Annotated in this window: 55 protein-coding genes and 2 pseudogenes (1 of these 57 running past the window's edge); 9 read left to right on the top strand and 48 right to left on the bottom strand. The window is 35.8% G+C overall.

Features of this window, described 5'->3' with window-relative positions:
• From ACQKM9_RS14505 to ACQKM9_RS14440, 14 genes are all read right to left on the bottom strand, one after another.
• Positions 1–224: the start of an asparaginase gene (locus tag ACQKM9_RS14505; RefSeq protein WP_427735047.1), read on the bottom strand. The gene continues 793 nt to the left of window position 1, outside the view; the window shows 224 of its 1,017 coding nt (coding positions 1–224); it begins with the start codon at positions 222–224; its stop codon lies beyond the left edge, outside the window.
• A gap of 35 nt (positions 225–259) precedes the next feature.
• Positions 260–1,411 carry an ROK family protein gene (locus tag ACQKM9_RS14500; RefSeq protein WP_427735046.1) on the bottom strand — a complete coding sequence of 384 codons (1,152 nt, stop codon included), beginning with the start codon at positions 1,409–1,411 and terminating at the stop codon, positions 260–262.
• Positions 1,412–1,495: 84 nt separating this feature from the next.
• Positions 1,496–2,389, bottom strand: a complete 894-nt coding sequence (locus tag ACQKM9_RS14495) for a sugar phosphate isomerase/epimerase family protein (RefSeq protein ID WP_427735045.1) — start codon at positions 2,387–2,389, stop codon at positions 1,496–1,498.
• A gap of 1 nt (position 2,390) precedes the next feature.
• A complete protein-coding gene (locus ACQKM9_RS14490; RefSeq protein ID WP_427735044.1) occupies positions 2,391–3,449 on the bottom strand; it encodes a Gfo/Idh/MocA family protein in 1,059 nt (352 codons plus the stop codon).
• A 31-nt stretch (positions 3,450–3,480) separates the two neighbouring features.
• Positions 3,481–4,359: a sugar phosphate isomerase/epimerase family protein gene (locus tag ACQKM9_RS14485; protein WP_427735043.1), complete on the bottom strand. Its 879-nt coding sequence runs from the start codon at positions 4,357–4,359 to the stop codon at positions 3,481–3,483.
• Between the two features lie 18 nt (positions 4,360–4,377).
• A complete protein-coding gene (locus tag ACQKM9_RS14480) occupies positions 4,378–5,349 on the bottom strand; it encodes an ABC transporter ATP-binding protein (protein WP_427735042.1) in 972 nt (323 codons plus the stop codon).
• A 5-nt stretch (positions 5,350–5,354) separates the two neighbouring features.
• Positions 5,355–6,335 carry an ABC transporter ATP-binding protein gene (locus tag ACQKM9_RS14475; protein ID WP_427735041.1) on the bottom strand — a complete coding sequence of 327 codons (981 nt, stop codon included), beginning with the start codon at positions 6,333–6,335 and terminating at the stop codon, positions 5,355–5,357.
• 13 nt (positions 6,336–6,348) lie between these two features.
• Positions 6,349–7,203, bottom strand: a complete 855-nt coding sequence (locus ACQKM9_RS14470; RefSeq protein ID WP_427735073.1) for an ABC transporter permease — start codon at positions 7,201–7,203, stop codon at positions 6,349–6,351.
• 54 nt (positions 7,204–7,257) lie between these two features.
• Complete coding sequence (nikB, locus tag ACQKM9_RS14465; protein ID WP_427735040.1) at positions 7,258–8,181, bottom strand: nickel ABC transporter permease; 924 nt, start codon at positions 8,179–8,181, stop codon at positions 7,258–7,260.
• Positions 8,182–8,301: 120 nt separating this feature from the next.
• Positions 8,302–9,888: a glutathione ABC transporter substrate-binding protein gene (locus tag ACQKM9_RS14460; protein ID WP_427735039.1), complete on the bottom strand. Its 1,587-nt coding sequence runs from the start codon at positions 9,886–9,888 to the stop codon at positions 8,302–8,304.
• Between the two features lie 645 nt (positions 9,889–10,533).
• Positions 10,534–10,716, bottom strand: coding sequence for a hypothetical protein (locus ACQKM9_RS14455; protein ID WP_427735038.1), 183 nt, complete (start codon positions 10,714–10,716; stop codon positions 10,534–10,536).
• 239 nt (positions 10,717–10,955) lie between these two features.
• Positions 10,956–12,728, bottom strand: a complete 1,773-nt coding sequence (gene recQ / locus ACQKM9_RS14450) for a DNA helicase RecQ (RefSeq protein ID WP_427735037.1) — start codon at positions 12,726–12,728, stop codon at positions 10,956–10,958.
• A gap of 257 nt (positions 12,729–12,985) precedes the next feature.
• Complete coding sequence (locus tag ACQKM9_RS14445) at positions 12,986–13,567, bottom strand: DUF3841 domain-containing protein (protein ID WP_427735036.1); 582 nt, start codon at positions 13,565–13,567, stop codon at positions 12,986–12,988.
• 98 nt (positions 13,568–13,665) lie between these two features.
• The gene (locus ACQKM9_RS14440) at positions 13,666–14,100 is read right to left on the bottom strand and encodes a hypothetical protein (protein ID WP_427735035.1); all 435 of its coding nucleotides are present in this window, start codon (positions 14,098–14,100) and stop codon (positions 13,666–13,668) included.
• 515 nt (positions 14,101–14,615) lie between these two features.
• Here ACQKM9_RS14440 and ACQKM9_RS14435 point away from each other — a divergent pair.
• The 3 genes from ACQKM9_RS14435 (at position 14,616) to ACQKM9_RS14425 (ending at position 17,564) form a co-directional block, all read left to right on the top strand.
• The gene (locus ACQKM9_RS14435) at positions 14,616–15,131 is read left to right on the top strand and encodes a nucleoside 2-deoxyribosyltransferase (RefSeq protein WP_427735034.1); all 516 of its coding nucleotides are present in this window, start codon (positions 14,616–14,618) and stop codon (positions 15,129–15,131) included.
• Positions 15,132–15,225: 94 nt separating this feature from the next.
• Positions 15,226–15,681 (top strand): DinB family protein, encoded by a 456-nt coding sequence (locus ACQKM9_RS14430; RefSeq protein WP_427735033.1) that lies wholly within the window; start codon positions 15,226–15,228, stop codon positions 15,679–15,681.
• Positions 15,682–16,235: 554 nt separating this feature from the next.
• Complete coding sequence (locus ACQKM9_RS14425) at positions 16,236–17,564, top strand: DUF2252 domain-containing protein (protein ID WP_427735032.1); 1,329 nt, start codon at positions 16,236–16,238, stop codon at positions 17,562–17,564.
• 547 nt (positions 17,565–18,111) lie between these two features.
• On the opposite strand, the gene ACQKM9_RS14420 is transcribed toward ACQKM9_RS14425, so the two are convergent.
• From ACQKM9_RS14420 to ACQKM9_RS14395, 6 genes are all read right to left on the bottom strand, one after another.
• Positions 18,112–18,795 (bottom strand): ABC transporter ATP-binding protein, encoded by a 684-nt coding sequence (locus tag ACQKM9_RS14420; RefSeq protein ID WP_427735031.1) that lies wholly within the window; start codon positions 18,793–18,795, stop codon positions 18,112–18,114.
• Positions 18,792–19,607, bottom strand: a complete 816-nt coding sequence (locus tag ACQKM9_RS14415; RefSeq protein ID WP_427735030.1) for an ABC transporter permease — start codon at positions 19,605–19,607, stop codon at positions 18,792–18,794. Before ACQKM9_RS14415 ends, ACQKM9_RS14420 begins: the two co-directional genes overlap by 4 nt.
• Positions 19,604–20,059 carry a nitrous oxide reductase accessory protein NosL gene (locus ACQKM9_RS14410; protein ID WP_427735029.1) on the bottom strand — a complete coding sequence of 152 codons (456 nt, stop codon included), beginning with the start codon at positions 20,057–20,059 and terminating at the stop codon, positions 19,604–19,606. The genes ACQKM9_RS14415 and ACQKM9_RS14410 overlap by 4 nt, the downstream gene beginning before the upstream one ends.
• Positions 20,056–21,345 carry a right-handed parallel beta-helix repeat-containing protein gene (locus ACQKM9_RS14405; RefSeq protein WP_427735028.1) on the bottom strand — a complete coding sequence of 430 codons (1,290 nt, stop codon included), beginning with the start codon at positions 21,343–21,345 and terminating at the stop codon, positions 20,056–20,058. The genes ACQKM9_RS14410 and ACQKM9_RS14405 overlap by 4 nt, the downstream gene beginning before the upstream one ends.
• 55 nt (positions 21,346–21,400) lie before the next feature.
• A complete protein-coding gene (locus ACQKM9_RS14400) occupies positions 21,401–22,012 on the bottom strand; it encodes a nitrous oxide reductase accessory protein NosL (RefSeq protein WP_427735027.1) in 612 nt (203 codons plus the stop codon).
• Between the two features lie 632 nt (positions 22,013–22,644).
• On the bottom strand, positions 22,645–22,827 hold the full coding sequence (locus ACQKM9_RS14395) for a recombinase family protein (RefSeq protein ID WP_427735026.1): 183 nt from the start codon (positions 22,825–22,827) through the stop codon (positions 22,645–22,647).
• Between the two features lie 474 nt (positions 22,828–23,301).
• Between ACQKM9_RS14395 and ACQKM9_RS14390 the strand changes: the two genes are divergently transcribed.
• Positions 23,302–24,024, top strand: a complete 723-nt coding sequence (locus ACQKM9_RS14390; protein ID WP_427735025.1) for a hypothetical protein — start codon at positions 23,302–23,304, stop codon at positions 24,022–24,024.
• A gap of 54 nt (positions 24,025–24,078) precedes the next feature.
• On the opposite strand, the gene ACQKM9_RS14385 is transcribed toward ACQKM9_RS14390, so the two are convergent.
• Both ACQKM9_RS14385 and ACQKM9_RS14380 read right to left on the bottom strand, forming a co-directional pair.
• Positions 24,079–24,312 (bottom strand): hypothetical protein, encoded by a 234-nt coding sequence (locus ACQKM9_RS14385; protein ID WP_427735024.1) that lies wholly within the window; start codon positions 24,310–24,312, stop codon positions 24,079–24,081.
• Positions 24,313–24,495: 183 nt separating this feature from the next.
• Positions 24,496–24,654, bottom strand: a complete 159-nt coding sequence (locus ACQKM9_RS14380) for a hypothetical protein (RefSeq protein WP_427735022.1) — start codon at positions 24,652–24,654, stop codon at positions 24,496–24,498.
• 265 nt (positions 24,655–24,919) lie between these two features.
• Here ACQKM9_RS14380 and ACQKM9_RS14375 point away from each other — a divergent pair, with 265 nt between their 5' ends.
• Positions 24,920–25,690: a hypothetical protein gene (locus ACQKM9_RS14375; protein ID WP_427735021.1), complete on the top strand. Its 771-nt coding sequence runs from the start codon at positions 24,920–24,922 to the stop codon at positions 25,688–25,690.
• 510 nt (positions 25,691–26,200) lie between these two features.
• On the opposite strand, the gene ACQKM9_RS14370 is transcribed toward ACQKM9_RS14375, so the two are convergent.
• Together ACQKM9_RS14370 and ACQKM9_RS14365 are read right to left on the bottom strand one after the other, a co-directional pair.
• The gene (locus ACQKM9_RS14370; protein ID WP_427735020.1) at positions 26,201–26,659 is read right to left on the bottom strand and encodes a hypothetical protein; all 459 of its coding nucleotides are present in this window, start codon (positions 26,657–26,659) and stop codon (positions 26,201–26,203) included.
• 604 nt (positions 26,660–27,263) lie between these two features.
• Positions 27,264–28,790, bottom strand: coding sequence for an MDR family MFS transporter (locus ACQKM9_RS14365; protein WP_427735019.1), 1,527 nt, complete (start codon positions 28,788–28,790; stop codon positions 27,264–27,266).
• A gap of 190 nt (positions 28,791–28,980) precedes the next feature.
• Between ACQKM9_RS14365 and ACQKM9_RS14360 the strand changes: the two are divergent.
• Positions 28,981–29,396 (top strand): annotated as a pseudogene (locus ACQKM9_RS14360) (MarR family winged helix-turn-helix transcriptional regulator).
• A 186-nt stretch (positions 29,397–29,582) separates the two neighbouring features.
• Here the strand turns inward: ACQKM9_RS14360 and ACQKM9_RS14355 are convergent.
• Positions 29,583–29,915 (bottom strand): hypothetical protein, encoded by a 333-nt coding sequence (locus tag ACQKM9_RS14355; protein WP_427735018.1) that lies wholly within the window; start codon positions 29,913–29,915, stop codon positions 29,583–29,585.
• A gap of 210 nt (positions 29,916–30,125) precedes the next feature.
• Here ACQKM9_RS14355 and ACQKM9_RS14350 point away from each other — a divergent pair, with 210 nt between their 5' ends.
• Positions 30,126–31,031 (top strand): EamA family transporter, encoded by a 906-nt coding sequence (locus ACQKM9_RS14350; RefSeq protein ID WP_427735017.1) that lies wholly within the window; start codon positions 30,126–30,128, stop codon positions 31,029–31,031.
• A gap of 169 nt (positions 31,032–31,200) precedes the next feature.
• Here the strand turns inward: ACQKM9_RS14350 and ACQKM9_RS14345 are convergent, their stop codons facing one another.
• From ACQKM9_RS14345 to ACQKM9_RS14330, 4 genes are all read right to left on the bottom strand, one after another.
• The gene (locus tag ACQKM9_RS14345) at positions 31,201–31,641 is read right to left on the bottom strand and encodes a hypothetical protein (RefSeq protein WP_427735015.1); all 441 of its coding nucleotides are present in this window, start codon (positions 31,639–31,641) and stop codon (positions 31,201–31,203) included.
• 160 nt (positions 31,642–31,801) lie between these two features.
• Positions 31,802–32,257, bottom strand: a complete 456-nt coding sequence (locus tag ACQKM9_RS14340; protein WP_427735014.1) for a hypothetical protein — start codon at positions 32,255–32,257, stop codon at positions 31,802–31,804.
• Positions 32,258–32,401: 144 nt separating this feature from the next.
• On the bottom strand, positions 32,402–33,760 hold the full coding sequence (locus tag ACQKM9_RS14335; RefSeq protein ID WP_427735013.1) for an aspartate aminotransferase family protein: 1,359 nt from the start codon (positions 33,758–33,760) through the stop codon (positions 32,402–32,404).
• Positions 33,761–33,780: 20 nt separating this feature from the next.
• Positions 33,781–35,247: a CoA-acylating methylmalonate-semialdehyde dehydrogenase gene (locus ACQKM9_RS14330; protein WP_427735012.1), complete on the bottom strand. Its 1,467-nt coding sequence runs from the start codon at positions 35,245–35,247 to the stop codon at positions 33,781–33,783.
• Positions 35,248–35,394: 147 nt separating this feature from the next.
• Here ACQKM9_RS14330 and ACQKM9_RS14325 point away from each other — a divergent pair, with 147 nt between their 5' ends.
• Complete coding sequence (locus ACQKM9_RS14325; protein WP_427735011.1) at positions 35,395–37,050, top strand: PucR family transcriptional regulator ligand-binding domain-containing protein; 1,656 nt, start codon at positions 35,395–35,397, stop codon at positions 37,048–37,050.
• A gap of 29 nt (positions 37,051–37,079) precedes the next feature.
• On the opposite strand, the gene ACQKM9_RS14320 is transcribed toward ACQKM9_RS14325, so the two are convergent.
• The 11 genes from ACQKM9_RS14320 to ACQKM9_RS14270 all read right to left on the bottom strand — a co-directional run bounded on the left by ACQKM9_RS14320 (position 37,080) and on the right by ACQKM9_RS14270 (position 49,047).
• The gene (locus ACQKM9_RS14320) at positions 37,080–37,904 is read right to left on the bottom strand and encodes an ABC transporter permease (RefSeq protein ID WP_340707253.1); all 825 of its coding nucleotides are present in this window, start codon (positions 37,902–37,904) and stop codon (positions 37,080–37,082) included.
• 10 nt (positions 37,905–37,914) lie between these two features.
• On the bottom strand, positions 37,915–38,856 hold the full coding sequence (locus ACQKM9_RS14315; RefSeq protein ID WP_427735010.1) for an ABC transporter permease: 942 nt from the start codon (positions 38,854–38,856) through the stop codon (positions 37,915–37,917).
• A gap of 15 nt (positions 38,857–38,871) precedes the next feature.
• Entirely contained in the window at positions 38,872–40,410 is a 1,539-nt protein-coding gene (locus ACQKM9_RS14310; RefSeq protein ID WP_427735009.1) for an ABC transporter substrate-binding protein, read from the bottom strand.
• A 33-nt stretch (positions 40,411–40,443) separates the two neighbouring features.
• Positions 40,444–41,433 carry a P1 family peptidase gene (locus ACQKM9_RS14305; protein WP_427735008.1) on the bottom strand — a complete coding sequence of 330 codons (990 nt, stop codon included), beginning with the start codon at positions 41,431–41,433 and terminating at the stop codon, positions 40,444–40,446.
• A 36-nt stretch (positions 41,434–41,469) separates the two neighbouring features.
• Positions 41,470–42,507: an ABC transporter ATP-binding protein gene (locus tag ACQKM9_RS14300; protein WP_427735007.1), complete on the bottom strand. Its 1,038-nt coding sequence runs from the start codon at positions 42,505–42,507 to the stop codon at positions 41,470–41,472.
• Positions 42,504–43,535, bottom strand: coding sequence for an ABC transporter ATP-binding protein (locus tag ACQKM9_RS14295; RefSeq protein ID WP_427735006.1), 1,032 nt, complete (start codon positions 43,533–43,535; stop codon positions 42,504–42,506). The genes ACQKM9_RS14300 and ACQKM9_RS14295 overlap by 4 nt, the downstream gene beginning before the upstream one ends.
• A 21-nt stretch (positions 43,536–43,556) precedes the next feature.
• The gene (locus ACQKM9_RS14290) at positions 43,557–45,002 is read right to left on the bottom strand and encodes an aldehyde dehydrogenase family protein (RefSeq protein ID WP_427735005.1); all 1,446 of its coding nucleotides are present in this window, start codon (positions 45,000–45,002) and stop codon (positions 43,557–43,559) included.
• Between the two features lie 21 nt (positions 45,003–45,023).
• A complete protein-coding gene (locus tag ACQKM9_RS14285; RefSeq protein WP_427735004.1) occupies positions 45,024–45,770 on the bottom strand; it encodes an SDR family NAD(P)-dependent oxidoreductase in 747 nt (248 codons plus the stop codon).
• Positions 45,761–46,867 (bottom strand): tartrate dehydrogenase, encoded by a 1,107-nt coding sequence (locus tag ACQKM9_RS14280; protein ID WP_427735003.1) that lies wholly within the window; start codon positions 46,865–46,867, stop codon positions 45,761–45,763. The genes ACQKM9_RS14285 and ACQKM9_RS14280 overlap by 10 nt, the downstream gene beginning before the upstream one ends.
• Complete coding sequence (locus ACQKM9_RS14275; protein WP_427735002.1) at positions 46,860–48,095, bottom strand: M20 family metallopeptidase; 1,236 nt, start codon at positions 48,093–48,095, stop codon at positions 46,860–46,862. Before ACQKM9_RS14275 ends, ACQKM9_RS14280 begins: the two co-directional genes overlap by 8 nt.
• 301 nt (positions 48,096–48,396) lie before the next feature.
• Positions 48,397–49,047, bottom strand: a complete 651-nt coding sequence (locus ACQKM9_RS14270) for a TetR/AcrR family transcriptional regulator (protein WP_427735001.1) — start codon at positions 49,045–49,047, stop codon at positions 48,397–48,399.
• 211 nt (positions 49,048–49,258) lie between these two features.
• Here ACQKM9_RS14270 and ACQKM9_RS14265 point away from each other — a divergent pair, with 211 nt between their 5' ends.
• Positions 49,259–50,494: a YhgE/Pip domain-containing protein gene (locus tag ACQKM9_RS14265; RefSeq protein WP_427735000.1), complete on the top strand. Its 1,236-nt coding sequence runs from the start codon at positions 49,259–49,261 to the stop codon at positions 50,492–50,494.
• A 196-nt stretch (positions 50,495–50,690) separates the two neighbouring features.
• Here ACQKM9_RS14265 and ACQKM9_RS14260 read toward each other — a convergent pair whose 3' ends face one another.
• The 8 genes and pseudogenes from ACQKM9_RS14260 to ACQKM9_RS14225 all read right to left on the bottom strand — a co-directional run bounded on the left by ACQKM9_RS14260 (position 50,691) and on the right by ACQKM9_RS14225 (position 57,639).
• Positions 50,691–51,524: a CPBP family intramembrane glutamic endopeptidase gene (locus ACQKM9_RS14260; protein WP_427734999.1), complete on the bottom strand. Its 834-nt coding sequence runs from the start codon at positions 51,522–51,524 to the stop codon at positions 50,691–50,693.
• Positions 51,525–51,632: 108 nt separating this feature from the next.
• Positions 51,633–52,427, bottom strand: a pseudogene (locus tag ACQKM9_RS14255) (MerR family transcriptional regulator).
• Between the two features lie 297 nt (positions 52,428–52,724).
• Entirely contained in the window at positions 52,725–54,428 is a 1,704-nt protein-coding gene (locus ACQKM9_RS14250) for a methyl-accepting chemotaxis protein (RefSeq protein WP_427734998.1), read from the bottom strand.
• 743 nt (positions 54,429–55,171) lie between these two features.
• Positions 55,172–56,128 carry an acetyl-CoA carboxylase carboxyltransferase subunit alpha gene (locus tag ACQKM9_RS14245; RefSeq protein ID WP_427734997.1) on the bottom strand — a complete coding sequence of 319 codons (957 nt, stop codon included), beginning with the start codon at positions 56,126–56,128 and terminating at the stop codon, positions 55,172–55,174.
• Positions 56,121–56,969 (bottom strand): acetyl-CoA carboxylase, carboxyltransferase subunit beta, encoded by an 849-nt coding sequence (gene accD / locus ACQKM9_RS14240; RefSeq protein ID WP_427734996.1) that lies wholly within the window; start codon positions 56,967–56,969, stop codon positions 56,121–56,123. The genes ACQKM9_RS14245 and accD overlap by 8 nt, the downstream gene beginning before the upstream one ends.
• Positions 56,970–56,981: 12 nt before the next feature.
• The gene (locus ACQKM9_RS14235; protein WP_427734995.1) at positions 56,982–57,293 is read right to left on the bottom strand and encodes a hypothetical protein; all 312 of its coding nucleotides are present in this window, start codon (positions 57,291–57,293) and stop codon (positions 56,982–56,984) included.
• A gap of 140 nt (positions 57,294–57,433) precedes the next feature.
• A complete protein-coding gene (locus tag ACQKM9_RS14230; RefSeq protein WP_409351173.1) occupies positions 57,434–57,514 on the bottom strand; it encodes a hypothetical protein in 81 nt (26 codons plus the stop codon).
• Complete coding sequence (locus tag ACQKM9_RS14225) at positions 57,490–57,639, bottom strand: hypothetical protein (protein ID WP_245639454.1); 150 nt, start codon at positions 57,637–57,639, stop codon at positions 57,490–57,492. Before ACQKM9_RS14225 ends, ACQKM9_RS14230 begins: the two co-directional genes overlap by 25 nt.
• Positions 57,640–57,671 lie beyond the last annotated feature (32 nt).

Here is a 57,671-nt window from a genome sequence, read left to right as displayed (position 1 = left end):
AAAGCACTTTCTTGTTCAGTCAATTGATTCTTTTCGATAATATTCGTCATAAATACAGGAATTGCTTGTATCGGTTTAGCTGCCGAACGTAAGAAAACATATTGCTCTGTATCACCGATATGAAACTCAGTTTGTTGCTGGTCATTTACGCCGCAAATTATACCTGTATGAGTATTTTCAAGCATATTTGCTCGATATTCTTTTATCAAAATATCATAAGTCATTAGCAATCATCCACCTTACAAAGATATTCTTAAACTTATAAATCGAGTAAGACCTTTTGAGCTTGTATAGCAGCTCCCCTTACAACTCCTTCACTACCAAGCTTTGAGTATACAATTTTAAGATTTTGACGAATGGACTGCCATATATAACGGTCACATTTTTCTTCTATAAATTTGCCTATCCCCGGTAGCTCATCAATCAAATGCCCACTTAAAATGATATACTCTGGTTCATACAAACAAGCCATATTACTAACAGCAAGCGCTATATACGTAGTTACCCGGTCCATTATATTACATGCCCATGTCTCCTTTGAACGATAGGCATCATACACTTCTTCTATAGAATTGATTGGTTTTACTTTATTGGCATCAGCAATAATGGCACTTTCAGAAATATACGTTGATAAGCAACCTACTTTTCCACAATGGCATATTACGCCATTAGGATCGATCACTGTATGACCAATTTCTCCAGCATTATTAGAAGTGCCACGGTGTACTTCACCATGAAGTAATATGGCTGCACCTATGCCTGATCCAATGCCTAGTAAAATACAATTATCAGAGTCTATTGATTGCCCTATTGTATTTTCAGCTATTATTTTCATCTTAAGCTCGTTATCAATGATGATATTATGATTCGTTAACTCCTTTAAATCTTCTGCCAGTGGGATATTTTCCCACTGCAGTTGCTCAGAAATTTTAACGATGCCTTTTTCATAATCAATAGAACCTGGTAATCCTACCCCTAAACCGATCACTTTTTTCATCTCTATTTGGTTTTCATTAATGATTTGTAAAGTTTTTTCATGGATATTATTTAATGTCTCTCTATAACTCTCTTGTGATTTTCTCTGGAAAACTTTAAAGTCCACAAACTCTCCTAGAAAATCGACTAAGCCCACTCTAACTATTCGACGATCTAGTTCCACACCTACTGTATATAAGACATCTGGACATAATTCTAACAATGTTGGCTTTCTTCCGATGCTTGTAGATTCAATAAGAGATTCCCGAACAAAACCTTCTTCTTGTAGCTCTTGAACAATTCGCGTGATTGAAGTTGGACTCATTTTCGTTACTTTGGAAAGTTGTATGCGAGAAATTGGTGACATCGCTCTTAATAATTCTAAAACTAATAATCTATTTTGTTTTTTCATCAATAATTGGTCTTGCTTTTCCATAAGACACACTTCCCTGTTCTTAAGTAAAATTCGTGAGAAACATTCCTTATGTTCATAGTAATGGAAATTACTAGAAAAATCACTTTATTGCTTATATTTGCGGATAAATTCTACAGCTTGAGAGATATCTACTTCAGGGACATTCTTAACCTCTCTTTCAATAGTTAAATACCCTGTATAGTTAATCGCTTGTAATGCTTTAAAATAGCTGTCAAAATTAACATTTCCTTGGCCTAAAGGAAGCTCCCTAAAATATTCTCCAGCAGCTACCATTTCAGCAATTTTACGATGATCAACCCCTTCACCGTACCCTACAAAGCCATAGACATCTCTTGGGTCAGTCTTTTTCAACTGCACGCCATCCTTCACATGGGTATGAACAATATAGTCTTGTAGAATTTTCACCCCTGCAACTGGATTATCTCCTGTTACCATAACCATATTGGCTGGATCAAAATTTACTGATACACCATTGGTACTTAGACTATCTAAAAACTGCTTTAAAGTAACAGCTTTCTCAGGTCCAGTTTCAATAGCAAAGTAAGCATCTAGACTTTTCGCGTATTGTCCTAGCTCCTCACATGCTTGCTGTAATGCGTAGTAAATTTCACTATTAGAATCCTCTGGAATGATACCAATATGTGTTGTGACAATATTAGTACCAAGTTCAACTGCCATATCTAGTATTCTTTTTGATTGTTCGACTTTGAGCGCATTGTCTTGTTTGTTTTGAAAACCGTGCCCCCCTAAATCACCGCATAAAGCGGATATCTCTAAATCTATTGATGTTAAATAATTTCTTAATTCTGTTCGAGCTGATGTAGACATATTCTCTGGTGCCATTTCACCCGAAACTGCATAGATTTGAACACCGTCCGCTCCAATTTCTTTCGCTTTTTTTAAACCTTCATAAAGAGGTAATCCAAAGCTATCCACTATAACACCAATTTTATTGGATAGTTGTAATGTTGATGTCATATTAGTAGCGCACCTCACTTTTTGTTTCTGCCGCTTTATAAATGCCTTCTAGAATTTTCATAATTTCAACTCCATCTTCAACAGGTGCTTGTGAAACTACGCCTGTTACACAGCTTTCGATAAATGAATTAATTTCATTTTGAAAAGCATTTTGAAAATCAAAAGTTAAGTGATCAATTTGAGGTTGCATATTCAAAATTGTATCGTTTTCTTCGCTGATAATAACTAGTTCTGGTTCTAATTCTGCCCCGCCTTTTGTGCCAAATAGTTTTACGCCTAATTCATCCTCTTTGGCATGTAATGTATACGACACATCAATTAATAAAGAGGCACCATTTTCAAATGTAATCAATGCATTTGCTAAATCTTCCACAGTATTTTCTGTTTGATCATAATCCGCTGTTTTATAAAAACTTAGATTCTTTATGTTTTTTCGATTCCCTAATTGGTTATACGTATTGCCTGAGATTGATTTTACTTTTGGTCTGCCCATCAAATACCAGCAAATATCGATGATGTGCACCCCGATATCAATTAAAGGGCCGCCACCAGACTTATTGACATCTACAAACCAACCTCCTGGGTTTCCTAGGCGTCTCGTATAAGTCGCCTTTGCATAATAGATATCCCCAAGCTTTCCAGCATCAATAAAGGACTTTAATACTTTTGTATTCGTACCAAATCTTCTCACAAATCCTACCTGAAATACCTTGTTATGCTTATCGGCTTCTTCTTGAATCGCATAAGCTTCTTCTACTGTCATACATAAAGGCTTCTCAACTAAGATGTGTAAATCATGTTTTAATGCTTCTATTGCAATTTCAGCATGGGTTTTGTTCCAAGTACAGATGCTGACCGCGTCAACATTCGTGTCTGAAAATAACTCTTCTAAACTTTTAAATACCTTTTTCGCACCATATTGTTCAGCTTTTTTCTGCGCTCTTTCATACACATAATCATATACACCATATATCGTGACATCTGGATTATTAGCATACGCTTTAAAATGATGGTCAGAAATTGTACCTGTTCCTATTACACAAACATTTATTTTCGACATAATTCCAGCTCCTTTTGATGAGGTTTATCTTTTAGCAATTTGCCTCATGCCATAATCGTTTAACATTATCCATCCCAATTTTCGAGCCAACTTCGCAATCTTCCATGCCTTCAAATTCAATGGTAAGATAACCATCATATCCTGAAGACTTAACAATGTTCATGATTTCACGAATATTAATGTCGCCGTGTCCTACAATTGCACCACGAATGTAATTATCATTTACTGTTCTAAACCATTCGCCTGCTCCTGGATTTTCAAAATAAGGTCTAGTATAAAAATCTTTAAAATGCACTGTAGCAGCGTACGGGATATTTTTCTTTACACCTACTAAAGGTTCTTCATCTATACATAGGAAATTCCCTACATCTAAGGTTGTTTTAAAATTCGGTCTATTTACAGCGTGAATAACTTGTTGTACGCGATCACTCGTTTGAACATTAAAACCATGATTTTCAATCGTTGTTGTGATACCAAACTGTGCTGCATAATCTGCAAGGAGTTGGCTTCCTTTTACAAGTTTATCGAAGTGTTCATTAAAATAATGGATTGTCATATCCTCTTTTGGTAACGTAAAGGCTGTAACATCATGTCGCATGATTTTAATGCCCATTCGATTCACAATATCAACATGTTGCTTTAACCGTTCTACCTCTGCATAAAATGCCTCATCCGTCTCTTGAACAAAATTTGCAGGTAAGGAATACGCTGATAATTCAAGTCCTAGTTGTTGCGCCTTCTCTTTAATTTGATCAGCTAGTTCCGGATTATCTACAACTGTAAATTCATAAGGAACCAGTTCGACGTGCTCTCCACCATTATCTGCAACCCATTGAATAACATCTAATACATCCATGTTTCCTGCTCGCATTTTCTTTACTAAGCTATAAGTACTTAATCCAACTTTCATACCCATCACCTCTTCGATTTATTGGTCTAACAAATGGCAAGCTGCAAAATGATTTTCTTCTTGAAGCTGTTGTCTTTTTGGCTTCTCTTTCTTACAAACATCCTTAGCAAAAGGACATCTTGTATGGAATGTACACCCTGATGGAGGGTTTTTCGGACTTGGTATATCCCCTTTTAGAATGATTTTCTCTTTTCTTAATCTAGGGTTTGCAACTGGTACAGAAGATAATAATGCTTTCGTGTACGGGTGTTGCGGATTTGCAAAAACGATGTCTTTAGGCCCTGATTCTACGATAGCACCTAAATACATGACACCTATATTGTCACTTATATGTTCAACAACACTTAAATCATGTGAGATAAATAAATAAGAAATGGCATACTCCCTTTGTAAATCTTTTAATAGATTTAATATTTGAGATTGGATAGATACGTCCAGGGCAGAAACAGGTTCGTCAGCAATAATGAGCTGTGGCTTCATAATTAAAGCACGTGCAATACCAATTCTTTGTCTTTGTCCACCACTAAACTCATGAGCATATCTTTCAGCGTGATACTCACTTAACCCTACAACTTCTAGGATTTCTAACACCTTTTTCTGACGCTCACTAGTCGATAGATTAGTATGAATAGTCAGCGGTTCAGCTATAATTTCTTTCACTTTCATGCGTGGATTCAATGATCCATACGGGTCTTGGAAAATCATTTGAACCGATTGCCTCATCTGCTTTAATTGCGATTCTTTTTTATTTGAAACTTCCATTCCATTAATCCAAATAGATCCTTCAGTAGGTTCTAATAATCTAGAGATGAGACGACCAGTTGTCGATTTGCCACAACCACTTTCACCAACAAGACTAAATGTCTCGCCTTTTTGGATTTCAAATGACACATCGCTTACTGCTTGAATTGTTTTTTTCTTCTCAAAAAAGCCATTTGACAACTCGAAAGATTTTTTTAGTTTCTCCACTTTTAATATTGTATTTGACATTCGCCTCACCTCGTTTCTAGTTCATATAGCCAACAACTGCATAACCTATCATTCTCTATTGCTAGACAAGCAGGTTCTTGCTCATGGCAAATTGGCATTGCCATATTGCATCTAGGCGCAAATTTACAACCTTTTGGCATATTAGATGGGTTGGGTACGTTTCCTTTTATGGAATCTAATTTATCTTTTTTCTCGCCTAATTTTGGGACAGATGCGATTAACCCCTTACTGTATGGATGCTTAGGATTTTCGAATAAATCATAAACAGATGCCTCTTCAACAACTTTACCTGCATACATGACAACTACTCTGTCACACATCTCCGCTACTACACCTAAATCATGTGTGATTAAAAGGATTGACATTTTTTCATCTTTTTGAAGCTTTTTCATAAGTTCCAATATTTGTGCTTGAATTGTTACATCGAGAGCAGTCGTAGGCTCGTCTGCAATAAGTAGATTGGGATTACATGACATCGCCATAGCAATCATCACACGTTGTCTCATTCCTCCAGAAAGTTGATGAGGATATTCATCTACAATTTCATCTGGCCTTGCAATCCCTACTTTAGTGAGCATTGCAATCGCATGTTCTCTAGCATCACTTTTATTTAACTTTAAGTGCACGCGAATTGGTTCCGTGAGCTGCTTTCCTATTTTCATTACTGGATTTAATGAAGTCATCGGATCTTGGAAAATCATCGCCATTTGCTTGCCGCGCAATTTACGCATTTCATAGTCTGATAGATTGACTAAATTCGAGTCATTGAAATAAATACTTCCATTAGTGATTTCACCTGTAGTCCCTTGAAACAAACGCATGATGGATAATGATGTTAAACTTTTTCCACAGCCAGATTCACCAACAAGACCTAACACTTCACCTTCATTGATATGAAAGTTAACTCCATGCAATATTCTCGTCTTCTGCTTATCCCTCGTAAATTCAGTTTGTAATTCTTCAACCTGAAGTAGTTTTTTAGTCATATCCTGATTCCCCTTAATCGTTCTTCGTTTTCGGATCTAATACATCTCGTAATCCATCACCTATTAAATTAAAAGCAAGAACAGTTAAAAAGATGGCAATCCCAGGTACAATTACTACATGTGAAGCTGTGCCTAAATAATCTCTTCCTGTACTTAACATTACTCCCCACTCCGGTGTTTCAGGACTAGCACCTAAGCCTAAAAAACTTAAACTTGAAGCTGCTAAAATCGCTGTCCCTATTCGCATTGTCACGAAAATGATAAGGCTACTTACAGTTTCCGGGAAAATATGTTTATACATAATACGACGATGTGGCGCCCCCATTGATTTTGCCGCTTCCACATAGGTGTTTTCTTTGGCCTCTAAAGTGGCCCCACGGACAAGTCTAGCAAATGAAGGTATACCAAAAACCGTTACTGCGATAACCACATTATTTAAACCTGGGCCCAGTATTGCCACAATAGCAATTGCTAAAAGCAAGTCTGGAAAAGAAAACAAGACATCACTTGAACGCATTATTATGCGATCCAACCAACCACCAAAATAACCACTCATTAAGCCTAAAATGGTTCCTAGGATCATTCCTAAAAAAACTGAAGCGAAGCTAACGCTCAATGAAATTCTCGTCCCCATGATTAGTCGACTTAATATATCACGGCCATATTCATCAGTTCCTGCTAAATGTGATTTACTAGGAGGTTCTAACAAAGCATCATAATTTGGTTTATATGGATCGAATGGTACGATATAAGGTGCTAAGATAGCTACTAAGATTAGTAATAAAACAAACACACTAGCGATGAATGCTACTTTTTGCTTTCTAAAGTTTTTCCAAAGTTCTTTGACTGGAGAGTATTTTGGTTGCATGATCACTGTTTTTCCATTTTTGTCTATTGGAACACTATTCATAAATACCCTCCTTTAGGACTGAACTTGAATTTTTGGATTTAGAACGCTGTATAATATATCTACTACTAAATTGACAATAATGAATTCAATCGCAAACAGGAGAAGTGCTGACTGAATCACTGGATAATCTCGAAATGCAATTGAATCGATGAGTAAACGACCCATTCCAGGAAAACTAAAGACGGTCTCAACAACAACTGATCCACCTAAAAGGAATCCAAATTGTAAGCCTGCAATCGTTACAACAGGTATTAAAGAATTTCTCAATGCATGTTGTATAATGACAACTGATTCCTTCAATCCTTTCGCACGGCCCGTTCGTATATAGTCTGTCTGCAATGTTTCTAACAAAGATGACCTTGTAAATCTTGCAATCATTGACATAATACCTGCTCCTAACGTCAATGAAGGCAAAATATAACTTTTGAAGCCTTCCGATCCACCAGTTGGAAGAATACCTAGTTGTACAGAAAACAATTGAATCAACAGTAATCCTAGCCAAAACCCCGGTAATGAAATACCAGATACTGCTGTTACCATTCCTAAATAATCTGGCCATTTGTTTTTAAATACAGCTGATAACGCTCCTATCAATAAACCAATAATAGTCGCCCAAATCATCGCAAAAAATGTTAAATAGATAGATGGCATGAAGCGCGATGTAAACATATCGGAGACTGGTAAACCCGTCTTTAATGATGTACCCAAATTTCCTTGTAACAAATTCCCCATATAAGAAATGTATTGTTTCCATATAGGATCATTTAAACCTAACTCTTCTCTAACATTTTGGACATCTTCTAATGTAGCATCCTTACCTGCAACTAACCGCGCAGGATCTCCAGGAATAAAGTGAATAAACAAGAATGACAGTATTGATACTACAATAATTATTGGCAATATTTCTAACACTCGTTTTATGATATATCGAAGCATTTGTTCTCCCTCCATTTAAAAGGTGAATGCCGAAAAAATTCTATAAGTTATTAATCTAGCCATTTTTATAAAGTAAGAAGCTGAAATTTGTTTCAGCCTCTTACCGACTGTCGACATTAATTATTTAAAATTCGCATCTTTTACATTTAATCCTCCAGGTGGATCTACAACAACACCCTCTACATCAGATCGAACACCATACACAATTTCATCGACTCCTAAGAAGATCCACGGTGCATCTTTATAAACGGTTTCTTGCACTTTGCCGTATAATTCTTCTTGTTTTACCTTATCTGAAATAGAGTTGGCTTCATCCATCCATTTATCCACTTCTTTATTGTTATAATAAGCTGTATTTGCACCATTCGGTGGGAAAGATGAGCTATGGAATAATGGTTTTGTCGCATTTGTTATATCTGAGGCATATGAAGCCCAACTCACATACCACATTTGTAATTTTGAATCGTCAGGCGTTTGTGCCCCATAGATTTCATCTGAAAGAGTTCCTTCTTCCATTGACTTAATTTCTACTTTTACGCCAATTTGTTTTAACTGTTGTTGGATGAATTGCATACCCTTCATCGTGTCAGAGTTTGTGTTACCCCAAATCTCGGCTTCAAAGCCATCAGCATAGCCAGCTTCTTTTAATAGTTCTTTTGCTTTTTCAATATTTTGTTTATATGCTTCCTGTTGTTTATAGTAGATGGTTTTAGATGGAATAATTGAATCTAACGGAAGACCTAATCCAAAATTCACGACTTTTATAAATGCATCTTTATCCACTGCATAGTTAAATGCTTGTCGTACTCTTACATCATTAAAAGGCTTTTTATAAGTATTTATTGATACATATCGTGCGATTGTTGAAGGAATTTTGTTTACTTGGATGTCTTTATTCCCTTCAACTTCTTTAATATTTTGAGATGGTACAGGATAAATAACTCCCGCCTCTCCCGTTTTTAACATCGCTACACGTGATCCATTTTCAGGTACTGGTTTAAAGGTAATTTTCTTAACTCGTTCACCTTTCCCCCAATAATCATCAAATCTTTCTATTGATAAATGATCACCTTGAACCCATTCAACAAATTTATAAGCGCCCGTACCTACAGGTTTTTTTGGAATATCTGCTGGATTTTCCTTCACTAATTTAGGGCTAATAATTTTAGCTACCCCGAAACGAGTGAGCATTGGGCTATAGGTTTCCTTTAAAGTAATTATTATTTCGTATTCACTAGGTGTTTCTATTTTTTTAATTAAGCTAAAACCACGTGAATTTAATCGTAAGCTCTTGTCTTTCATAATTCGTGCAAAATTCACTTTAACTGCTTCAGCATTAAAGTCTTCTCCATCATGAAATTTAATACCTTGATGTAATTTAAAAGTATAAACAAGTGCGTCTTCACTTACTGAATAGTCTTCAGCTAGAACATTTATGATTTGACCTTCATCATCAAAACCTAGCAAGCCTTCTAACATAGCCGATTGCACTGAGTTAGAATTCGTATCTCCTGTATTGTGAGGATCCATTGAAATGAAGTTCTCATTTACTGCGACAACCAGTTCTTCTTTCTTTTCAGTAGTCGGCTCTTTCTCCCCTTTGCCTTCACTACTATTTGTTTCTTTCTTGTCATCAGAACATGCAACCATAAAAATGGCGCAAAAAACGACTAACAACAGAGCTTTCCAACCTTTGCTTTGCAGCATTAACCCATCCCCCTTGTTCTCACTAATTCAAAGACTATATCTATTTATAAAGATGTACGATGTCAAAATGAATAGTCATGAATATGTGAGAAATTTTATAAAATAATTTCATAACAGAGCTTATGCTGAGAAAAATGATTTTAACACCATGAAAATAATTATTATATAATTCGGTTATTTCCAAGCGTATTTATATAGATTTTTATATTAATTACTCCATTGGTGAAAAAAACCAAAAAAGCGGGCTCTCCTTTTGAAAGAATAGCCCGCTTCAATGATTAAATGAATGAATCTGCGATTGTATTACGCATAATTATAGAGATAACAGTATTGATAACTACTAAAGAAATGTTTGCAAAAATTGTAATTCCTATTATAGTAACCCTCCTCTTTTTCTGCTAAAGACAAGGGTTTATCCATAAAATTCCCTCTATTATTATAGAAAATATCTATCTATTTATTAAAAAAATATTCTTATATTACTTAATCAACATGTTCTCCTATGTTATATTACCCAAATCCGCACTAATTTAGCTGTATTCTGTTTCTTATTGATTGATTACCAATACAACAAAAAAACAGATTCTTCCATTCTAGAAGAATCTGTTTTAATCTATATAAAACGCCTTTGAAATAGGCATTATTTTAACCAATTAAAGCATGTTTTACTACTTCATAAGCTTGGCAAATTGCATTTTTGTTTTCTGCAGATTCACTTTCTAGCATTCCACATGCAATATCGTATAAATTTGAATCTGCTCCAGAAGCAACAGCATACATTACTTCTTCTTGAAGTTTTTCAACGTAAAATATGATTTTCTGATCCAACATAAAAAACTCCTTTTATTATATTAAATGCACCACCCAAGCCAAAAATGTGTATGGGCTATTGATGTATTATCTTTTTTTATTTTACAACGTCAGACATCTTACTTCTACTATGTTAATTCAATTTTAACATATACTATATCAATTAGTAGACAGCAAATTATTCCTTTATAAATGGAGAGCTTGCATTAAAAACATAAAAAAGAAGTGTCCTTTTTGAGGACACTTCTTTTTCTAAATCATTTTACATTTACTTCAAAATTGATAATAACATCCATAAAAGCAGCACCATATTTCTCTAGCTTGTTTGCTCCTACACCGTTAACTTCTAAAAACTCGTTTGCTGTCTTTGGTCGTTTTGCACACATATCTTGTAATGATTTATCAGAGAAGATAACAAATGGAGGTACATTCGCTTCATCTGCCAATTGTTTTCGAATTATACGTAGTTCTTCAAATAACGGATCATTTTCAGCAATTTGTCTAGTGACAACAACTCCTTTACGTTGCACCTTCACTTTACCGAGGAGTACATCTTTCCCTTTTTCGGAAACAAAAATAGTTGGCATGTTCCCCTGCTTCACAGATAATAAATCATCAGCAATCATGAACTCTATGAAATTGGATACTTCTTTGACCGTCATATTTTTCATAATGCCATATGTGGAAAGCCTATTTAAGCCAAAGCTGATGACTTTTTGGTTTTGAGAGCCAATTAACACTTGAGCAATCATTGTTTTACCGAATTTCTGTCCCATACGGATCACACAACTAAGTACCTTTTGTACATCTTCAGTAACATCAAAAATTTCTCGATCGTCCTTGCAATTTGCACACTTTCCACAAACTTCCGCATTTTCTTCACCAAAATACTTCACAATATATTGCTGAAGGCATTGTTCGGTATGGCAATAATCTGCCATTCCTTGCAATTTAGCGAGTTCTCCAGGAATACGTTCACGGTCTTGTGATTGGTCAATTAAAAAGCGTTGTGTTTGCACATCTTGAGAGGCATACAAAACAACACATTCACTTGGCAATCCATCACGACCTGCCCTCCCTGCTTCCTGATAATAACTTTCCATATTCTTTGGCAATTGATAATGAATGACGTATCTGACGTTGGATTTATCGATACCCATTCCAAAGGCATTTGTTGCAACCATTACTTGTGCTTCATCTTTTAGGAAACGTGTTTGCTCCTGTTGACGGAAAGCCTCTGGTAAACCTGCATGATATTTTGCGACGGAAATACCAGCTTTCATCAACACATCATATACATGATCCACTGCTTTTCTTGTTGCCGCGTATATAATACCGACTTCATTAATATTTTGTTTTACAAAATCTTTAATGTAACGGTCTTTGTCTTGCCCTAAAACAACTGAAAAAGAAAGATTACTACGAGCAAATCCAGTAATAACAGTATTTGCATCCGTTATTTGTAAGATGCGGCAAATATCTTCCCTTACTTCTGGTGTAGCAGTCGCTGTTAGTGCTAAGACAACTGGCTTCTCTTCGAAAACAGTCATCAATCGATTAATAGCGCGATAACTCGGACGGAAATCATGCCCCCATTGTGAAATACAATGCGCTTCGTCTACGGCTATCAATGGTACTCGAATATTCTTTAGCTCAGACAAAAATTGAGGCGATTCTAGTCGTTCAGGAGCGATATATAAAAGCTGATATCTTCCTTCATGTAAGTTTTCCATTGTTTCACGTAATTCACTTGCAGACAATGTACTATTAATAAATGCCGCCGAAATACCGACTTCAAGTAGCGTATCCACTTGGTCTTGCATTAAGGAAATAAGGGGTGAAACAACAATAGTTGTACCCTCTAGTAACAGAGCAGGAATTTGATAACAAATTGACTTACCTCCACCTGTTGGCATTACACACAAGCTCGATTTCTGCTCTAAAACATTCGAAACTATTTGTGCTTGTCCCTCTCGAAAATCGTCATAACCAAAATATTTTCCTAGCAGATGTTGTGCTTCTTCAAACATTCACCTACCCCCTTCAATACGTATATATGTCCTTTCATTGTATCATTTAATAGATTGAAAGGCTTTTAATTAGTCGAAGATACGTAAGGAAGAAAAAACTTTTGATTTCATTTTACTAAAATACACTTATCTCATGAGATTACTATGCGAGAAAAAAAGATCGAGGATTAAAAGTAATAAAATATGATAGAACATTATTAGACTTGTATCTGTATATCTTCAATAAAGCCCGCATCCGTTTTATTTTTCAACTTGCGCTATTTCTTTTTCTTAGGTGGACCGTAAGTATTTCTCTTTGGCCCTTTCGCAACAAAGCGAGTAACTTTTTTCACTTGATCCATGGTAATGCGCGGTGTTACACCTTGTATCCATTCCGGATCAAATGTACCGTTCCATCTCGGGTCTAGATTAGAAAGCTTGTCAAAATCAAAGATCATTTCCCATGATTTTTCAACCCTCTCAGTAGACCATTCATTTTGAAGATGATCTTCCCATTCCTTTTCACTAGTTGTATATGGACCTTCGTTTAATACAAGGTGCCAACTTTCAAAATCAGACCAAAGAATATCTTCATCTGGAATTTCTAATTTAAGAATAACTCCACGGGTTCCTCTAGGTAAAAGAGCCGATTCATTTCTACCAGGACGACGCTTCCATACCCAAACAGGATATTCATCTCCTTCATAGTGAGACAATCGTTTCTTCATCTGTGCAACCATCCAGTCATATTGTCTCTCGAATGAATTTTTGAAATTAAAATTAGCCCTAGATCCCTCATAATACCCTTGCTCTCGCATCATCTTGTATATTGATTCTGGATGTACAGTATAAACTATCATGATTTATTTCCCTTTCTTAATTCGCGTTGTTTATATAAAGGTGATTCAAGTTCAATATTTATTAGCTCCAGAAATATACTAGCTATTAAAAGATTTCATCAAATAAATTGATTCCGTATGACAACGACCATGGTAATAGCAATGATACAAAAAATAATAACACCCACCGTCATAATCGTACCCATAGATGCACCGTACAATTTAAACGGTTCTGGAGGCGCCTCATTTGACGGATCACTCGCTAAAAAATTCGCCACTTCCATCATATGTAAAAAGCGTTCTTGCGAAAAATTATTATGTAATTCAATTTGCTGTTCTGCTAAATAGCTTTGGTTCCATTTTGTTTCCTCTTGTACTAGTATTTTGCCATCATGAGCCTTCCAAATATCTAACTGTTGTTCGTTAATCTTTGTAATGACGTTTGCTAACTCACCGTCACTATCTAGTGGATGATTCATTAGATAAATTCGTAATTGAAGTTGAATCTCGGCTATATCATTACTTGTAAGAATTATTTCGAGTTGAGTAGGCATTTTTGTGTCTCCCTTTTCAAATACTAAGCGCTTACACAATTGTAGTACAGATAGCTCATTTTCGTAATAGGGTTCACTGAATAGCCTTATATATACTTTTTGATGTTATCCTAATCTACTCACAATATACCAATTTGATATACCTTTTTAAACAAATCCCACAACTTGATTCAATTAGTTAATGACTGTCTTAGATGTTATAACAATACGGAAGAATACATCAGCTATAAATAAGATATCGACACATAAAGGCAGCTAAAAGAGAATTATAAAAAAAAAAGTGTTATAAACCACCCTCTTTTAACCACTAAAAATATATATTCAATTGTTATCCGAAAATCTCCTTACAGCTCTCCTGCTATCATAGATTTGAAGGCCCTCCATTTTTGATAGAATTACTTACAACTTAACAATATAAAACTAATTGCAGTACGTATATTCATATAAACAATATGTATCTCTCCTTCAAATGGTTATACTATATAAGAATGAAATGATTTACGGGAGGAATTACTTTGACTACAAAAGGTTATTTAGCAAATGGATTATTTGGATTAGGCGACCGCTTAGTAAATGATATGGTCGCAAAAGCAGTACGTGAGGCAGTGCCAGGTGTGGATTTATATGTACCTCAAGAAAATATGGCGATCAATGACAAGTCATCTTATGCCAATAGTTTAGCAATTGCAGGTGCTGATATTGAGGCTCTAAAAGCAAGTGATTTCTTAATCGCTATCATTGATGGTGTTGAAATTGACTCAGGTGTTGCTGCTGAAATTGGTGCATTTTCGATGCTAGACCGCCCTATTTTCGCACTATACTCTGATACACGCCAACAAGGGAGAGATAATACAAAGAAAATCGATGCTTTAATCGCAGATGGAACTGAAAACCAGTTCGCCTACCGTAACCTGTTTGTCATTGGTTTAATCAAACAAAACGGCATGATTTCTTCTTCAATTGAAGATTTGATCGAAGGAATGCGAGAAAGAAACATAGCAATGAAAGAAGCTCAATTAGTTAACAAGTAGTTGGTATGAATCCTGTCACAAGAATAAAAAATTAATCTTTTGCTGGAATATCCATCATTCTATTGAATATACATAGAAAGATTCATTACGGAGGATGATAGAGGTGAAAAATGTGATAGATGGTATCAATTATTGGATTTATTACGTTCCTAAAGAAATCAAACGTATGTCTGAAATAGATGTGTCTAAAAGATCCTCGCCAACTAAATGGTCAAAAAAAGAAATATTAGGACACCTTTGTGATTCTGCTATTATGAACATTGAACGATTCATTAAAATTCAATACGAAAAGCAGCCCTATGTACTTCCCACATACAATCAAGATGAATGGGTAGCTAAGCAAAATTATCAAGATACTCCTATCGAGGAGATTTTGACTTTATTTTACGTTTTAAATAAACAAATCATCGCCATTATCAATAATATTCCTGATGAAAAACGCTCTTACTTATGTGACATTGGAAATAAGGAACTTAAAACATTAGATTGGCTTATTCAAGATTATTACGATCATATGGAACATCATCTTAAGAAACAAATTTTTAAATAATACGAATACACATTAAAAAGGTGCTTCAAAAGCCAAATCTCTGGCTCTTGAAGCACCTTTTATGTTAAAAGATAGCTCGTGCTTTTCTATTTACAATCCTTGAATCAAAAATCGTTTCAAAACTTCCCTGTCAAGGACGTTTTAGTCATTTATTTACGCTATCAAGTGTTAATACAATGCATACTGTTTATCATCTCGTACAACTCTTCTTCACCAATAATCATTATATTTAGACTTTCCGCTTTAGCTAGTTTGCTCCCAGCTGCTTCTCCAACTACCAAGTAATTTGTGTTTTAAGAAATAGCTTTAGCTACACTTGAAAAACCCTAGCAAATAAAAGAGCACGCTCTTACTACTATCTATGTCTCATTTTATTAGGAAATCTGTTGAATTAATGATTGGTCATTGTTTCTTATCGGATTGACAGCGGTTGATACTGCAATAGCTTCTATATAATAAACCATAACTACTCAATGGATAGATTAATAGCATGGAAGTTATAAATAAAGTAAACTATTAATAAAGTAAAATTTAGACAATTAGGGAGAGAGAAAATGATGGTGAACCTTGGAGAACGTGTCGAGCAAACGAAACGTGATTTACGAATGGAGACTCTAAAGAAAATATTAGTAGAATTTGATCAAAAAATTATGGGGCATACAGAAGAAAATCGCCAGTCAAAGTACGAGAAAATGGAACAAAGTCCGTTTATTTTTTTCCGTGGTAGTGCTTATTTATTTTATTATGATGTAACAAATCATTGGTTTCCATATCATACGTTAGAGAGCAGGCCTACATGGATTCAAGGGGATTTGCATTTTGAGAATTTTGGTGCATTTCACAATGAAGAAGGGAAGCTAGTATTTGATATTAATGATTTTGATGAAGGTTACTTAGGTTCTTATTTATATGATTTATTGCGTATGTCTGTAAGTGTCGTGCTTGTTTGTCGTCAATTAGGTTATGAAGTAAACAAGCAGATTGACGTGGTAGAAGCATACCTGCAAACGTATCATAAACAAATGTCGCGATTTCAGGCTCGCAAAGATTTACCAAATGCTTTTTTTGTGACAAAGAAGAAAGCCAACGGAGCAATTCACAAGTTATTGAAAAAGCTAGAAAAAAGAAATGAGTCACATTTATTAGGTAAGGTTACTTCCAATTTGCAATCAGAGCGACAGTTTGTGGAATCAGATGAGATTCAACGATTAAGCGCTGAGGAGAGAGCAGAGATTGAAAAAGTTTGGCCTCAGTATCTAGAAACCGTTGAAAAGATGAATGATGAAACGAAGTACCGTATTAAAGATATTGCGATTAAGCATGGATCAGGAACAGCCTCCATCGGATTAGATCGTTTTTATATTTTAATAGAAGGTGGACAACAACAAGAGGATTTAGATGATGTAATCTTAGAGATGAAAGAGGTTAGGGTACCAATTCCTGCTTATTTTATGCCGTATAATAAAGAGTTTTGGGGAACTTTTCCACACCAAGGGCAACGCGTGATTATGACACAACGAGCAATGCATCATCAAGCAGATCCTCATTTAGGAAATTTGACGATGGATAACCGTGACTTTTACGTACGCGAACGTTCGCCGTACAAAAAGAAATTAAAACTAGAAATGTTGAAAAGTCATAAGGACATGATAGAAACGGTTGAACAAATGGGAAGAATAACAGCAAAAGTCCACGCTCGGGCAGATGCGGATATTAATGAAGGTATCCTACCTTATCATAGTGAAGACGAGATATTAAAAGCGATTGGTGATGATGTTGACGGATTTGTACATTACCTTTCAAACTGGGCCATTTCATACGCGAACCAAGTGGAGCAGGATTATAAATTCTTTATGGAGTATAAGAAAGAGTTGAAGAAATAATTGGGTTAATCACCAAAAGTAGTGGTGACAAAATTAACAAGCTAATGGTTAAATAATACCATAACAATTAAAGATTTAATGTCCTCTTCAACTACCCTGCCCCTTTAGTTGAAGAAGTTAAATTTAAATACTGTTTTCCGCTTTTTTAGTAAAAGGCTTCGTTAAAAAATTTTGTTGATTTTACTTCTAATTTATAAACGTATCCGAAAAAATGAACTGCTCCCTGTCAGGTAGACAGTGGAAATAAAAAAAATCGTTAAACGGCTTGATTCCTGAATTCTAAAGGACTTAAGCCGTTTAAACGTTTTTGATATCAATTGTTATTATAGAAATAGATATTCTCATTAATTGCTTGTTGTAACTCTTCTAATGTCTCTTTGAGTGAATTTTTTAAAATAAAGGATTCTCATTAACCTATAATCAAAAATGCTTGAAATTTCAACTTCTATACCACTTTCTTTTAATGTTATTGAAAACATTCTTCTTGTTTTGACCAAATATTGATGGTCTTCCACTCTGTAGTGGGTTTAGATTCTGTTGTTTTATGTTATTTGGCAAGCCCAATTCGCTGCATAAATAGCTCCTCTAAATGTTCACAAGATGTTTCTGACAGAACATCTTGAATAGCTCCATTCATAAGCACTCTTCCATTATGTAAGAGAAGTATATCATCAGCTAGCTCCTCTGCGAATGACAATAAATGCGTTGAAAAGAGGACTGTTTTGCCTTGTTCTTTTTGTTCTTGTAAAATTTGTTTTAGCTCAGCAATCCACAGTATATCCAAACCATTTGTCGGTTCATCCATAATAAGTAACTGTTCTTTACCTAACAAGCATTGTGCCAAATTCAAACGCTGGCGCATCCCTTTTGAAAATTGACTCACTCTTTGCTTACGAAAATCCCACAGTCCTACTCGTTTCAACACTTTTTCACGCTCTTTTGCTGGCTCCTTTTTCAAACTGCCGAGTAATTGTAAAATTTCCTCTGCTGTGAGTGCTGGAGGAAAATTCACATCATCTGGCATATAACGAATAGAAGGCATACTGGCCCAATTAAGTTCTCCACCATTTGGCTGTTCTTCACCAATGAGTAATCGGATTATCGTACTTTTTCCTGCACCATTTCCACCAGCTAACGCAATAATACGTCCTTCATTTAAGGTAAAAGAAGCATCAAACAAGCCTTGATGCTCGGAATATTTTTTCACTAAAAACTTACCTTCTACAATCATACTTGGTCCCCCTTTTTACGCAATAAAAACCCAGCAAATAATAAAGGCAATACAATCCAACCAATCGTTACGAGGATATATACAACAAGGCCTGCTAGCGAGCTATAAAATTCAGTGAATTCATAAAAAGAAGGACCAAGAACTGAGTGTTGTCCAGAAAAGATGAAATAGCCAAAACGAACCCATTCGGCTGGATTTAAATGAATCATGACAATTGTTAACTTTTGCAAAGTATGGCCAGCTACTAATGTACCCACTGCCATTAACGCATAAGACAACAGGAGCAATGCAAATGCCCAAGCTAGAAGTGACAACGCTAACGCATGAAGACGACTTTTGGCCACCACCCCGCAAACAATCGCTAACGCTGAAAAAATTAGGATTGTTACGCTGGATAAGCCAACGAAAACAAGTGACAAATGAACTTGACCTGCTAAACTACTCATGACTAGTACAATACTAAAAGCCAATAGTAAAATAAGCATGAAGGATAAGAGTAGTGCCACATACTTCCCAAGAATATAATTCTTTATTGTCATAGGATATGTTTTTAATAATGAGAACCAGCCTGATTCCAAATCATTCGCTATCCCCATACTTCCGATTGTTAAGATGAAAAGAGGCAATAGGAATAGGAGTAAATTTAAGAAGCTAGCTGTTTGTCTGTTGAAACCATTTATCTCAGGTAAAGCAATTTGCTGTATTATCGATATCGCTGCGAAGACAAACACAAATAATACAGCCACTAGTTGCATCCAGCGACTTCGGAGCATTTGCTTCCATTCAAGTCGTATGAAAAGTCCGTTAATCAATGATGGACACCCCATTTAAATGCATCTAAATCAGAGTAGCTCATCAATTGCCCTGTGCCTTCTTTATCGATATATTGTTGTGCTGAATCTTTAGATTCAAAGGCAATGACGCCATATGACATCGGTGTCCAAATATCTTTGTCATACACGTATGAAGCTGTTTTAACATCGACCCAATTCTTTTCGCCCTCATCTTTAATAAAGGCTTTACCAATATCGCCTTTGTTCAGATTCTTCATATATTCAATTAAACAACCTAGATCATCAAACATTTCATAGTCCCCATTCGATAAGGCAATTTGTCCAGCATATTCTTCATGCACAATACTCATATTGCACACCTTACAGACATCCGTTTCACTGACGATTCCACGCGGTTTATAGTCTTTATTACTACAAGCTTGTAATAATAAGACTGCAGCGAATAAGACAACTAACCATCTTTTCTTCATACACTTGCTTCCTTTCTCCATAACCATAATCCGAGCACTAGTCCTGCAAGACCGGTAACTACTTGCCACAGTTGTATATTCCCTGCAGTTGTCGCTTTTTGAGCACTATGCATCATCGGTTCTTTATCTACTAAAAGCTCAGTTTCTATTGCATTCGTTTGGCGATCCATTTTATTTAATAGCACTACACTTGGTGATTCGATGAAATATTGATAACTGGGCTTGCGCACCATCCATTGCCCAAAGCTTTGCAATGCCACATAAGGACTATCACCAATACCATTGTCATCAATATCTATGCCATCATAATCATCGTAGTAATTATGAGAAATGCTACTACTGGTTCCATCGGATCGCAAATTAACAATATTACCCACAAAGTCATTTGCATATACGGTGTTCTCCTTGTTAGAACGAAGGAGTTCAATTGCGGTTTGATTCATCTGGAATGTATTATACTCCACCGTTGAAGTCGTTAGTTTTTGTGTAGAGAGGGCTGTTCTATTATTCTGGAAATGGTTAGAAAGAACGTCGATATTTTTTGCTTCAAACAGCACCATTCCAGAACCATTCAAGCCATTTTGCTCTGTCACATGATTGTTTTGTAACTGCGTATCTTCCGTCATCATGAGCATAATACCCGTCACATTTTGATTGAAATCGTTCTGTTCGGCAATTGCATCTTCAGTATACATAAAGTGGATGCCATAACGACTATTTTTAATAGCGTTATCGGTTAGTTTGATTGCCTGAGCCTTTTCAATATAAAAACCATCCTGTACGTCTTGCACTTTGTTATTTGAAATAGTTAAATCGTTACTGTTAAACACATCCAGACCATTTCCTTTTTTTGAATAATGCCCATTAATTCCTTTAATTTTTAAATTATTTACTACCACATGTTTAGAATTATAAATTTGAACACCGCTCCAAACATTTCGAAGCTGTACATTGTTTAAATTTACTTGCGAAGTATTTTTCACGACAATGCCTACATGGGCATCGGTAATATGAATATTTTCTAACGTTACATTTTGCACATTTTCAATCTTCAATAACGGTTCTTTTCCACTACCTTCTAGCATGGTATGTTTGGAACCCCTTAATGTAATTGGTTTTGTAATAGTAATCTGTCCTGTATAAACACCATCCTCAAGTTCTAGCACACTACCGGCTGGTGTCCCATCGATTTGTTCCTGTAAAGATAGCTGATCTGCTTTAGCAGGCATTGCGAAAATGAGCCATAACAAAACAAAATGGTATAGTATTGTCAACAGATGTTTCATCTTTCCACCTCCAAACAAAAAGGCTAGAGTCTCCTCCAGCCCTTTATTCATACGGTTAGTGACCATCCTTTGATTTCATGTCCATATTCATCGATTCACTAGAATGGCGATCTTTCATTTTCTTGTAACGATCATTTGAAACTTTATCAACGTCTGATAGCGCTACTACTTTTGAGTTATCATTTCCTGCGATAAAGATATCCGCACTTTCTTGATCTTTGAAATAGGCGTAACCATAATTCATTGGTGTTTTAATATCCGCTTTCACAATAACGGCATCCTCTAGTTTTAACCAATCTTTTGAATCATTATCACGTACAAACTTTTCTAACTCTAATTCATCTTTACGTTCCTGATTTAGCATACAGCCCACATCATCAAAGAACACGACTGATCCATCTTCTTTAATGCCTTGTGCTGAAAATGCTCCCATTTCATGATCCATTTCATATACTTTCATGTTGCAGAATTCACATACCGTATCTTTTGTTGGTTCATGCAAATGATCTTTTACTGCATTGGTAGTAGTTTCAGAATCCACAGTGCTTTGTTCTGTTGATTTACTTTCTGATGTGGTACTTTTACCTGTTGTTTTATTGTCTTCTTGACCGCATGCACTAAGTAGGGCTGCCGCAATAACAACCGTTAAGGCTAATTGTTTTTTCATTTTTTATTCTCTCCCTCCAATTAGTGCTAATTTTACAAGACAAATGTGAAATAAGATGAAAATAAATATGTATAAAATGGGAATATTTATTTAAATGGCAACATCAATAATTTTTCAAGAAAATGTCTATGCCAATGCAAGCTTAGTAGGAGGTTATTACCAATAATATAATTAAATTTTTAACCATAGCATTTTAAAAATATATTTGTTAGCTGTAGAAGTGATTCAGTTTTTAGCTTGAAAAGCTTTAAATTAATTATATTCAGAGCACGAAGTCTGAGTTGAGGACAACAAATTGGTGCAAAAATGACTGCCTTATTCTCTGACATAGCTTGTAATAAACTATCAGGAATAAGAACAGCCATCTACATTTCCATGAATCCTGTATTTGAAGTGTCCAATATTGTAGGAGTAAGCGGATAAAAAGAACCAGACCCACCCTATGAGGTAGGGGTATGATAGTGGTTGGATCAAGGCTATTAAAAATCTTAGTCAATATAAATCATCTTCCTAAAAAATATTCCTTTTAAAGGATAACTTCCCATTACAATTTATGTACATAACAAAAAAAGGATATAAACATGTAGTTTATACCACCTAATCACCGAAAGTTACACTCACAACAGTGCTATCTAAAGTAATAAACCTTCCATTATTTTGTTGATTTCATCATCAGTGATTCCACTATCCTTCAGCTTCACAAAGTTGTTCTCGTATCTCTTCATTGCCCAAGTGGCTAATGCATCTAGTTGCCTTGCTATTTCCTGTTGCTCTGTTGATACACGAGCATAGGCAATAACTTGTATGTTATTCATAATAGTCCTCCAATTACATTTAACGTTACATTTACTCTATCATCACACTCAATTGATGTAAGCCTTTTATGTAATTTTAAATGTAATGTTTTTTTGTAACTTCAAAAGCCCACCAAATCAAGCTCCGTCATTCTGAATAATTCGTTACATCAAACGGTCGTTAAATGTAATATATTTATCCGTACATCTCATTATCGCTATTACTATCGTCAAACTCCAATAATCAAGTATAATAATCAAATTAGTTTCTCCTGCTCTGTCTAGGTCAGTGCTGCAATCAACAATTTAAGATTTCGCTATCCGTCAGACAAAAAGAAAGACCGTTTCAATTTATGCGAAGCAGTCAAACGCACTCGCACCGTCTACTGTAACAGTATTTTACATTTTTTTACATAAATGTATTGAACCATGCTACAATACCAAAGTACCGATAAATTCAATTTTTGGTATGAATATACCCTTGGAGGTTTTATTATGAAAACTTGCTTTATAGTGTGTCCAATTGGAGCAGATGATTCTCCACAAAGAAAACGTTCGGATAAAGTTCTGAAACATATTATTGAGCCTATCTGTGAAAGTTTAGACTTTAATGTTGTTCGTGTTGATAAACTTAATACGGTTGATAAGATTGATAATACTATCGTCCAACACTTAGAAAACTCTGACTTAGTTATCGCAGATATGACAGACCACAACCCTAATGCATTTTACGAAATCGGTTATCGTCATGCTCTAAACAAACCTTTAATTTTGATTAAAGATGAATCAACACAAATCCCTTTTGATTTAGCAAGCCTAAGAACAATCTCTTACCTGTTAACTGATTTAGACAAAGTTGACGCTGCAAAAGAACGTTTGAAAGAAACTATTGAATCCTTTAACATTCAAGAGGAAACTGAAGATTCTACAAATACTAATACTCCAAGAACTGAAGCTCAAAGTGCAATTCCTTTCCTTTTGAATATTCAAGATTCTATAGAGGAACTTAAAGAATTAATTAATGTTCGAAATAACGAAGCCTTTGAACAAACTGTAGATTTGGTAGTGGGACAAATTCAAAAAAACACTTCTAGTAAACCCGAAGATAAAGCTATGGAAATGTTTTTAGCGAAGGCTATTGAGAACCCTGACCAAATGGATAAATTCATGAAATTAGCCGATAAATATTCAGGCAAAAAACCTATTGGTAGACGTTAAGTTACCGAGCGTTTGTATAAAGTACCGTATGTTGAATAGGCAATATCAAATCTATCAAACTAACTGTTGTGAGCCTGTATCAATGCTCACAGGCTCGCTAAATGCTTCTAAGAGCTTGCTACGATTGTTGTTATAAGCTAACTCAAAGTTGAAACGGTTCAGCTTGGCTGCATCCTTGATTTCAGCTAAGAGCTTGTTCTTGTCCTTACGCTTCTTATACTCCCGATTTTTCTTCAATAGGTGGTAATTTAAGTCAAGAAGTAGAGTTTGGGGCGACTTCAATTCCATTACTGTTATCTTTGCTATCTGCAATATTAGCCTATTTTCTCTCTCAAATGAAATTTAGAATCTCAAAAAATCAAACAAGCTAACGAAGACATTAGTTGAAGAAAAAACAGGACTTGCGTGTATGATTGTATATCATATATGCAAGTCCTTTTGTTCTACTGTACCCTATAGTTACCTATAACATTAGGCTTTGACACGAGCCAATGAATCGACCTGTGCGAGCCAAATAGGAGCAATTGTAACAATCTCATCATCAGTCTCAATAGCAACACCATTGAACACTTCAAACAGCCCCTCACAATGTTCCATGTACATATCAGCTAAAAGCTTTCTATGCTCCATAACAGTTGCTTTGAGTTCTTTCTTCTCCCTATCAGCCTTCTTACCATCACGCTTACATGTAGATTCTAATGCCTTATAGCCTAATTCTTCTGTAACTTTCTAAGTAATCATCTTAGGTACTCATCGTATCGCAATTGGAAACAAACCCATATAAACAAGTTACACCACAAAAAGTCAATACTTACAAAATTTATAAATACATTGTAATATAAGGGCTGTAATTACTTTTTACTCAATTTAACAAACCAATTTGGAGGAACAAATTATGAGATTAAGCCTTATTCTACTCTTATCAATATTTTTAGTAGCTTGTAATAATAATGATGTAGGGAAAACGACTGATAATCCAACTAATGCTGAAGCCACTAGCAAGAATGATTTCCCAACAAGTAAAGAAGTATATGACTATGCTCAAAGTGAGTTTGATAGTCTGACAAACTTCGGTGATGACTATAGTCCTGAAGAACACGATGAATTAGTAATACAGAAAACTGCCGACTATTTTGACATTGATTATGAAACAGCTAATCAACTCTACATGGAAGAAGCTACAGGAATAAAAGATGGAACAAAATTCAAATCTACTATTGAACATTCATCAGAAATGACTATGGATTTATTTAAGTTACTACAGCCAAATATGACTTATGAAGAAGTTACAGCTTTAACAAATTTAGAGGGTACTCTTGACCTTACTATGTCTTCTACATCTGAAGGAATAGAATCCTACAAATATGATGGAGTAGGATATTCTAGTCTTTCATTAATGTTCTTTGATGGTAAGCTAGCGAGTACAAGCCAAGCAGGTTTAGTAGGCACCCCTGCTCTTTCACTAGAAGGTTATGAACAACTTGTTAAAGGTATGCCTCTATCAGAAGTTCTCACACTATTAGGAGAAGGAGAATATACAGGTTTTATGGACTCTCCAAATAACGGTTTATTGACAAGTTATACATACAAACTAAATAGTCACTATATACAATTTGCATTTTATGATGGATATTTATTTGAAGTTCCAACGCTCCCTACTAACTGATTCAAAAGGACTTGTACTATATGCAAGTCCTTTTGTTATGCCCCCAGACTTGCTCCTGTACCCTCACTGACAGCTCAGTAGCTTCATTTAGACTACCTAAGTAAATGATTCCTCTGCTTCAATATCAACCTCACACTCTCGTTAAACTCTTCTAACAGGTTGCTAAGATTTTTGTTGTAAGCTAACTCTTAGTTAAATCTGTTGAGCCTTGCTACATGCTCTATCTCAGCTAAGAAGTGTTTAAATCTCATTCTCAGCAAACATGATAACCATTAGCAATACTTTCTCTTTGGTAATCTCAAATGTTCGTTGTTCCTCAGTAGCGTTCTCAAATCCATAGCGCTTAGCATACTTAGTAAGCTGTTTAGAAATGGCATTATTTTACTTCGTGTTCAATGTTGGTATTGCTCTCCCCATAGTGTTCTCTAAGCTTGTCATTACATTGGATTAGCACTAGGCATAAATCCATTAATTGGTCATCTATTGGTAACTTTAACACCTGATGATTTTTTATATTGCTCCATCTAGCACAAGCACTTTGTTTCCCCAATTAATATGTGACTCTCTTAGCTGCCCCAACGTGTTAATGCGAATCCCTGTCTTGTACATCGTTAAAATTGCAGTTACATCTCTCAGACCAATGAATGTACTTTTATCAATTAATGACACTAAGATTGCAATGTCATTTGGCTTTGCTCCTTTTTTAACCTTCTTATCTACCTTCACATTGATTGCTTGCCAAAAGTTCAAGCTAAGCCAACCATTGGTGAAACACTTGCCTAAGAACGATTTCAGAACCTTTAGGCGTGTTAGCTTTGTTTGATTCACCACCTGCATACTATCAAGCCATGAGTAAACTGTGTCTACAGTGATTTCTTCCAAATAGGTAACCCCTGCACTCTTTGAGAAGTTCATCAGCACTGTATCATAATCCTTGATGGTACGCGTTCTATAGCCACTAACCTCCATTTGACATATAATATTCTCACCGCTTCTGTAAAGAGCTTGTAGCGAACGCTAGTTACCTCCTCCCCTTTAATAGAAGCGGTAAGCTCTATAGTTGTCAGTGTGAAATCCGCATCAAACAATCCTGTCTTTTTGGTCATAAAAAGATCCTCCATTTCATCTGAATTGGAAGATAGTTGTCTGTCTATATAAATACGTAATTTAAGGGTAAAAAAAAGGGATTCTGCATCAATGACCGAATCCCTCATCTGTCTCAAACCCTGTCATATCAAGGATTGAACTGTGTTTAATTGACGTCCCAGGAGGGATTCAAACCCCCGCCCCCTTCCCTGTTTGATAAGTTGGTACTTCGGCTACTTGCTTAGGCGTACGATCAACTACAAGTTTTCCGCCATGACTTTACTGTTCCAGACAATCCTGTTAGAACAACTAGCTTGTATTTTGCAATCGAAAGGGACACATTCTTTCGATTGTTTTCCCAAGCACCTATAAATATGGTACCTTTCATATATATCCTCTCCATACTACAACCTCTCGGTAATTACAGAGACAATTTTATGCATTCGGAGGACTACATTCCAAAATGTCAATTGCACTATTTCTTGGATTAAATTTTTGTCTCATCTTGGTTATCTGTAACAATTACTCTTGAATTCCCCATCATGAAAACGAAAACCACTGCTATGACAATTGGAATGAGTGCAAGTAGAAAAACGTGCGTAACTGAGTTGGACATTGCATTAACAATGACATCAAGAATCTCAGCAGGAATTTTCTCACGTACACTTGGTTCAAAAATCTGTCTTATATCTCCAATATTAAACATTGCCGAATTGGCGCTTTCACCCAAACTTTTGAATCCTTCAGCTAGTTTATTAGTAAATACATTATTTTGGATCGTACCAAAAATAGTAATTCCCATCGTCATTCCTAGCGTGCGAAGGAATGAATTAGTTGAATTCGCAGTTCCACGATAACGAGCATCTAGATTATGCTGAGAAGCCGTCGGTAACAATGAGAATGAGAAGCCCATACCAAAACCTACAAGAATCATATACATCGTAAGAAGAATTCGAGCTGTATCTGGTGTTAGTGTACTAAGTAGGAACATACCTGCAAAATACGAAATAACAGAAATAATCATTAAGTTACGGTAGCTTATTTTCGTTAAGAAAATACCACCAAATGCACTTCCTGCAACGGAACCCAACATCATAGGCATGAGGATAAGGCCAGCATTAGTTGCTGATGCGCCATATACAGCCTGAACATAAATAGGAATATATACTGTCAAAATAATAAAGGTACCACCATATAAGAATGCCAAAATTTGCGAAGAAGCAAATAGACGACGCTTAAATAAGAAGAATGGAAGTATTGGTTCTTCTGCTTTTAACTCCACGAAAAAGAACACAATAAAGAAAATAGCAAAACTAACAAACAATGAAATAATCGGTGCTGAGTTCCAATCATACTGTTTACCGCCCAGTTCTAGTGCAAACATAAGGCTGATGACCGCAAGCACAAGCGTTGCCGCTCCCCACCAATCGATCTTTTGCTTCGTATGTACTGGAGATTCCTTATAATTCTTCATAATTAATAAAAATGAAACGATACCGATTGGCAAGTTAATATAAAATACCCATTCCCAACCAATATTATCTGTTATATATGCACCTAAAAGCGGTCCAACAACACTAGCAATACCGAATACCGCGCCCAACAGACCCGTCATTTTCCCTCGTTTTTGTGGTGGGAATATGTCAAATACAATTGTAAATGCGATTGGCATTAATGCGCCGGCACCAATTCCTTGAATAGCTCTATAAATACTAAGTTGCTCAATCGTTTGAGCAAAGCCACAAAGTGCTGAACCAATTACGAATACCGTTAATCCAAAGATAAAAAATTTCTTTCTGCCATACATATCGGATAATTTCCCGAAAATCGGCATACCTGCCATTGTTGTAACCATATAAGCGGATGTAACCCAAACAAACTTATCCATCCCACCTAGTTGAGAAACGATAGTTCCCATAGCTGTAGCAACAATTGTATTGTCAATTGCCGACATAAAAATCGCTAGTAATAAGCCCGTTACAACTAGCTTTATGTTACTTTTTGAAGCTTCCATTTATAAACCCCTTTGCAAATTAATAATGATTTCGATAGAATGAACTTGTATAATATCACACTTATCAAATATCTCGATAATCTAATATCTCAACCACCAAGATATTTTCTTATATTAAAAAGAGGTTAATCCTTTGTCAAGTCATCAAGATGATCAAACTCTAGACCCTCAAGAACATTTCACTTCTCTAATGCGCGGTCTAGGAACACGTACGATATTACATCAGCAAAATGTTGCTGCCTCTTTAGGGGTATACAATAATGATTTTATTTCATTAGATATCCTACTTGAAACAGGTCCAATTACTGCTGGCGAGCTATCTAAAAAAACTGGGCTCGCTACGGGTAGCATACCTTCCTTAGTAGACCGACTTGAAAAAATCGGTTATGTTCGGAGGCAAAATGATCCCAATGACCGTCGCAGAGTCATTATTGTCCCTGAGTACGAACCGCTTCATAAAGCAATGCTTAATCTAGCTTCCTCTATACACCGGAAGAGCTTGCTCTCATTTCACAATTTATAGGAAACGCGAGCACAGTATTAGAAGAGCAGATTCAACATCTCAGCTCCACTACACGTAGCAAATTTTCTAAAACAACACGCTAAAAAAGAAAAGGACAGTTTCCTAATAGTCAATCGGCTTAGGAATACCGTCCTTTTTCACTTTTTTGTTAATCATAAGGGAAAGGAATCCAAAGGTACATACTTGATTCATTCAATCCATTGAAATATTATTTTCCATTTGAGAAATCATCTACAACTTTACAAACCTTTCGTTAAGACCGATCTAGTTTATCCTTCCAATAAGGCTTTATAATAAATTAATTCGCCACCTACTTCAGCAATCAGCATGAAGGTATCGTCATCCCCTACCGCAAATATCTTAGTTCCTTTAGCTAATTTACTTGCATAGAAATCTTTAAACATAGAACCAGTAGTTTTGCGTTTTTTAATTTCACCTAAAAGTTCGCCCTTCACAGCTTCAAACTCAACCATTTCTGTTTTTGAATAAATAATATCTTGATATTGCAAAATATCTATATCTGGATGCTCTTTCAATAGCTCTTTTGCGGTCGGATTATGTGTACCTGTTGAACAGCCTACTAATACAGAAAAAATGCCCATCAAAAAGATACAATATTTTATAGGAACCATCATGTAACCACACTCTCAGTTTATTCTACATTACTATTTATCTCCACATTACTAGAGTATATTTTGACTACAAGAGCAGTATATGAACCGGTATTTTTCCCAAAGATCATCCATATATATTTGTATTGGAAATTAATATTACAAACCAGTCCAATTAATCCCGTTTAAAGGAGCACTCTTATGTGGTTTTTCTTTGCTTTACTAACTGCCTTAGCTTGGGGTGGTGCAGATTTATTTTATAAAAAAGGTTCAGACAGCAAGGATAAATACAGTCATTTAAAAATTGTCGTCATGGTTGGTCTTGTGATGGGTATCCATGCAACTGGCTATATGCTGTATGAAGGTTTAACTTTCCGTCCTTCAGACATGCTAAAATATTTACCCGTTTCTTCTCTTTATATTTTATCTATGACAATCGGTTATATTGGGTTACGTTACTTAGAATTATCAATCGCCTCTCCTGTACAAAATTCATCTGGTGCTATTACAGCTGTGCTTGTCTTCATTTTCTTCCCACAGCCAGTTGATACATTACATATAATTGGAATAATCATTATTTCACTTGGCGTCATTGGTATCGCAGTAGTTGAAAAACAAATCGAAAATGCAACATTACGATTAAACAATACGGAAATCGACAAAAAATACCAACTTGGATTTATGGCGATTATGTTCCCTATTGCCTATGCTTTAATTGATGGCGCTGGTACATTTGCTGACGCGATCTATTTGGATGAGCTGAAATTAATGACTGAAGATGCCGCACTACTTGCTTATGAGTATACATTTTTTATCTGTGCAGTTATCACTTATATTTATTTAAAAGTAATTAAAAAAGAAACATTTACTTTTTTCAAAGAACGGGACAAAATGTGTGCAGCAATTTTAGAGACAATCGGTCAATTTTTTTATGTATTTGCCATGTCATCATATGCGATTATAGCTGCTCCAATGATCGCATCTTATAGTATCTTCTCTATCATTCTTTCACGTATTTTCTTAAAAGAGAAACTATCGCTAAAACAATATATCGTTATTACGGTTGTAATGTTGGGGATTGTTTTATTAGGAATTGCGGATGCTTAAACTAACCAGCGATTTCATTAGTAGTAGTAAACCTAATTGATTATCTGACAGAAAAGAGGTTTTCCAAAAAGGAGTCGATAAAAAAATCAAGAATGCAATTAAATCAACATTCTTGATTTCAAAATGGGGAGTCAATGAGTCGAAATTCGACTTATTAGACTGTCCTTTTTTAATTACTTTGATCAAAATTTTCATATTGGTCAGAAAAGGTTTGCATCTTATCTTTTTCAAATACATCTAATAACTTGTTGTACTCCTCATCTTCGATTACATAATAGAGCGGTACTCTCGCTACATAATCCGAATATAAAATGCGCTCATTTTCCTCATCTAACCACATATTATAATTCACTACAATTAGATTCTGCGTTCTATCCTTAAATTGAATATATTGATATGGTAAACGATTCACTTCTTCATCACTTAATTTTAAATTTGTACCATTATTGAAAATCTCCATTAATTCATTATACTTCGGTTCAGTTTCAATCGATTTTTTTACAACTACATCGCCTTCCTCCGTGATATTGCCTAACTCAATCACATTATTTGATTTCATACAACCTGTTAGAACGAACATAATACAACTCAACATTAAAAGTTTCTTCATCACACTATCCCCTTTTAAAGGTATGAAAAGTTTTTCCGTAGTTGTATTATGTTTCCCAATTCCATAGAAAATATTACGTCTTACAAAACTTCATTTGACTATATTTACAAAACGACTGAAGTAACAATATAGAATTTTCTATTCCAGCTTTATAGTAGCTCTAATCTTCATAAGTAGCTCCAATCTCTTTCCGAGTAGCGATAATCCCCCTCCCAGTAGCGACAATCCATCCTCGAGTAGCGATAATCTTTATGAGTAGCGCCAATCTCACTCTGAGTAGCGATAATTTCCTTCCGAGTAGCGACAATTCTTCTCTGAGTAGTGCTAATCTTCCTGAGTAGCGACAATCCCTCTCCCAGTAGCGCCAATCCTTCCCCCAGTAGCGCCAATCCTTCCCCCAGTAGCGATAATCCTTCCCCCAGTAGCGATAATCCTTCCCCCAGTAGCGCCAATCCTTCCCCCAGTAGCGCCAATCCTTCCCCCAGTAGCGCCAATCCTTCCCCCAGTAGCGATAATCTTTCTGAATAGCGCCAATCTCACTCTGAGTAGCGATAATTTCCTTCCGAGTAGCGACAATTCTTCTCTGAGTAGTGCTAATCTTCCTGAGTAGCGACAATCCCTCTCCCAGTAGCGCCAATCCTTCCCCCAGTAGCGATAATCCCCCTCCCAGTAGCACCAATCCCCAAAAATCACACTCCTCACCTGTCAAACCACAAAAAAACCACTCCAAATCAGAGGAGTGGCTTTCATTGTTTATATTTTATTCATTCTCTTTAAAAACTTTTTTAAGAACAGCTATCATAAACTCGAAATCCTCATCAGTGCAAGATAGGGGTGGGCTAATCGTTAAGATGTTATTATAGCCAGCTACTGTATCTCCGTTTTTACCAATGATTAAGCCGTTTGCCTTACAATCAGTGACAATTTTCAATACACGGTCGTTAGAAGCTGGTTCCATCGTTATTTTATCTTCTACCATTTCAATTCCTAGTAGGAATCCAAGGCCACGAATATCTCCAACATAGGGATGGTTACTTAATTCTTTCAGCTCTTTTTGAAGCCTATCACCAAGTTCTGCGGAGCGATCGAATAAGTTTTCTCTCTCCATAATTTCGATATTTTTTAACGCTACTGCACATGCAGCTGGATTTCCTCCAAATGTATTGAGGTGACGTAGATGGCTATTTTCTTCACCCGTGTTGAATTTTTCATAAATTTCTTTTCGAACGGCTGTCACTGAAAGTGGTAAATAGGCGCTAGTCAGTCCCTTTGCCATTGTAATAATATCTGGTTTTAAATTAAAATGCTGATGTCCAAACGCTTTACCTGTTCTTCCAAATCCACAGATCACCTCATCTATAATGAGGAGTACTCCATGTTTGTGACAAATTTCTTGAACCTTCTCGAGATAGACAGGACTAGGGATTAAAATACCACCACCTGTAATAAGCGGCTCCATAATAATTCCTGCAATTGTCTCTTTTTGCTCCCAAATAATTTTATCTTCAAGTTCTTGAGCACGTTGGAGATTGTATTCTTTAATCGATTGCCCTTTTGGTCGGCGATAATTATCTGGTGGTGCTACATGTAAAAAACCGTGTGAAAGTGGTTCATATTTATATTTTCTTATTGCTTGGCCTGTAGCTGACAATGCCCCCATTGAACTGCCGTGATACGCTCGATAACGAGAGATAAATTTAAAGCGAGCCCCTTCACCGTTTTGCTGGTGATATTGACGAGCAATTTTAAATGCTACCTCATTTGCATCTGAACCACTGTTCGAGTAAAAGAACATATAATCTCCACCAAGCATGTCATTTAACTTGGCTGCGAGCTCGATTGCTGGTTCATGGCTTTGCGTCATCGGTACATAGGCTAATTTTTTCATTTGATCATAAGCCACTTGTGCCAATTCTTCACGACCATACCCTACATTTACAGCCCATAAGCCGGACATACCATCGAGATATTTATTGCCATTGTGGTCGATGATCCATGCGCCTTCACCTCTATCGACGATCATAGGCTGACTTTTTTCATTGTAAGCTGAGATATGGTGCCAGACATTTTGAAGATCTTTTTCAACTAAAGATTGAGTTGGTTGTTTTACAGTTTCCATGCTTTCGCTTCCCTTCTATATTAGAATTCATGACGAGCTGTTAGCATCTTTTTACGTGTGTAAAACTCAATTCCATCACGACCATTCGCATGTAGGTCTCCATAAAATGATTTTTTGTAACCTGAGAATGGGAAAAATGCCATCGGAGCTGGAACACCGAGGTTGACACCTAACATTCCTGCATCGATTTCTTCTCTAAACTGACGAATAGCTTTTGCACTATCAGTGAAAATACATGCTCCATTTGCGAAGTCAGATTTGTTTGCAAATGAGATTGCATCCTCTAATGTATCTAATCGGACAATTGATAAAACAGGAGCGAAGATTTCTTCCTTCCAGATTTTCATTTCTTGGGTTACATGATCGAAAATAGTTGGACCAACAAAATAACCACCATCAGAAGGTTGATCATTGCGACCATCTCGTAATAGTGTTGCACCTTCTTCAATGCCAGATTCAATATATTGGATTGTACGATCTTTATGCGAATCTCTAATGACCGGTCCGAGGAAAATCCCTTCTTTCAATCCATCCCCTATTGTTAGCTTATTTGATTCTTCTATTAATCTTGTTACTAGCTCATCTGCAATGTCACCTACTGCAACAACAACGGCACAAGCCATACATCTTTCCCCAGCTGATCCAAATGCTGCATTAATAATGTTCGTTACTGTTAAGTTCATATCTGCATCTGGCAAAACAATTGTATGATTTTTAGCTCCAGCAAGTGCTTGAACTCGCTTACCATTTGATGTACCAGTTTTATAGACATATTCTGCAACCGGTTGTGATCCAACAAATGATACAGCTGGAATATCAGGATGACTAAGAATGCCATTCACTATATCATGAGCACCGTGGACAAGATTAAATACACCTGCTGGAAGACCTGCTTCATGTAACAATTCTGCAAGGAAATTAGCTAGAAGCGGTGTTCTTTCAGAAGGTTTCAAGATGAATGTATTGCCACTCGCAATTGCTAACGGGAACATCCAGCATGGTACCATCATAGGGAAATTAAACGGCGTAATCCCCCCCACTACTCCTAGAGGATAGCGATACATACCAGATTCAATACTTGTTGCAATATCAGGTAGCTGATAGCCCATCATAAGTGTAGGAGCACCTGCTGCAAATTCTACGCACTCAATTCCTCGTTGTACTTCGCCATATGCTTCGGTATAGTTTTTACCATTTTCAACAGTAATAATTTTCGCTAGTTCATCCCAGTTCTCTATTAATAATTGCTGATATTTAAATAAGATTCTAGCACGCTGAGGAACAGCAACTTTTTTCCATGAAGTAAAAGCCTGTTTTGCAGCATCAACTGCTTTTTCCAAATCTTGTTGAGTTGAAATTGGAACTTCCGCTAATATTTCTCCAGTTGCAGGATTTGGCACTTCAATGTAGTTTTCTGTAGACGATTTTACCCATTGTCCATTAATAAAATTTGAAAGCGTTTTCTTTTCAGTGATTACCTTATTCATATACGTCCTCCTATTCTACTTTTCTTTAAAGTTGACGTTATTAACAATTAACCTCATAATTTATTTTACAGATTATTTAGAATAGTTACACTTTACATAAAGTACACTCATGTTAGATTTTTTTTAACTTATTGGGGGGCTATTGGAATGATTGAATTTGTTTTAACCATACAAGACATATTAGATAGAAAATCATTTAAATCAGCAAAAGTTATAGCAGGTTCAAAAGGCATAAATAATCAAGTGAAGTGGTCTCATATTTTAGAAATAAAGGAATTTGAAACACTTATTAATGGTGGAGAATTAATATTAACAACTGGTGTAGGTCTTCAACTCGACCTCACAACTCAACTCAGGTATTTAGAAAATTTAATAGAAAAAAACGCCGCTGGTATGTGTATTGAAATTGGTCCTTATTTTAAAGAGATTCCTAATGAGCTTATAAAATTAGCAGATGAACATGATTTTCCTCTGATCATCTTTGAAGAGGTTGTACGTTTTGTCGACATTACTCAAGATTTACATACGTTAATTATTAACCAACATCACCAATGGCTTTCCCAACTTGATACGCTGTCCACGAAATTTATCGATCTTTCATTAAGCCCTAACGGAATCTTGAAAATTCTTCAAGAATTGAATCATTACTTCCGACAGGGAGTTTTGTTTATAACGGATCATTCAAAATCATATTATTACCCATCTGAGATAAAAGAGTTAGAAACTTCTATTCGTACTTTTATTGAAAAATCACCTTCTGATATGACAGTACAAAAAAACTTTACTCTTTCCAATGAAACATTTGCCCTTATGCCGGTTAAAGGACTGGGACAAGTTTGGGGGCATCTCTGCTTACAAGTGCAACAACCGATGTCAAATGAGTTCTTTTTTCTTATTTTAGATCGAGCAGCCCTTGCCATTGCACAAATCCTTTTACGCAATCGAACAATTCAAGAACGAAAACAAAACATGGAAGATGAACTTGTACAAAACCTTATAAAAGGCAGAGACTATGAACAAGATGACATCCAAACTTATTTACCAGCTGCAAGTCGCAATATGTACTTTAGAATTTTTGTTATGCAGTTAGATTCTGCAGAGATCAATATTATTGAAGAAGACTGGGAAGAGATGAAGTTGCAACGCTCAATGTTAGTTCGCTCCATTTTCAAGAGGCATGGATTTTTTCCAGCTGTTTCTTCTAAAAGGACTGAAATAGCAGTCATTGCATCGTTCATAGCAGCAGATCATTTGAAAGAGAAAACGGATAGATTTGATCAAATCATACAAAGTATCAAGGATATGAAAGATACTAGTACATTTTGCGGGAATGAATGTAAATTTGGCTTGAGTAGAGTATATAAGGATATAGCTCAAGTAAAAGAAGGTTATGTAGAGGCAAAGAAAGTCATTACATTGGAAAAACATGACATTGTTAACACTTATTTCTACAATGATCTTGGTATCAATAGACTGCTACTATTGTTAATTGAGAGTAAACAACTTGAAAACTACGTTCACGATTATTTAGACGTTATCTTAAACTATGATCAAAAGTATGAAAGTGATTTATTTACAACACTTTGCATTTATTTAGAATGTAACGGGGTTAAGAATGAAACCGCAGATCGTCTCTTTATCGTAAGGCAAACGTTATATAATAGATTAGAAAAACTAGAAACACTTCTTGGTTCAAATTTTATGGAACCCTCCAACCGTCTTGCACTTGAGGTTGCTATTAAAGCCTATCAGTTATTGCTTAAACAAAATAATAACGAAGGAAAACCGGTTTTTCTCGTATAGAGAAAACCGGTTTTATTATTTTTGCTAGATTAGTTGGACCTTGGATCTAAAATATCTCGGATTGCATTACTTAACATATAAAATCCTAATACCATGAATGTAATGGCAATGCCAGGTGCATATGTGTACCATGGTGCACTTTTAAGAAAAGCTTGAGAGTCTTTTAACATTCTGCCCCAACTAGGATCTGGCGGTTTAACCCCTAATCCCAAATAACTTAGTGCAGCTTCAGCCAGCATTGCTACACCAAAGCTAACAGATGCTGCTACTATCAAAGGTGACGAAACATTGGGTAATATATGACGGAACATGATTTTGAATGGTTTTACCCCGATTAACTTTGCTGATAAAACATACTCGTATTCTTTGTGTTGTACAAAACCACTACGAGCAATTCGTGCAATGCTAGGAATGGCGATTAATCCAAGCGCAATCGATGTATTGACAATCCCTGAGCCAAACACAGCTACTAGCATTAGTGCTAGAATAATGCCTGGAAAAGCCATTAAAGCATCCATGATTCTCATGAAAACCTCATCTACCCAACCACCAACATAGCCAGCTATCCCACCTATAAGTGTTCCAAAGACAACACCTATAGTTACTGTTAATGTGCCTACAAAAAAGGCTGTTTGAGTACCTTTCATAATGCGACTGAAGATATCTCTGCCGAATTCATCGGTCCCAAACCAATTCTCACTATTTGGTCCCTTTAACTTATTGGCGACATTCATCGCAGTCACATCATGGGGCGTATAGAAAAAACTCACGATCATTAAAAGTAAAAAAGATATCAAAATGAGGAGGCCTATTATTAAATTAATATTTTTAGCATTACCCATTAATGTTTTCATATGGACCTCCTTAATTTAATCGTATTCTTGGGTCTAAGACAGAATATAAAATATCTACAAAGAAATTGATAAATACTACTACAAATGTGATGTACATTACTATGCCTTGTACTAACGGAAAATCACGATAGCCAATTGAAGTAATTAATAATTGGCCAATTCCAGGAAGAGCAAAAACCTGTTCTACAATAATTGTTCCTGCTACAACTTCAGCTGTTATTAATCCGAATATCGTTAAAATTGGAATCATGGAATTTCTTAAAACATGTTTATACATTACAAACTTTTCTGTAATTCCCTTACTGCGAATTGTACGGACATAATCCAATCTTAACTGTTCCAATATCGCATTCCTTACGTAGCGAAATTTTACAGCGATTTGAGGAATGGCGATTGTCAGTGCAGGTAATAATATGGCACCTAAAGCACCTGTTATACTTTCAGTCCACGGAACATATCCACTGATTGAGAAGAAACTAAAATTCATTCCTAGGTATAAGATTAATAACATCCCCAACCAGAAAGAAGGGATAGCCATCCCTACCTGAGTAATGGAAGAAAATACAACATCACTCATTTTATTTTGTCTTTTAGCAACAAAAATACCTAAAGGGATAGCTACAATTATTACAATGAGCAGTGTAATCGCAGCTAATGAAATCGTGACTGGTAAGCGATCCATGAGCAATTCTTTTACTGGCATAGAAAATCGTATCGATTCACCTAAATCACCTGTAACTAAACCTTTTGCCCACTCAAAGTATTGAACATAAAGCGGTTGGTCCAAGCCGAGTTCTTTTCTCAGTGTCTCTACTTGCACTTCATCTGCCTCTGTTCCTAACATTGTACGAATCGGATCACCCGGTAAAATTTGAAAAACTGCAAAAGTGATAAAAGATACAATTGCCATTGTCACAACAAATAATATAATTCTTCGGATGATATAAGCCATGTCTATTCTTCCCCTCTATTCAGTAAATCTCACTTCTGACATGTCGTGGAACCAGAATGGATAACTTTTTAGTCCTTCAATTTTTTTATTTGCAGCCCATAGCACTTGATAGTCAGCAATATATACTGCAGTAGATTGTTCACTTAAAATTTCTTGAGCACGTTTATACATCTCAATTTGTTTTTTCTGATCCGTTTCTTTTAATACATCTGCCATGACTTTATCAAACTCTTTATTGTTAAATCGGAAGAAGTTTTCTTTGTCATTTGTAGAAATATAATCATTTAAAATTTCATATGCTGACGGTTTTCCCGTTAAATCAATCGTAGTCATTTCATAATCTCTACCAAAGTAAACACGCTCTAGCCAAATTCCCCACTCTACAACTTCGATTTCAACATCGATGCCTATTTCTTTTAAGTTCTCTGCAGCAATTTGAGCGATATTTGAGTACATATCATTATGTGAAGATACTGTGATTTTCGTTTTAAAACCTTTTGGATACCCTGCTTCAGACAATAACTTTTTAGCTTTGTTAATGTCACGTGCATAGACATCTTGTAATCCATCAAGATAGTAATCTCCCATTGCTGGACTCATATTAGAACCAAGACGAGTAGCGTATCCAGAATATACAGAATCAATAACATCCTGTTTATTAATAGCAATATTGATAGCTTGACGAACTTTTAAATCATTAAATGGCTTTTTTTCTTCATTAAACGTAATGACTAAGGCTGAGTTGTTATTTTGGTGACTGATGTTAAAATCATTTTCAACCTCAGATAATCGGTGTCCACGAACTCCTGTTAAATCTACTTCTTTAGCTATCAAACTCATTACTGCAGAGTTATCATCTGATTGGAATGCGAATGTTACCTTATCTAGATAAGGTATGTTCTCTTGCCAGTAATCTGAATTTTTTTCTAAAACTAAATTAGATCCCGGTGTATACTTAACAAATTTAAATGGGCCAGTTCCAATTGGATTTTCATTTTGTTTACCATCATTATCTTTAGGTACGATTGCAGATTGTAAAGCCGTTAAAGAATAAAGGAAATTAGAATTTGGCTCTTTAAGCTTAATAACAACTGTAGACTCATCAGGAGCATTTACAGATTCTACATTGCCAAAGTTACCTGAAAGAGGCTTGCCATTTTTTGTCCCCATTAGGTGCTCAAATGTATAGAGGATATCATCTACTTTTAAGACGCTACCGTTATGGAATTTCACGTTTTGTCGGATTTTGAATGTATAAGTCAAACCATCTTTTGATAATTCATAGCTTTCAGCAATTGCTGGTTTTAATGATCCGTCCGTTTCTGGAGCAAATAACCCTTCGAACATATTTAGAATCATTTGAAATGAAATAGATGCCGTCGCTAAATGCGGGTCAAGAAAATCGGGATCATCATTTACCCTTACTTTAATTTCTTGTGTTTTCCCGTTACCTGAACTACCCTCTCCGCTTTCTTTTCCACCCGAACAAGCACTGATTAAAAACATACAGACAACAATCATTGCGACAATCATTAGCCTCTTTGTACTCTTCATGTTCAAATAGCCCCCTCTTTGAATAAAGATATTTTATGTCGGCATTTCCAAATTCTTTTTGCTGTTGTAGCTTTGATAGCTTGGTGCTCCTTCAACTTCGTTTGCAGATTTAATAGCAATGATTATAGCTTCTTCCATCGCTTTTGCTGCCATATTACCAACGAAATCTAAAGGATAAGACTTTCCTCCAGTAGCTAGTACAAAAACCGTATCCCCATCCAGCATAGTATGTACTGGGAAAATGGTTCTTGCTAAGGCATTTTGAGTAATTTGGGCAACCTTCTTTGCTTCCGCTTTTGTTAATTTTGCATTGACTGCTACTAACCCAATTGTTGTATTAGATCCGGGCAGAGCATTGCCTGATAAATTTTCTTCTATAAACTTTAGGCTATCTATTATAAGCCCAGTATTAGCATCGATTGGACCTGCTAGTATTTCTCTTGTCAGTGGATCCCTGACATCTCCAACTGCATTAACAGCGACAAGTGCACCTACAACGAAACCATTTTCTAATTCAATTGAAGTACTACCTAAACCACCTTTCATGCAATGTTCCGGTCCTGTAATCTTCCCTACTGTAGCACCACAACCAGCTCCCACATTTCCAAAAGAGAAAGTTCCCTTCTTGGCTTGCGAGGCCGCTTCGTAGCCCATTTGCTTATCGGGGCGAATATTGGGACTACCTATTTGTAAATCAAAAAGGACTGCACCCGGAACAATTGGAACTTTAGCGACACCGACATCAAGCCCAATCCCTTGTTCTTCAAGGTATTGCATAACGCCTGAAGCTGCATCTAAACCATATGCACTTCCCCCCGATAAGCAAATACCATGTACTTCTTCAATTCTATTAATGGGATCAAGCAAATCCGTTTCTCTAGTACCTGGAGCTGAGCCTCGCACGTCTACCCCACAAACAGCCCCACCTTGTGCAAGGATAACCGTGCAACCTGTTAACGCTTCTACATTTTCTACGTTACCAACCTTTATACCTGGTACATCTGTAATATTGCCAAAGCTCATGAACACGCCTCCTTGAATCGTTTTCTAAATATTCAATCAATTTAATTTGGTTAATTCGAGAATTTTACTTTCTGCATTCAAAAGCTTTTTATTATCCTGTAGTGAATATAGATGGCAGGCAACTTGCTGTCCGTTTTCTATATGAATAAGTTCAGGACGTTCAACTTTACAACGATCAAACGCCTTTGGACATCTCGTATGAAACGCGCATCCCGTTGGAGGATCTGAGGGACTTGGCGGCTCTCCGCTTAGCTGAATTTTTTCTCGCTTCTTTTCGAAATTCACTATTGGAATTGCAGATAATAAAGCCTGAGTATATGGATGAAGCGGATTATTATAAATATCTTGTTTAGGTCCAATTTCAACAATTCTTCCTAAATACATAACACCTACACGGTCACTAATGTGTTTCACTACACTTAAGTCATGAGAAATAAATAAATAAGTCAAATTGAATTCTTCTTGTAGATCCAACATTAAATTCAACACTTGCGATTGCACAGATACATCGAGTGCTGATACAGGCTCATCTGCAATAATAAATTTCGGATTCATCGATAATGCTCTCGCAATGCCAATGCGCTGTCTTTGTCCTCCAGAAAATTCATGAGGGAATTTTGCGAGCGCTTCTTTTGGTAAGCCTACCTTTTCAATTAAGCTCTCTACTTTTCTAGTTCTTTCAGTTTTTGATAGGATTTTCTGTACAGCTATAGGCTCTCCTACAAGTTGCTCTACACGCATTCTAGGGTTCAATGAAGCAAAAGGGTCCTGAAAAACCATTTGCATATGTTGGCGATGGTTCTGTAGTTGTCGATTTCCTAAATGTTCTAGATGATTTCCTTCAAAAATAATTTCGCCATCAGTAGGTTCAGTCAAACGTAGAATGGTTCTTCCTAAAGTCGATTTGCCAGAACCTGACTCTCCTACAATCCCTAAAGTTTCCCCTTTGAATACATCAAAACTAATATCATCGACTGCTTTTACGAGACCTGCTCTCCCTTTCAAAAGAGTACCTTTAATCGGGAAATAGGTTTTTAAATGCTTTATCTCAAGTATTTTTTCTCCCTCGTTCATTCTACAGCACCCCCTTCACTAGCATAGAGGTGGCATCTAACTTTATGGTTATTCTCGAACTCTAAAAGTTGAGGCATTTCTTCTTGGCATTTTGCCATAGCATGTGTACATCGCGCCGCGAAGCGACAGCCTGTTGGGAATAAATGTGCAGGAGGTACATTCCCAGGTATTGATTCTAACCTTTTTAAGTCCACATCGATATTTGGTATTGTCCTTAATAATGCTGTTGTATAGGGATGCTTTGTTTTCAAGAAGAGATCTCTAACTGATGCCTCTTCAACAATTTGCCCTCCATACATGACAAGCACTCGATCTGCTGTTTCGGCTACAACACCCATATCATGTGTAATGAGTAATATTGAAGATCCGAATTGTTCTTTCATTTCAATCATTAAGTTAAGAATTTGAGCTTGAACCGTAACATCTAGAGCTGTTGTTGGTTCATCTGCAATGAGTAACTTAGGGTTATTGGACATTGCAATGGCAATCATAACCCTTTGTCTCATTCCACCTGATAATTGATGCGGATATTCTTTAATAATTTTTTCGGCTCTAGCAAATCCAACGATTTTCAATAACTCGACAGCTTTTTCGTAAGCTTCTATTTTCTTCAATTTTTGATGTTTCATTAACGATTCGACGATTTGATTGCCAATCGTAAAAACTGGATCTAAAGAGGTCATTGGTTCTTGAAAAATCATTCCTATTTCATTCCCTCGAACTTTCGTCATCTCATCTTCTGACAATGTAAGTAAATCTCTTCCTTCAAGGGATATAACACCTTCTACAATCTCACCCGGGGGACTAGGAATGAGCCTCATAATGGACAGGGATGTGATACTTTTTCCGCTGCCAGATTCCCCAACTAACGCAACAGTTTCACCTTTTTTTATGGCGAAACTTACATCGTCGACTGCTTTAGCTAATTTACCTTTTCCTATATGGAAATACGTTTTTAACCCTCTGACTTCTAATAGTTGATCATTAGTACTTTTTGAAGGCTCTATGTGCAGTTGTGGACTTTCCATAAGTTCACCTCAATTTTAAGTTCAAATAGAAAACTTCACTGCTATGTTTTTCACTTGAGTATAGTTTCTTAATGCGATGAAACCTTTCTCTCTGCCAATTCCACTTTTTTTATACCCACCAAAAGGCATCTGGACTCCACCTGCAGCACCGTAATTATTGATAAATACTTGGCCAGATTTCACCTTGGATGCGACATAATGAGCGACATCGATATTTTGAGTCCAAATACCAGAGACCAGTCCATAATCCGTGCAATTCGCCAATGCTATTGCTTCTTCAATTGTTTCAAAAGTGAAAACTGTTAATACTGGTCCAAAAATCTCTTCCTTCGCTAGTGGATGTGTATTGTTCAGCCCGTCTATAATTGTTGGTTGAATATAATAGCCACCTTCAGAACCACTAATAGTAATTGGTTCTCCACCTGCGATTATATTCCCTGCGGATTTTGCATCCTGTATCTTCTTAATAATTTGATCGAATTGTTTTTTATTTAAAATTGGTCCAATTTCTCTGTCATCAACACCTGGGCCAATCGTCAATTCGTTAAATTTTGATGTTAATTTACGTAAAAAATGCTCTTTATATTTCTCTTCAATAAGTAATCGAGATCCCGCTGAACATGTTTGACCAGCATTTTGAATAATAGCTCTAACTACGCCTTCTAGTGCTAACTCTTCATTTGCATCAGCAAATACGATGTTTGGAGATTTACCGCCAAGCTCAAGCGTCACGGGTACGACATTTTCTGCAGCGGCTTTCATTACAGAAATACCGGTGTTAACGGAGCCAGTAAAAGTAATATGTTGAATTCCTGGATGTCCTGCTAAAGGTCCGCCGACATCAGCACCTAGACCTGTCACATGCTGAAATATCCCTTTAGGTAGCTCACTTTCTGCAAACCATTCTGCAATTGCATGTGTTGTAAGAGGCGTATCTTCTGCACTTTTTACAATGACCGCATTCCCGGTAGCAATTGCTGCAGCAACACTTCTCGCAGTGATTTGCAGAGGGTAATTCCAAGGGACGATATGTGCTGTAACACCAACAGGCTCTAAGACAGTCGCATTTAATATTCCCTCTTCAATCGGTATCGTGTCTCCCATCACTTTGTCTGCTGCTCCACCGTAAAATTCAAAGTATCTAGCGGCCGCTTCTACATCAGCTTTGGCTTGTGAAATAGGTTTCCCTACATCTTCACATTCCCACCTACTCCATTGCTCAGCATTATTTCTAATATGCGCTGCAAGTCTTACTAACAACTGGCCTCGTTCATAAGGCTTTACCTTTTTCCATTCATTGCTTTCAAATGCCACTTGGGCTGCATGCACTGCTTCATCCACATGTTCTTTTTTACCTTTAACTATTTCAGCAATCAGTTCTCCATTTGATGGATTGAAGACCGGTAACCACTCATTAGAATCTTCACCAACCCATTTTCCATTGATTAGCATTGAAATCCGTTTCATCTTCTTCACAACCTCTCTTCATTACAGGCCCCTTCCACCATCCACATTCAATGTAGCCCCTGTTACAATTTTCGCTCGATCGGATAATAAGTAAGTAACTGCATTCGCAATATCTTCTGGCTCGATTAATTCACCAAGAGGAACACTTTTTCTAAATACTTCCTCTTTGACGGTGCTGATATCAGCATCTTTGGCAGCAAATTGACCTAGCATATTGGTATCCGCTGGCCCTGGATTAATGGTATTTACTCTAATCGAATAAGGCGCCAATTCGATAGCCATAGCTCTTGAAAAACTTTCTGCTGCTCCTTTTGAAGCAATATATGACTGTAAACCAGGTCGTGGTCTTACAGCTGAAATCGATGCAATAATGACAATTGAACCTTGGCGATTCGGTTTCATATATTTGACTACTTCTTTACATGAGATGAAAAGACTAGTCGCATTAATATCCATGAGTTTATGCCATTGACTCAATGTCACGTCTTCAATAGGCGTTGCTGCTTGAGCAATACCAATCGCATTTACCAAGCCATCAATTTTTCCGAAGTCCTTGTGAACTTGAAAGAAGATTTCAGCAATCTGTTCTTCATCTAAGACACTCGCTGCATGTGTGCGAAGGTTAGAATGCTGGATTGATTGTAATGAATTCGTAGATAAATCAATCCCAATAACGTAAGCTCCAAACTCTAGTAGTTGAGAAACAATCGCTTTCCCCATTCCTCCACCAGCACCTGTCACAACGATTACTTTATTGTTTAAGTCCATATTTTCGACTCCTCATTCTCTTTAATAGCATACTGTTCTATTATTTTCGCTGAGATGGCTGAACCCATTTGTTCCGTTGTTGCATTCCCACCAATATCTGCTGTTTTTATCTTCCCTTCAAGGAGTACCAATTCAATCGCATTAATAATTTTTTCTGTAAGATCCGCTCTACCTAGATGGTCAAGCATTAGAGCTGCTGACCAAATCTGCGCTATTGGATTAGCGATTCCCTTCCCTGCAATATCCGGTGCAGAGCCGTGAACAGGTTCAAACATAGAAGGAAACTGTTTTTCTGGATTAATGTTTGCAGAAGGAGAAAGACCCAATCCACCAACAATTCCAGAGCCAAGATCTGATAATATATCACCAAATAAATTGGAAGCGACTACAACTTCGAATGATTGTGGTCGTTGTACGAAATATGCAACAAGAGCATCAATATAAACCGATTCTAATGCAAGGTCTTGATACTCGTTTTTTACTATTCTCTTAACATTTTCATCCCATAGTTTCATAGAATGAATGATTGCGTTAGACTTTGTCGCACTCGTTACTTTCTTCTTACCATTTTTCTCTGCATATTCACATGCAGCTTTAACGATTCTTTCAATACCCGCTGTAGTCATAATGGTATTTTGGATGGCCATCTCTGATTGTTGAGTCTCAAACATACGACCGCCACTAGTTGAATATTCACCTTCTGCATTTTCACGAAAAATGACAAAATCGATATCATCTCCATCGCTTAGTGGTGATGTTATGCCAGGTAATGATCTCACTGGTCTAAAGTTTACATATTGCTGGAATTGCTTACGAATTGGCATTATTAATTCCCATATTGTTACGTCATCTGGTACTCTAGCATCACCAATAGCACCAAATAAAATAGCGTCATAGCTTTGTAGTGTTACAAGCCCATCCTCCGGCATCATTTTGCCATGTTCCAAATAATAATCTGAACTCCACTCGAAAATTTCCTTTTGCAACACAAAATTCTGTTCATGTTCTTCGAGGATAGACAACACTTTTAATGCTTCCACCATTACCTCAACACCGATACCATCTCCAGGAATTACCGCAATTTTAAATTCAGTCATTTACATTATTCCCATCCTTTAAAAAGCGTAATGCTGCATCTCTAAAAATAGCTGTCGTTACTGCTAATTCTTCTATATCTACATACTCATTGATTTGGTGTGGAATTTCTCTATCTCCTGCCCCAATTGTGACAATCGGTACACCATGCATGTGTAAAAACGTACCATCTGTCGCTCCAGGTACCCCATTATAAATTGGTTCTTCACCTGTCACTTCTTTCACAGCATCATAAACCGCTTGAACAACTGGATGATCTTTTTCAGTAAATGTAGATGGTCGGTTATCTAAAATCGTTAACTCTACATTAAAATCAGAGTCATCTTGTTTTAATCTCATGATAATTGCATTAATCTTATTTAATAATTCATCATGATCCTGTTGTGGAATGGTACGAATATCGAGTGTCATCATACAATGATCAGGAATAACATTAATCTGGGCATCTCCTTTTACGGGTGCTTGTAGAATAGTTGGCGTAATAGAAGGCCATTTTAAGTATGGGTCCTCCCCTAATCTTTCTTGCTCTTCCTTCTCAAGTTTTTCGAGTTCTACAATTAGTCTTGCCATTCGCCAATTTGGATTAATACCACTCCACGATATTGCTCCGTGAGCCATCTTGCCATATACGTCTACTCTAATACGCATTGCCCCTCGCTGAGCGATAGAGACATTATTTTCTTGAGGTTCACAAATAATAGCACCGTCTATACCGTCTGCCCAACCTTGTTTGATGAAGTGCTTAATGCCAAGCATCATGCCTTCTTCATCAACAGGAATGCACAAAATGATCTTGCCACAAAACTCTTCTTTGTCTTTTAGAATCGATTGAACAGCGGTGATCATACACGCCAAGTTACCTTTTGTATCATTCGTTCCTCTCCCGTACATCCGCCCATCAACAATTTCAGCACTGAAAGGACCGTACGTCCAAGCATCAACATTTCCTTCTGTTACAACATCCGTATGCCCTTCAAAAAGAAGTGTTTTACCAGGTTTACCTGAATCAATGATGCCAATAACATTTGGTCTACCAGGTACTACTTCTTCAATATGTGTTTGAATGCCTATATCCTTTAAATATTCGGCTACATATAACGCTACTTTTGTTTCATTTGCATCTGCAATACCTTCTCTATATACACTTGGAATTTGGACTAGCTCCCGTGTTAATTGAATGACAACTTCTCGGTCTCGTAAATACGTCTCATTTTCTAATTTTAAATTCATTTATTCTCCTCCTCTTTATTGTTTTTCAATTGTTCATAAGGAAAGCGAATATAAACTAAATAATAGTTAAGAATATTCTGATATTAATTATATTTTGAAAACGTTTTCTATTAATTGGACAATATGTGTGTACTTCTTATACAAGAATAGACAAGATGTCTTATCTCTGTTTGTCTATAATTAGGAAATTCAAATATGAAGGGATTTAAGAGGTTTTTAGAGGAAAAGAACATTTTGAACATAAAAAAAGAAACCTTCAAAATGAAGGAATCTGAATTAAGTATGAAAAGTAAATGATAGCTTAGTTATTCTTAATATAGCTAAGGAAAATATTTTTTAGAATAAGTAATTGCGTCTCAGATGGTACATTTGATTCAAGCAAAAGTATACTTTTATGAAGTGATAATTTTTTCGCAAAAATACCAAACACATTTGACAATGTTGATAAGGTATCCGTAATCGGTATATCTGTTCGAATAGAGCCATCTATTTTACCAGTTTCGATTATTTTATAATAGATATCTACAAGTTGCTTGGAAGCAGCATTATAGACCTCCATTCCTTCAAAAGGTTCAGTAGATTGGGCTACGTATGTTTCAAAACTTTCTAGAAATTTTATCCGACTTTCTTTCTGTTCGTTAAAAGCTATAAATGTATCAAATAAATGCTCTATCTTTTCGTAACAAGTACCAGGTTTATCTAAAACTTCTTGAAAAACAACTAAATTAGTTTCAAGTGCTTTTGCGGCTACTGCAACAATAATCCTATCTTTTTTGGGGAAATATCTAAACAAAGTAGCTATGCCAATACTTGCTTCATCAGCGATGTCTTGCATTGTCGTCTTTTCAAGACCCTTCCTTGCAAATACTCGATCAGCTGCTTCTACCATTTCATTAATTCGTTTTTGTTTCCCTTCTAATCGTTCTTTTTCTAATCGAGTTTTAGGATCCATAGTAGTACACTCTCCTTTTTACCGTTCTTCTAGACGCTTGTGATTCTATCAAATAGGGTGAAGAAAGTCAAAATCGTCATTCTATACTTTTTCATTGTATTATCATAGCTATTCATGATATTGTATTTATCACATTGATAGTGATACTATCATAATGATATTAATAGTATCAATAACAAAATTATTTTACATGAAATCGAGGAGTATTTGTATGAAAAGATTTTTAAAGACTAAAAGTATGTGGACACCCGTCTGGATGGTATCCACACTGATGATTATCATGGCAGTCATCTACATTCCAATTTTCTCTAAAGCCACGCCAAACGTTCAAAATTTCCCAATCGTTATTGTTAATGAAGACGAAGGTGGCAAAGTGGACGGGCAGAAAATTGATATGGGTAAACTAATTAGTGCAAATATTGTTAGTTCCAAGGTCAGTACCGCCATTAAATGGAAGAATGCATCAAATAAAGAAGCAGGCTTAGCTATTTTAAAAGATAATAAAGCCTATGCTGCATTAATCATTCCAAAAAATTACACAAAATCAATGCTACAGTTACAAAGTCAATTATTACAAAATAAAAAGAATACAAAACAAGCAGAACTTGAATTAATTGTAAACAAAGCTGGGGGTCAATTTGCTTCTGGGATTGCACAATCTTCTTTACAAGCAGTGGCATCAAGTATTTCCAAAAGTGTAACCGAGCAAATTTCAGGATCATTGCATAGCTCTAAATCTACCCTTTCACCAGAAAATGCACTTGTCTTAGCCAATCCTATTCAAATGAATGAAAAAAATATTTCTGTCGTCAAAAATGATAATGGGATGACACCTTTTATATTGGCATTATTATGCATGATTACAGGTATGATGGGATCTCAAATGGTAAATGGTTATGTAGATTCTATGTATACAGCCTTAAAAACACATGGCATGAAAATAAAAAAACATGCCGTCTTAAATGCAGAAATAATATTTGGGTTTTGTATGACTGCACTCATGTCAGTTTTATTAGTAATTTGTACATTTGCCGTTTATAATGTTGGGCATACAGCAAATTTATTGTCCATACTAGGATTCCTTATTTTCGGCTCTATGACGATGTTCATGTTCTTCCAAGTATTCAATCTATACTTTGGTAGATGGAGTTTATTGATCGCCTTCCCTATCAATATGATGGGAATATTTGCAAGTGGCGGACCAATTCCAATAAACATTTTACCGTCTGTTCACCAATTCTTTAGTAACATTTTACCAACTCATTATTTAGTAGACGGTATGCGTTCATTGATTTATTACGATGGTAGAATGGCATCAGGTATGTCTTCAGCGCTAATCACCTTATCAATCTTTTTTGTAGTTAGTGTTGTACTTTGCTATATCATTAGTCGCATAAAATTCAATAAAGATAATCGTAATCAATCCGCTGTGTCTACTGCAGAGTAATTTGTGAAATAAGTTTATAGTTAAGCACTAAACAACGCTAAGCTAATAAAATAGCATGTTATGAACGTCAAATGTTCATAACATGCTATTATTAAATGTAATAGATTCATCTCTTTATACAAAATTTTGATATTTTATTAAACCTTCATCAACTAACGCTCCCGATAATTTAAGTGTATAACTGTACAAACTATCACTAAATCATGTAATGCTTTCCATCAACAATGTTTGTAGCTTCCTTGCCATACAATACTTTCTTTGGATTTATAACGATGATTAAAAGTGCAACTACAAAATAAAAAATTGCGTTATACATCATTAAATCGATTAAGTTTCCATTGATGATGCCAATAAAAAAGTTAAAGAATTGATGAATGACGATTGGGATGATTAAATTCTGATTTAAGTTATAAAATGCTGTCATGATGATTGTAGTGGATAGGATTGCAATCATAAAGAATAGCATATATTTGATTAAATCAATGCCCTCGTACCCTGTAGTAAACCATATGGGTAGATGCCACATCCCCCACCAAAATCCGATGATGATCGCAGCTTTTAATGGCGAATGTTTCTTTTGGAGCTCCATTAGAGCGAAACCTCTCCATCCCATTTCTTCTCCTAGTGGCCCTGACAGAAGATTTTTCAAAAAGAAATAGATCAGCATTCCCCATGAAGATATCGTAAAAATTGAGTCTGCTTCACTGTTATTAGATACGAGAAACATAATCATCAAAAATATGAAGGCTTGAATCATAATCACAGTAAGAATCACAGAAAATTTAAGTTTATTCTTGAATTTATCTTTTACAAATTGTATAATACTCTGCCCAGGATAGATTTTCTTAAATAACGCTGCAAAAGCAAAGGTTGAGGACCAAGCTGATATACAGAGCATTACATTAAAGATCCATTCAGGCAACCCTAACATCTTTATGGCTCCTACAAGACAAAAAAGTGGAAAAAAAATGATATTGGTTAGCAGAATAAAACTTGCTACTGGTTTTTTTAGTCTCTTTTCACTATTCATGTATAATCCCCTCTTCAAACTAAGTATTTCGTAAATACAATATGCTCATATTTACGAATACATTCAGCTTAAACCTAGGGGTTACTCACAGGTCAATACATGTTTGCATTATTTTATAGGCACATACATTTCTAAAAATACACGTTCAAGTCCATCTTCATAAGTGGTAAGTAATAGATTTATATAAACTAGCCCCAACAGTTCATACCCATTTTCTATTGCTGCTTTTCTTAAACTCGTTTCCACGTTATGGTCAGTATTTTTTCCACCAGTTGACCATCTGCCATCTTCAATAACGGTATACATACATTTTGGATGAGATAGAATTTCACCTTCAATTTCCTTATGAAAGTCTGCTACTTTTCTTACAATGATAAACTTATCTTCTAGAATACCTTCGTCATTGAATCTTATGACTCTTCTTAAAGAAGTTAGAGTAACTGCTTTTTTCAAGCTGTCCGTGTTCTCTTTAAGAGTTTCATATTCATCATACGCAGTGAAATGCTCTATTTCTCCTTTTATTTCTAAAGGCTTCATTTCTTTTATTGTGTATTCTCCTAAGAATTGTTTAATTTTTTCTCAATCTTCTTTTACGATCTGAAGCTTTTTTAAAAGAAGCTTTTTATATTCTATTTCTTCTAAAACCGCTTGTTCTTTCTCTTCTAATAATGATTTTATTCCCTCTATACTCTTGCTCTTTCTTAATTCCTGGATTTTTTTTATTTCAATATCCATTTCTCTATAGAAATTTACTGTGGTTATATCATATATATCAAAACGATCATATTTTCTATACCCATTCTCAATATTTTGCTTAGGTTTCACTAATTCCTTTTCTTCATAAAATTTCAAGGTATCTCTAGATACACCTAAAAATTTAGCGACTTGTCCAATCGTGTACATGATACTCTCCTTTATCATTGCTACATATTCGAAATAATATTTCATATTATCAGTACGTCGAAAAATAATAATATTGGTTTTATTATCATAACAAAGTTAAGTATTAAAAAATAAATAACTTACAAAATCAGAAGACAAACAAAAATTCGTCTTTAATATCAATTTCCATAGTACTTCTTATAAGTTTTCTCACATAACTTCTGAAGTTAAGGCTTAAATTTCCAAACAACGCAGCTCATTTCTTTAATACCTATAAAAAACCAGATTCTCGATGGAGAACCTGGTTTTTTCTGCAAATTACAATTTAAATTTCTGTACTTGTAAATTAAGTTCTTCTGCAAGTTCAGCTAGATGATCTGAGCTATTCGAAATTTCTTCCATCGAACTTGTAGTTTGTTGAACAGTTGCAGTAGTTTCCTCTACTCCTGCTGCAGACTCCTGAGAGACAGCAGCAATATCATCAATTGAGTGATTAATTTGTAAAGTTGTTTGAGAAATACCACTTAAATTATTTGAAATGACATTAATATTATCAATCATATCACCAATAGCATTTGAAATATTGTTGAATGTCACACCTGTAGAGGCGATTTGTTCTGTTCCTTGAATCACTTCCTCATAACCACTTTGGAGTGAAGTTGTTACATTTTTTGTTTCTTGTTGTATCTTTTGAACAATACCAGCTATATCAGTTACTGAGAACGTTACTTGTTCTGCTAACTTTCGTACTTCATCAGCTACGACAGCAAAACCTTTTCCTTGTTCACCAGCACGTGCTGCTTCAATTGCTGCGTTTAAAGCAAGTAAATTTGTTTGATCTGCAATACTTGTAATGACAGATACCAATTTTGAAATTTCTAAAGATTGCACTGCTAAATTTTCTACTTTTTGCACTGATTCTTGAACGATTCCATCAATTTTACGCATTTGTTCAGTAGAATCTATCATTAGTTTACTGCCTTCATGTGTAAGACTTTGAACATTCGAAGTATGATTGTTCATTTTCTCACCTTCATAATTTGCTTCTTTTACTTTTTGAGTAAATGAGTCCATCACTGTTGCTAAATCACTTGCGTTACTTGCTTGGGATTCAGTTCCTTCAGCAATTTCTTGCATAGTTAATGCTATTTGTGTACTACCCGTTTTTACTTCTAATGCAGATTGTGCAAGTTCTTCACTATTTGAAGCCACTTGATTGGACACATCTTGAATATTACTCAAAATTTCATGAACATTTTTACTCATTAAATTGGTCGCTTCAATTAATTGTCCAATCTCGTCTTCAGACGTTTTTGGAAGGTCTGGCTGACTTATATCACCTTGTGACATCTCCGTCATACGATTTGCCACGAGTTTAATTGGTTTTACGATTATGCGAGCGGTTATATAAGCCACTATCACTGAAAAGATTGTAAGTAAAATAGTTAAAACAATACTAATTATTTGATTATTTCTCCCATCATTAATCATCTTTTTACCTATTTTCTTTATGGACTCTTTACGAGAATCTGCTAACTCTTCATAACCTTGCTGTATTTCATTGGCTTGTTTATCCACCGCCATCAGGTTATCTGCAGCTAGTTGTTTATTTCCACGATCATATTCTTCAAATACATCTTCTTTTATATATGTACGCCAAACTCTTGCTTTTTCAACTGTTTCATCTAATTTTATCGAGGAAGTTAATCCTCCAACAATCGCTGCGTTTTCTTCAGCGATACCTGTTAAATCATCAAATTTTTCTTTATATTTTCTGTCACCAGTAATAACGTAACCTCTAGCTGCCGCCATTCGTTTTGAAAATGATGAAGCCAACTCATCATCTGCTGCTAATATTTTTAACTCAAATCCAATAATATTCTTTGTTGATTTTGCTGAGTTATGCAGCATAACATAGCTATAAACATTATATGCTGTCATCATAAGTACTACGAATATAAAGCCACATGTTATTTTCGCTCTTACTGTTTTGAAGTTTTTAAATCCTAGTATTTTTCCCAAAATTACTCTCACCCTTTAGTTTGTTTTATGTAATTCTATAAAAAGATTACCTACTTAATTAAATATATTCTGAAAAATATTCATGTTCATAATAAATATATGACTTTAAATCAATTTTCGTTAAATAACCTCCATCTAGCATTATACATCATAATATCAAAAATAATAGTCTCATTTTACCATAACTTTATACTCACAAAAAAATAGTTTATTCTGAATTATACATACCATTAACCCTGTCAACTCGATACATATATGAATATAAAGTTACACAAACTAAAAAACTAACGCATGATTACATATCATGCGTTAGCCTAATTTTTAGTATAAATATGTTACTTAACGAAACAAACCTACTACTACTTTTATTAAAAGTCAAGAAATGATTTATAATAATTAATCTATTAATTTATTAATAGAATGTTACACATTATAAAATGAAATTATAAAACGGAATCGACATCAATTGTTGATGTAGGTTTGGAATAAAGTTTGATTAAAAGTTTGTTGCAATCGTTGATTTTATAATAGAAGAAACCCACGCATTTTGAAAAAAGTTTGATCAAAATGCGTGGGTTTTATTTAAATGCGAAGTTATTTTTATCAAACTATATTACAAATAATCGAACTTTATTATAAATGATCAATCTTTTTTCTTCCATCATTAGGATATTAATTTATTTAAGAAACATTTTTTATCTCTTTACGAACAAATTCACATGTCCAATAACCTAAAAATGAATTTAAACTTCTTTATATTGTCCAATCTTTCTGAATTTCTCATAGCGATCTTCAATTAATTGTTCGCCATTTAGAGAATTCAATGCTTTTAGTGTGACGCTTATACATTCTTTTATATAAGATGCTTGCTTCGCAACATTGCGGTGTGCTCCACCAGTTATTTCAGGGATTATTCCATCAATAACGTCGAGCTCTTTTAAGTCAGGTGCTGTTATACGCATTGCTTCTGCAGCTTGCTTCCCTAGGCTACCATCTCGCCATAAGATCGATGCAGCCCCTTCAGGCGAGATAACCGAATACGTTGAGTTCTCTAACATAAAGACGCGATTAGCTACCCCTAATGCAATGGCACCCCCACTTCCGCCTTCCCCAATAACAATACTAATAACTGGTACTGTTAGAATCGCCATTTCAGAGAGAGTTCTAGCAATGGCTTCACTTGGGCCGCGTTCCTCGGCTGCCTTACCCGGGTAGGCTCCTTTTGTATCAATAAAACAAATAATTGGGCGCTTAAATTTCTCAGCTTGCTTCATTAAGCGTAATGCCTTACGATATCCTTCAGGGTGTGGCATACCAAAATTTCGTCGAATATTTTCTTTAGTTGATTTTCCGCGTTGATGTCCAACAATTGTTACGGGCTGTTCTTCAAAGAGAGCAATTCCTCCAAGAATAGCTGCATCATCACCAAATGTACGATCTCCATGTAACTCAATAAAGTTTTCACACATAGCTTCTATATATTGTAAAGTAGTTGGTCGTTCTGGATGTCTAGCAACCTGTACACGATCCCATGGCTTCATATTGGCATAAATAGATTGTTCTAGCTGTGTTAGACGTGTTTCAAGCTTTTCGATTTCGCTTGTCATATCTATATCTGCCTCTGTAGCAATCGTTTTTAATTCATCAATTTTTTCTCGTAATTGTACTACTGGTTCTTCAAAAGCTAAATTTTTAGACATGTTGCACAGCGCCTTTTGTATGCATTTTTACAAGCATTGCTACTTGGTTTCGTAAATCTTTTCGATGGAAGATTGCATCAAGCTGACCATGCGCTAGTAAAAACTCTGACTTTTGGAAATCATTTGGTAATTTTTCTCTTAATGTTTGTTCGATTACACGGCGACCAGCAAAGCCAATCAATGCTTGTGGTTCTGCAATATTAATATCTCCAACAGAAGCAAAGCTTGCTGAAACGCCACCGTATGTAGGGTGCGTCATGATCGAAATAAATAATAGTCCTTCTTCACTATGACGTTTTAATTCCACACTCGTTTTTACCATTTGCATTAATGATAGAATACCTTCTTGCATGCGCGCTCCACCACTAGCAGTAAAGATAATAACAGGTACACGTAATTCAATAGCTTTTTCAACGGCACGTGTGATTTTTTCTCCTACAACGGAGCCCATTGAGCCCATACGGAAATGAGAATCCATAATTGCTACAACAATTTCTTCTCCATCAAGAGTACCTAACCCAGTCAGTACAGCTTCGCTTAATCCCGTTTGTTGTTTAGCCACTGAAATTTTTTCTACATAATCAGGGAAATTTAGTGGATTACTTGTTTGTAAATGATCATCCATTGAAACAAATGAACCTTCATCTAAGAAATATGTTACGCGCTCCTGTGCAGTCATTTTGAAATGATGGTCGCATTTTGTACACACTTTATGATTTTTTTCTAATTCCTTTGTTAACTGAATGTGACGGCATTCTGGACATTTTGTTATAAGTCCTTCTGGAAATCCCTTTTCCTGTCCGTCCTCTTTCTTTTTACTAAATAAGCTACGTATTGCCATGTTTTACTCCCCCTATGTTTGTCTAAATGCCTTGTTCAGCATTTGGTTCGTAAGAGCTTTTAATGCTTCTTTTTCATAGCCAAGCTGCATCGATTTCAACATAGTTTGAATGATTAATTTTTCTTCTTCTGTTGAGTTTCGATTTAAACGGTCACCGGCATAAACTGCTAATTGAAACCAGACTTTTAGTGAAAAACGATTTCTGACGTGATGATTATTTCTCGTAATTTCTCGTAAAACATCCAGACAATTAATCGTACCTCTAACTCTAGCTTTACAAAAAAACTGTCCTACACAGGTAGTGTTCGTAGAGTCACTGTACAACTTATAACGCGAATGGCTTCCTTTTCATGAATTTGTCGCGTTAATTCGACATCCTTTTTTTGATTTTTTTAATCTTCTAATATAAACATCGACAAAATTTCTACAAGCTGATGCTTTTGTGTAGAAGCTAGAAACGTACCTCACCTATGTCTCGTTTTAATAAGACCTAACAACTCTAAACTTCGCAATGCCTCTCTCACAGAGGATCGCCCGACACCCAGACGTTCTGAAAGGGCTCGTTCGGAAGGTACTTTTCACCAGCCTGTATTTTTTCCATTTTTATAAGTTGTCGTAATTGTTGGACGATATCTAAAAACACTTTCTTTTGTTCGGTTTTTTTATCCATACGATCAACTCCTCGGTCAATCTATTCGCCTT

Origin of the sequence: Viridibacillus sp. NPDC093762, from assembly GCF_050279675.1 — a bacterium.
Classification (GTDB): domain Bacteria; phylum Bacillota; class Bacilli; order Bacillales_A; family Planococcaceae; genus Viridibacillus.
The sequence above is the reverse complement of the archived record's forward strand: the minus strand, read 5'-3'. Positions and strand labels throughout refer to the sequence as shown.

What these genes read in the sequence shown, in the direction of transcription:
- ACQKM9_RS14500 (WP_427735046.1), bottom strand. Translation starts at nt 1,411, where the DNA reads ATGGAAAAGCAAGACCAATTATTGATGAAAAAACAAAATAGATTATTA.
- ACQKM9_RS14495 (WP_427735045.1), bottom strand. Translation starts at nt 2,389, where the DNA reads ATGACATCAACATTACAACTATCCAATAAAATTGGTGTTATAGTGGAT.
- ACQKM9_RS14490 (WP_427735044.1), bottom strand. Translation starts at nt 3,449, where the DNA reads ATGTCGAAAATAAATGTTTGTGTAATAGGAACAGGTACAATTTCTGAC.
- ACQKM9_RS14485 (WP_427735043.1), bottom strand. Translation starts at nt 4,359, where the DNA reads ATGAAAGTTGGATTAAGTACTTATAGCTTAGTAAAGAAAATGCGAGCA.
- ACQKM9_RS14480 (WP_427735042.1), bottom strand. Translation starts at nt 5,349, where the DNA reads ATGTCAAATACAATATTAAAAGTGGAGAAACTAAAAAAATCTTTCGAG.
- ACQKM9_RS14475 (WP_427735041.1), bottom strand. Translation starts at nt 6,335, where the DNA reads ATGACTAAAAAACTACTTCAGGTTGAAGAATTACAAACTGAATTTACG.
- ACQKM9_RS14470 (WP_427735073.1), bottom strand. Translation starts at nt 7,203, where the DNA reads ATGCAACCAAAATACTCTCCAGTCAAAGAACTTTGGAAAAACTTTAGA.
- nikB (WP_427735040.1), bottom strand. Translation starts at nt 8,181, where the DNA reads ATGCTTCGATATATCATAAAACGAGTGTTAGAAATATTGCCAATAATT.
- ACQKM9_RS14460 (WP_427735039.1), bottom strand. Translation starts at nt 9,888, where the DNA reads ATGCTGCAAAGCAAAGGTTGGAAAGCTCTGTTGTTAGTCGTTTTTTGC.
- recQ (WP_427735037.1), bottom strand. Translation starts at nt 12,728, where the DNA reads ATGTTTGAAGAAGCACAACATCTGCTAGGAAAATATTTTGGTTATGAC.
- ACQKM9_RS14445 (WP_427735036.1), bottom strand. Translation starts at nt 13,567, where the DNA reads ATGATAGTTTATACTGTACATCCAGAATCAATATACAAGATGATGCGA.
- ACQKM9_RS14440 (WP_427735035.1), bottom strand. Translation starts at nt 14,100, where the DNA reads ATGCCTACTCAACTCGAAATAATTCTTACAAGTAATGATATAGCCGAG.
- ACQKM9_RS14430 (WP_427735033.1), top strand. Translation starts at nt 15,226, where the DNA reads ATGATAGAGGTGAAAAATGTGATAGATGGTATCAATTATTGGATTTAT.
- ACQKM9_RS14425 (WP_427735032.1), top strand. Translation starts at nt 16,236, where the DNA reads ATGATGGTGAACCTTGGAGAACGTGTCGAGCAAACGAAACGTGATTTA.
- ACQKM9_RS14420 (WP_427735031.1), bottom strand. Translation starts at nt 18,795, where the DNA reads ATGATTGTAGAAGGTAAGTTTTTAGTGAAAAAATATTCCGAGCATCAA.
- ACQKM9_RS14410 (WP_427735029.1), bottom strand. Translation starts at nt 20,059, where the DNA reads ATGAAGAAAAGATGGTTAGTTGTCTTATTCGCTGCAGTCTTATTATTA.
- ACQKM9_RS14405 (WP_427735028.1), bottom strand. Translation starts at nt 21,345, where the DNA reads ATGAAACATCTGTTGACAATACTATACCATTTTGTTTTGTTATGGCTC.
- ACQKM9_RS14400 (WP_427735027.1), bottom strand. Translation starts at nt 22,012, where the DNA reads ATGAAAAAACAATTAGCCTTAACGGTTGTTATTGCGGCAGCCCTACTT.
- ACQKM9_RS14395 (WP_427735026.1), bottom strand. Translation starts at nt 22,827, where the DNA reads ATGAATAACATACAAGTTATTGCCTATGCTCGTGTATCAACAGAGCAA.
- ACQKM9_RS14390 (WP_427735025.1), top strand. Translation starts at nt 23,302, where the DNA reads ATGAAAACTTGCTTTATAGTGTGTCCAATTGGAGCAGATGATTCTCCA.
- ACQKM9_RS14385 (WP_427735024.1), bottom strand. Translation starts at nt 24,312, where the DNA reads ATGGAATTGAAGTCGCCCCAAACTCTACTTCTTGACTTAAATTACCAC.
- ACQKM9_RS14380 (WP_427735022.1), bottom strand. Translation starts at nt 24,654, where the DNA reads ATGGAGCATAGAAAGCTTTTAGCTGATATGTACATGGAACATTGTGAG.
- ACQKM9_RS14375 (WP_427735021.1), top strand. Translation starts at nt 24,920, where the DNA reads ATGAGATTAAGCCTTATTCTACTCTTATCAATATTTTTAGTAGCTTGT.
- ACQKM9_RS14370 (WP_427735020.1), bottom strand. Translation starts at nt 26,659, where the DNA reads ATGGAGGTTAGTGGCTATAGAACGCGTACCATCAAGGATTATGATACA.
- ACQKM9_RS14365 (WP_427735019.1), bottom strand. Translation starts at nt 28,790, where the DNA reads ATGGAAGCTTCAAAAAGTAACATAAAGCTAGTTGTAACGGGCTTATTA.
- ACQKM9_RS14355 (WP_427735018.1), bottom strand. Translation starts at nt 29,915, where the DNA reads ATGGGCATTTTTTCTGTATTAGTAGGCTGTTCAACAGGTACACATAAT.
- ACQKM9_RS14350 (WP_427735017.1), top strand. Translation starts at nt 30,126, where the DNA reads ATGTGGTTTTTCTTTGCTTTACTAACTGCCTTAGCTTGGGGTGGTGCA.
- ACQKM9_RS14345 (WP_427735015.1), bottom strand. Translation starts at nt 31,641, where the DNA reads ATGAAGAAACTTTTAATGTTGAGTTGTATTATGTTCGTTCTAACAGGT.
- ACQKM9_RS14335 (WP_427735013.1), bottom strand. Translation starts at nt 33,760, where the DNA reads ATGGAAACTGTAAAACAACCAACTCAATCTTTAGTTGAAAAAGATCTT.
- ACQKM9_RS14330 (WP_427735012.1), bottom strand. Translation starts at nt 35,247, where the DNA reads ATGAATAAGGTAATCACTGAAAAGAAAACGCTTTCAAATTTTATTAAT.
- ACQKM9_RS14325 (WP_427735011.1), top strand. Translation starts at nt 35,395, where the DNA reads ATGATTGAATTTGTTTTAACCATACAAGACATATTAGATAGAAAATCA.
- ACQKM9_RS14320 (WP_340707253.1), bottom strand. Translation starts at nt 37,904, where the DNA reads ATGAAAACATTAATGGGTAATGCTAAAAATATTAATTTAATAATAGGC.
- ACQKM9_RS14315 (WP_427735010.1), bottom strand. Translation starts at nt 38,856, where the DNA reads ATGGCTTATATCATCCGAAGAATTATATTATTTGTTGTGACAATGGCA.
- ACQKM9_RS14310 (WP_427735009.1), bottom strand. Translation starts at nt 40,410, where the DNA reads ATGAAGAGTACAAAGAGGCTAATGATTGTCGCAATGATTGTTGTCTGT.
- ACQKM9_RS14305 (WP_427735008.1), bottom strand. Translation starts at nt 41,433, where the DNA reads ATGAGCTTTGGCAATATTACAGATGTACCAGGTATAAAGGTTGGTAAC.
- ACQKM9_RS14300 (WP_427735007.1), bottom strand. Translation starts at nt 42,507, where the DNA reads ATGAACGAGGGAGAAAAAATACTTGAGATAAAGCATTTAAAAACCTAT.
- ACQKM9_RS14295 (WP_427735006.1), bottom strand. Translation starts at nt 43,535, where the DNA reads ATGGAAAGTCCACAACTGCACATAGAGCCTTCAAAAAGTACTAATGAT.
- ACQKM9_RS14290 (WP_427735005.1), bottom strand. Translation starts at nt 45,002, where the DNA reads ATGAAACGGATTTCAATGCTAATCAATGGAAAATGGGTTGGTGAAGAT.
- ACQKM9_RS14285 (WP_427735004.1), bottom strand. Translation starts at nt 45,770, where the DNA reads ATGGACTTAAACAATAAAGTAATCGTTGTGACAGGTGCTGGTGGAGGA.
- ACQKM9_RS14280 (WP_427735003.1), bottom strand. Translation starts at nt 46,867, where the DNA reads ATGACTGAATTTAAAATTGCGGTAATTCCTGGAGATGGTATCGGTGTT.
- ACQKM9_RS14275 (WP_427735002.1), bottom strand. Translation starts at nt 48,095, where the DNA reads ATGAATTTAAAATTAGAAAATGAGACGTATTTACGAGACCGAGAAGTT.
- ACQKM9_RS14270 (WP_427735001.1), bottom strand. Translation starts at nt 49,047, where the DNA reads ATGGATCCTAAAACTCGATTAGAAAAAGAACGATTAGAAGGGAAACAA.
- ACQKM9_RS14265 (WP_427735000.1), top strand. Translation starts at nt 49,259, where the DNA reads ATGAAAAGATTTTTAAAGACTAAAAGTATGTGGACACCCGTCTGGATG.
- ACQKM9_RS14260 (WP_427734999.1), bottom strand. Translation starts at nt 51,524, where the DNA reads ATGAATAGTGAAAAGAGACTAAAAAAACCAGTAGCAAGTTTTATTCTG.
- ACQKM9_RS14245 (WP_427734997.1), bottom strand. Translation starts at nt 56,128, where the DNA reads ATGTCTAAAAATTTAGCTTTTGAAGAACCAGTAGTACAATTACGAGAA.
- accD (WP_427734996.1), bottom strand. Translation starts at nt 56,969, where the DNA reads ATGGCAATACGTAGCTTATTTAGTAAAAAGAAAGAGGACGGACAGGAA.
- ACQKM9_RS14225 (WP_245639454.1), bottom strand. Translation starts at nt 57,639, where the DNA reads ATGGATAAAAAAACCGAACAAAAGAAAGTGTTTTTAGATATCGTCCAA.